Consider the following 47,177-nt stretch of genomic DNA (forward strand, 5'->3'; position numbering starts at 1 on the left):
GCCTGGGTGCCGGTGATGTCGGGGTGGTCGGCGCGCAGCCAGTCGTTGGCGAGGGTGAGGTCGCGGACGGTGAGCCCGGGGGCGGCGGAGGTGAAGGTGGCGGAGCCCGCGGTGCCGTAGGTGCCCGAGCCGTCGGGCCGCTGGGTGCCGTTGGCGTTGTCGTGGACGATCACGGCGGCGCGCGGGTCCCGGCTCGCGCCCCGCAGGGTCAACTCCCCCTTCCTCGCGGGGATGTTCACGACCTCCCGGTACGTTCCCGGGTGCACGACGATCGTCCAGCCGGGGCCGTCGGCCCTGTCCACGGCCGCCTGGACGGAGTCGCCGGGGCGTACGTGCAGGACGCGGCGGCTGTGGGCGTGGGCCGGAGTCGTCCCGAGCAGGGCGGCGCCGGTGAGGCCGGCGAGGAGGGTGCGTCTGCGCAGCATGTCAGCACTCCCCCTTCCAGGGCTCCCAGTCGCCCAGGTAGGTCTCCCGGGTCGCCGACCGGGCCTGTTCGCCGGTGAGTTGGGGGCGGTTCTCGGGGACCGTGATCCGGGCGCCCGGCCCGGTGTTGCGGTACTCGGCGAACCGCTGGTTCTGCCAGGGGAAGGAGGCGGACATGTCGGTGTACGGCGCCACCGCGTCGATGCCGGCGTCCAGGCGGGTGTCGCGGACGGTGAGGCTCGGGCGGGCGGTGGTGTCGGAGCTGGGCACCCAGGGGCGGGCCAGCTTGTAGAAGGCGTCGGGGGCCTCGCTGCTGATCCGGCTGCGGGTCACGAGGTAGCCGCGCGGGTTGGCGCCGGCCGTGGAGGGGGCGAAGACGAAGCCGTACGGCGCGGCGGCCAGGTCGGTGCGGTTCAGGGTGCGGAAGTGGCAGTGCTCGTAGACGGCCGTGGCCCGGCCGAAGACGAAGTCGACGTCGCCCTCGACGTAGCAGTGGGCGTAGTACTGCCGGGCGAAGACGGCGAGGGAGGTCGAGTCGGCGTACAGGGTGTCCTGGTGGCCGAGGAAGCGGCAGTGGTGGAAGGCGGAGCGGTCGCCCTGGATCTTGATGGCGACGGCCTGGGTGCCGGTGATGTCGGGGTGGTCGGCGCGCAGCCAGTCGTTGGCGAAGGTGATCCAGCGGGCGGTGAAACCGTCGGCCTGCACGGTGGTGGTGGCCGACCCGGTGGTGCCGTAGGTGCCGCCGCCGGGCTTGGGGGTGCCGGCCGCGTTGTCGTGGACGATGACGACGTCCCGCGGGTCCTCGGAGGCGCCGATCCAGGTGGCCTCGGTGCGGGTGGCGTCGACGGCGACCGTCTCGCGGTACACGCCCGGCGCGAGGACGAGGGTCCAGCCGCTGCCGGTGGTGGCGGCGACGGCGGCGCGGACGGAGGTGAAGTCGCCCCGGCCGAGCGGGTCGACGTACAGGGTCTGGGGGGTGAGGCGGGCGGCCGGGGTGCCGTGGCGGCCGAACGGGCCTCGTGGGCCGGGGACGGCGGCCCGGGCGGACGGGGAGGCGAGGCTCAGGGCGGCGGTCGTGCCGGCGGTCGCGGCGAGGAACCGCCTTCGGGAAAGGGGGCGCATGCGGGTGCTCCTTGGCGGTGCGGCTCTGCGGGAGGGCCGGGCGACGACGGGTCGCCCGGCCGTCGTGCGGAGGGCCGGGGTGACGACGGCAGCCGCCGCCCCGGCCTGCGTACGGACGGATCAGCCCAGGCGTCCCGCGCCCGCGCCGCAGTCGACGATCCGGGGGACGGACCTCGCGGGGTCGACCTTGGTGCGCAGGGTGGGGGTCCAGCCCGCGCCGGACTCCAGGACCTCGCCGGGGATCTCGGCGTTGTGGACGGCGATCAGGTCGGTCTCGGCGCCGTTGACGTAGTTGTCGGCGGCGGTCAGCGGGGAGACGTTCCACCGCTTGAGCACCTTGGCGGCGCTGACCCCGTCCGGCAGGGTGAACGCGTTGTGCTCGGCGACGAGCCGGGACTCCTTGCCGATGCCGAAGCTGTAGGAGTAGTCGCTGTTCGCGACGAAGTGGTTGTTGTAGGAGTCGACCTGGCCGAAGCGGACGCGGGGCGCGCGTTCGACGAGGTTCGAGAACAGGTTGTGGTGGAAGGTCACCTTGAGGTGCCCGCGGTCCCCCGCCGCCGTCGACTCGCTGTCGCTGTTGCCGATGAGGATCGTCTTGTCGTGCTCGGTGAAGACGTTCCAGGAGGCGGTCACGTAGTCGGAGCCGCGGACGATGTCGAGTTCGCCGTCGTGCTGCTGGTAGAGCATCCCGAAGTAGGTGGGGGCGGCGCTGTCGGGGTGGGACCCGTCGGTGAAGGTGTTGTGGTCCAGCCAGACATGGGTCGAGCCGTAGACGACGGCGGTGTCGTACTCGGAGTTCCAGTTGCCGTTGGAGCCGTCGGTCGGGTCCCACTGCGGGAAGCAGTCGATGGGCGACTCGAAGGCCAGGTTGCGGATGATCACGTTGTCGACAGCCTTGATCTGCAGGCTGACGCCCTTGAACCCGGCGTTCCTGCCGATGCCGACGATGGTGGTGTTGGCGGGGACGCTCGCCTTGACGGCCGCGTCCTGGTTGGCCTGGGACACGCGCCGCAGCCCCTCCGGGCTGTCGTCGGGCTCGGCACTCAGGTCGGTGTCCAGCCCCCACGCCTCGGGCGAGTACGCCGCGAGGTAGGCGTCGAAGTCGTAGCCGGGTGCGGCGAAGGCGTCGCACCCCTCGGCGACGGCGTCGATGACGCCCTTCACCTTGATGATCTTCGGGGCGGAGCCGCCGGCGGCGAGGGCGGCCTTGAACTCGGCCCAGGTGGTGACCGTGTACACGTGGTCGGCGTCGGCGGCCGACCCGCCCGTGGTCCCGGTCCCGAAGGAGGCCCAGCCGTCGTCCGCGGCCAGGACCTGCCGTCCGAGGTCGCGGGAGGCGGCGTGGGCGGAGGCGGTGCCGGTGACGGACAGCACCAGCGCGGTGCACCCCACCAGGGCCGCTATGACACGTCCATGACATTTCTGTGTGCGCACTGTGCGGGTCTCCTCTTGTTACGTCAGCGGCTCGGGCCAGGTGATCCAGGACGGGGGGATCTCGTCGTGCAGCCGGACCACGTCACGCGGGCCGAGCACCCGCGTGCGCAGCAGCTCCCGCGCGACGAGCCGCGCCACGGCGATCGCGCCCGGCGGATTGAAGTGCGTGTTGTCCTGCTCGGTGTCGGTCCAGTTGAAGTAGGTCTTGGTCGTCTCGACCCCCAGCTCCTGCCAGAGCGCGAGCGACAGCGCCTGGAGGTCGAGCAGGGCCACCCGCTCCTCCTCGGCGAGGGCGCGCATGGCGGCGGGGTACTCCCCGTGCGTGGGCACGGCGTTCCCCTCCGTGTCGAACCTGCGCCGCTCCACCGGCGTGGCGAGCACCGGCCGCGCTCCCTTCGCCCGGGCGCCGGCGATGTACTGCCGCAGGTAGTCCTGGTACGTCGTCCAGGGCTCGGTGTAGCGCGTGGGATCGGTGGTCTTCTCGTCGTTGTGCGCGAACTGGACGAGGAGGACGTCCCCCGGCCGGATCGCCGCGAGGACGGCGTCGAGCCGCCCCTCGTCGATGAAGCTCTTGGAACTGCGCCCGTTCACCGCGTGATTGGCGACGGGCAGGCCGGACCGCAGGAAGAACGGGAGCGCCATGCCCCACCCCGTCTCGGGGGCGGCGTCGGAGTACTTCTGGGCGGCTGTGGAGTCACCGGCGATGTAGATCGTCCGCTTGCGTCCCCCGGCACGGGCGGTACCGGCCGCCGCGACACCGAGGGGAAGGGCGGCGAGTGCCGCCGAGGTGACCTGCCTACGGGTAAGGGACATGAACACACACCTCTCGAGAGTTCTCGGGGGCGCGGGGAACTGCGCGACCGGCCACGACGGACCCGCAGCTCCCCGCGACGGCAGTCACCCGACGGCTATCCGTGGTTCTTCTTCCAGTCCGCCTGGGCGGCGTTCAGCTGCTCGGCGAGCGTGTCCAGGAAGTCCTTCGCGCTCATCTTCCCGAGCAGCACCTTCTGGAAGTTCGGCTCGTTGTCGGCCTTGGAGATGGTGTTCCAGTCGGGCAGGTAGTAGGGAAGCTGCACGATCTTGGTGCCCTCCCCGGACAGCGCCTCGGCGGCGAGCTTCGTCGGCTCGGACGACTGCACCCAGCTGTCCTGCGCCGCCTCCAGGTTCGCCGGCACCTGCCCGGCCGTCTCGTTCCACTTGCTGTTCGCCTCGTGCGACGCGGCGAACTCGATGAACTTCCAGGCGGCGGCCTTGTTCTTGCTGGACTTGAACAGCCCGAGCCCGTCGACGGGGTTGGAGACCTGCACCCGGGTGCCGTCGTCCAGGGTCGGTGCCGGGATGCCCTTGAACTTGCCGGCGAGGGCCTTCTGGTGGTCGGCGTAGGAGCCGAGGTTGTGGCTCAGCATGCCGATGGTGCCGCTGTCCCACTGGGCGACCATCTTGGTGAAGTCGTTGTTGACGTCGGCGGCCGGGGTGTCCTTCTTGTACAGGCCGACGTACTTCTCCAGCGCGGCCACGTTCTTGGGGTCGTCGACCGTGGTCTTGTCGCCGCTCCAGAACTCGGTGATGCCGCTCTGCCCGTAGGTGGCGTCGAGCGCCTGGGCGATGGACCCGGCACCACCGCGGATGGTGTAGCCGAACGCGTTCTTCGACTTGTCGGTGAGCTTGTCCGCGGCCGCGTAGAACTTCGTCCAGGTCGTCGGCGCGTCCAGCCCCGCCTGCTCGAAGAGGTCCGTGCGGTACCAGAGGGTGCCGTTGTTGGCCGAGGTCGGCACCGAGTACGTCCTGCCGTCGATGCCGGCCGCCTTGACGCTGTCCAGGAACTTCGCGTTGAGCTGGCCGTTCAGGTCGCTCTTCTCGATGCGGCCGTCGAGCGGTTCGAGGGCGCCCTGTGCGGCCACCTCGGCGAGCATCGCGGTGCCCACGCCACCGACGTCGGGCAGACCGCCGCCCTGGATGGCGGTGTCGTACTTGGACTGGACGCTGTCGGCCGGGACACCGACGTACTTGACCTTGATGTCCGGGTTCGCCTTCTCGAAGTCGGCGATGATCTCCTTCCAGATGTCGGTGCGGACACCGCCGTTGTTGTCCCAGAAGGTGATCTCGCCCTTGCCCGAGCCCTCGTTGCCCTTGTCCCCCGCGCTGCCGCTGCCGTCGTCACCGCAGGCGGTGGCGGTCAGCGCGAGCACGGAGCCCAGGGCGACGGCCAGGGCGGCGCGCCTGCTTCTGCGGATGCTGCTCTTCATGTGGTCGGCTCTCTTCTTCTGGATCCAGCGGAGTGATGAAGTTGTGGGGGGTCAGTGGGTGGCGCGGACGTACGGCGCCCAGCCGTCCGCACCCTCGAGGTAGTGCGCGACGGTGTACGTCGACGCGTCCTCGTCGCTCAGTTGCGGCCGGTCGGCCGAAGGGACGGCCCCGGGGCCGTGGTTGCGGTACTCGGCGAACCGCGCGTCCCGCCACGAGAAGCCGCTCATGTCGGTCCACGGCGACGGCTTGACCGCCGCCGGCAGCTCGGTGTCCCGGATCAGCACCTGCGCGACCGCCTCCGGCTCTCCGCCCGGATGCCAGGGCCGGCCCAGGTGGAAGCTCTGGCCGGGGGCGTCGCTGACGACCTTCGAGCGGGTGATCAGGAAGCCGTACGGATTGCCCCTCCAGGTCGAAGCGGCCGTCAGGTAACCGTTGTTGGTGGCGGAGCCCCGGCTCAGCAGCCGGATCACGGACCGCTCGATCACGGTCGTGGCCCGCCCGTAGACGAAGTCGACGTCGCCCTCGATGTAGGAGTCGCGGAGGTAGACCCGGCTGACGGTGGTCAGCCTGGGGCTGTCGGTCATCAACGTGTCCTGGTTGCCCAGGAAGGCGGTGTCCTCGAAGACGATCCGGTCACCGGTCGTCTTCATGGCGAGGGCCTGCTCGCCGTTCAGCTCGACCGCGGCCTCGTCGAAGTCGTTGCTGAAGGTGAGGTGGCGGGCGGTGACGTCGTTCGCGGCGATCCGGACGGTCGCGCTGCCCGTCGAACCCCCGTACGCGGCAGGGGTGTCGTGGACGATGACGGTGTCGGAGCGATCGTCTCCGGTACCCAGCAGCACGATGTGCGGTCTGGTCGCGGGGATGTAGACCTTCTCGCGGTACGTGCCCGGCGCGACGGCGACGGTCACGGTGTCGGCGTTGCCGTCGGGCACGGCGTCCACGGCGGCCTGGACCGTCGGGTAGGCGGCCGGTACGTCGAGCACGACACCGAGTCGCCGCTGCGGTCCCGAGAATCGCTCGACCAGCGCGGGCACGGCGGCCGCCGGATCCAGCCGGTAGTCGTAGAACGCGCGCGGATCGAAGGCCGCGCCCCACTCGTCGGTCCGCCCGCTCGTGTTCCTCAGGATCGATCCGCGCTGCACCAACTCGGCCGTCGCGTCGGCCTGGTAGGGGTGCTGCACCCCGTCGTAGTAGCTGTTCTCGATGACCATCCTCGTGCGGCCCCGGGACCAGTTCCCGTACGTCCACACCGGGTCGCCGTCGGCCACCTGGGCGGACAGGTAGTTGTTGTACAGATGCGCGTAGGCGCAGTTGTCGGCGGAGGGGTTGCGCTGCTTGGTGCCGGTGAACCAGTTGTGGTCGATGGTGATCTGGGTGAGGACGTTCGTCGTCCAGCCGATTCCGAAGGCCTTGTTGTGGTTGCTGAACCGGTTGTAGGAGACGGTGACGTACTGGCTGTCCTTGCGGATGTCGAGCAGCCCGTCGCCCATGTGCGTGAAGCGGTTGTGGTCGATCCAGACGTGGTCGACGGTGTCCATCTGGATCGCGTCGAAGTCGGTGGTCTTGCCGTCCCAGTCGCCCTCGACGTACGAGTCCCGGATGGTCAGATTGCGGATGATCACGTTGTGCGTGCCGGGGTTCAGATGCAGCTCCCCGTGCACGATCTCGCCGGTGTCGCCGACGCCGATGATGGTCTTGTCCGAGGCCACGACGATGTCCGAGCCGAAGGGCTCGACGGCGACCGAGCCCTTGACCCGGATGACGTACGGCTCCTCGGCGGCCGCGTACTCGGCGAGCGCGGCCTGGTCGGTGACGGTGACGACCTTGCCACCGGCGCCGCCGGTGGTGCCGCCGGCGAGGGAGGCGAAGCCGTGGGCGGGGTCGCTCCAGCGGTCGGCGGCGGAAGCGGGTGCGAGTGCCGGGGACACCGGTGCGGCGGCCCTCGCCTCGACCGTGCCGAGGCCGAGGGCGGCGAGGAGACCGGCGACCGCGGCCATCACCACGCCGGCTCTCGGCAAGCGCTTGCTATGGAAGTGCGTCATTGCGGCTCCCAACAGGCGTACAGGGGGAAGAGTCAGAGCGGTCTGATCCGGAACTCCGTGAACGAGGCCGCTCCGGCGTGCCCCGTTCCGGCCGGGGCGGCGGCGAAGAGACCGAGCAGGGCGCCGACCCAGCGCCAGGGGGTGGCGGCGAAGACGGGGCCGGAGAAACGCGGGCCGTCGCCGAGGTCGTGGGCGAACCGGCACCGTGCGCCCGCGCCGATCTCGATCCGCAGGCGCGCCCGGCCCTCCGGGGCGAGCCGTGGATGGCCGGCGTCCCGTTCCCGGTCCGCCACGGGTTCGGCGAAGCGGTGTACGAGGTGGACCGTCCCGTCGGTGCCGCGCTGGAGGCCGATCCAGCCGAACGCGTCGCCGAGGACCGCGAGTCCGGCGCGGGCGCCCGGTTCCTCGCCGTGCAGTGCCAGCTCCACCTCGACGGCCGACGGGGTTCCGGGCAGCCGCTGGGTGAGGACGTTCGGGAGTCTGCGCAGGTCGTGCGCGTCCGCCGTGCGGACGCAGGACAGGCGCAGACCGTCGCCGGAGTGCTGGGTGGCCCAGCCGTCCTGGGGGTTGGCCGTCCACTGCCACTGGCGGCCGAAGCGTCCGCCGGGGAAGTCGTCGTCGGTGGCGGGCGCGGCCGGCGGCTGAGGGGGCAGGGCGGGCCGGGGGTGTTCGAGGACGGGGGCGCCCTCGTCGCCGAACACCGGCCAGCCTCCCCCGCTCCCGGCCTCGCCCGAGCGGGAGGCGCCCCCGTCGCCCCAGCGCATCGGCTGGAGGTGCACCACCCGGCCGTGGGCGCCGCGCTGCTGGAAGTGCAGGAACCAGTCCTCACCGGACGGGGTGCGCACCCAGCCGCCCTGGTGGGGGCCGTTGACGTCGGTGTCCTTCTGCTCCAGGACGATCCGCTCCTCGTACGGCCCGAAGAAGTCCCGGGCGCGGAAGGCGCCCTGCCAGCCGGTCTCCACTCCCCCGGCGGGCGCGAGGATCCAGAACCAGCCGTCGTGCCGGTAGAGCTTCGGGCCTTCGAGGGTGAACCAGCCGGGGATGCGGTCCCCGTCGACGATCAGCTTGCCCTCGTCGAGGAGTGAGGTGCCGTCGGGGTGCATACGGTGGCCGGTGAGCCGGTTCTTGATCCCCGCGCGGGACTTGGCCCAGGCGTGGACGAGATACGCCTCGCCGGTCTCCTCGTCCCACAGCGGGCAGGGGTCGATGAGTCCCCTGCCCTCCTTCACCAGGTGCGGGCGGGTCCAAGGGCCCCTGATCTCGGGGGCGTTGACCTGGAAGATCCCCTGGTCGGGGTCGCCCCAGAAGATCCAGAAGCGGTCGTCGTGATGGCGCAGGGACGGGGCCCAGACCCCGCAGTCGTGGCGCGGTGTCCTGAACTCGGCCGCCGGTTCAAGGCGTTCGAGCGCGTGCCCGACGAGCGTCCAGTTCACCAGGTCGCGCGAGTGCAGCAGCGGCAGGCCGGGGGCGCGGCCGAAGCTGGAGGCGGTGAGATAGAAGTCGTCGCCGACGCGGACGACGTCGGGGTCCGACCAGTCGGCGTTCAGGATCGGATTCGTGTATGTCTCACACGTCTCGGGGGTCCCGTACGTCACTGGCTCACCGCCTTCCGGACCAGCGCCGCCGCCTCGTCCCGGCCCAGGCGGCCGTCGGCGACGACCGTGACGACGCGGCGGACGGCCGTCTCTCCGGGCGGGACCGGCAGCCGGGACTGCGAGGCGAGGGAGGAGCCGACGCCCGGGTACTCGGTGGTGCGGACGAACCAGGGGTCGCGGCGGGTGGCGTCGGTGGCGCCCGCGAAGACCAGGGTCCAGCCGGCGCCGGCCAGGGCCAGCCAGTCGGCGGGGCGGCCGTGCACCTCGTCCTCGCCCTCGCTGCCGGCGGTGAAGACCTCGGGAGCGGTCTCCTCCTTGCGGGCGCGCCAGAAGAAGCCTCCGTAGGCCGCGCCCGGGCGTCCGTTCGTCGCCGGGCTGCCGATGGACAGCGGGTCCGGGGTGACGTTGGTGAGGGAGAAGGTGAAGTCCAGCGCCCAGGCCGTGTCGGTGAGTTCGGTGGCCGCGACGGTACGGCGCTCGCGCAGCAGCTCGGCTCCCGAGGCGACCCAGCGCAGTTCCTCCACGAAGCCGTCGGGGTCGCGCAGCTGGAAGGAGCTGTGCCGCTGGGTGCCGTGGTTGTCGAGCTCGGTCGGGCCCCGGTCGCGGACGTAGGTGCGGCCGCCCCAGAAGTTGTGCCCCTCGACGTCGGGAACGGCGACACCGACGCCGAGGTGGTGGGCGTGGTCGGCGGGGGTCAGTTCGGTGACCGCCGTGCCGGCCAGGGTGGTGACGGGGTGGAGGTAGGGGCGCGGGGAGAGCCGGGCGGGCAGCTCGGGCCGGATGACGTAGCGGCCGACCGGGCGGCCCGCGACGCGCAGCACGACCGGTGCGTCGGGTGCCTGTGCCATCAGGTGCTCACCTCTTTCGGATGCGCGGTCGTGAACGCCCAGGGGGCGCCCAGTTCGGAGTAGAGGGCGAGGGTGTCGGCGGCGGCCGCGACCAGTCCGTCGATGCCGGGCACGACCCGGCGCTCCTCGTCCTTCAGCAGGTGCCAGGTGTCCTGGCCGAGTTGCACGGGGTCGGGGGCGATGCGGATGGCCTCGACGACCCGCATGAAGGCCTCGGTGGCGGCCGGCGGGACGAGCAGCCGGGTCCCGTCGGAGAGGTGCTCGACGAGGTTCTCCAGCAGGTCGGTGCGGCCGTACTCGAACTCCTCGGGGCCGTGGCCGGCGCGCTGCAGCAGGACGCGGTCCTGCTTGTACCAGTAGGTGATCCGGCCCCGGTCGCCGTGGACGACGACGTACGGATCGTCGGGGTCCTCGGCGCACAGGGTCGCGGCGACGACGACCGGGAGGCCGTCGGCGGTGGTGATCCGGACGCAGGAGGTGTCGTCGGACTCGATGGCGTTGGCGTGCGCCAGTTCGGTCTCGATGCCGGTGACGTCCTCGGCGCCGGTGGCCCCGGCCAGGGCGAGGGCGGTGGCGACGGCGTGCGCGAGCGGGTTGGTGAGGGCACCGTCGATGACGTCGACGCCGTTCAGCCGGCGCCTGCCCGCCCACGGCGCCCGCCGGAAGTACGCCTCGGCGCGGGCCCAGGCCCCGGCGCCGCCGACCCCGGCGATCTCGCCGATCGCGCCGTCGGCGATCAGCTCGCGGATCGCGGGCACGGCGTGCGAGCCCAGCGACTGGAAGCCGATCTGGCAGACCACCCCGGCCTCGGCGACCCCGTCGGCCATCCGGCGGAACTCGGCGTAGGACGGGGCGGGCGGCTTCTCCAGGAGCAGGTGCACACCTCGCGCGGCGGCGGTCAGGGCCAGGTCGGTGTGGGTGGGGATCGGGGTGCAGATCACCGCGATCCGGGCGCCGGTGGAGTCGAGGAGCGCGCCGAAGTCGGCGGACTGCTCGGGGGTGCCGAGGCCCTCGGGGATCTCGCCCGGGGTGAGCGGTGTCAGCTCGCAGAGGCCCGCGAGCCGGACGATCCCCTTGTCCTGGAGCCGGCGGATGTTGTCCAGGTGCCAGCGGCCGTGGCCGCGCGCGCCCGCGAGGACGACCGGGACGGGTGCGCTCATCGGCTCGGTGGTGCTCATGGGGTCCTCCCTGCGCCCGCGCCGTGGGCGACCGCACGGTCGGCCGCCCCGGCGCTGTCGATCTTTCCGTGCAGGGTAGGCGTCCGGCCGGCGTCGGCGGCCGGGGTCTCGCGGCCGATGTCCCGGGAGTCGGCGTGCGCGGGGACGCGCAGCACCCCCGGCAGGGCGGCGGCCGTGGCCCGACGGATCCTCATCCCTTCACCGCCCCCGCGCTGAACCCGGTGATCAGCCACTTCTGGATGAAGGCGAACACGATCACGACGGGGACGGCGGCGATGATGCCGCCCGCGGCCAGCGCGCCGAGGTCGACGCTGTCGGCGCTCATCAGGGTGTTCAGACCGACCGGGATGGTCTGCTTGGTCTGGTCGGAGAGGAACATCAGGGCGAACAGGAAGTGGTTCCAGGCGTGCACGAAGGCGAAGGAGCCGACGGCGATCAGCCCGGGACGCAGCAGGGGCAGGACGACGATCCGGAAGGCGGTGAACCGGTTGCAGCCGTCGACCCAGGCGGCCTCCTCCAGGGAGTAGGGCACGTTCCGGATGAAGCCGCTGATCAGGATCATCGACAGGGGCAGCTGGAAGACCGTCTCGGCGATGATGACGCTGCCGAGCGAGTTGATCATCTGCAGCTCGGCGAAGATCTGGAAGAGCGGGACCAGGAGCAGCGCGCCGGGGACGAACTGGGTGCACAGCAGGGCCAGCATGAAGCCGCGCTTGATCTTGAAGTCGAAGCGGGCCAGGGCGTAGCCGCCGGCCAGGGCGACCAGGGTGGTGAGCAGCAGGGTCGCGACGCCGGTGAGGACGCTGTTCTGGAAGTAGATCCCGAAGTCCCGCTCGTTCCAGACCTTCTCGAAGTGCTCGAAGGTCATCGGCCAGGGCACGAGGGAGGTCGAGCCGGCCGGGCGGAGCGCGAACAGCAGGATCCAGTAGAAGGGGACGAGGGTGAAGACCAGGTAGATCGACAGGGGGACGTAGATCTGCCAGCGGGGGACCTCGTCCCAGGCGCGGTGCTTGCCGCGCGGGCGCCGGTCGGCGGCGGGGGTCACGGGCACGGGGGCGGGCGCGACCTCGGGGGCCTCCTTGGTGATCACTTGCCTTCACCTCCGAACTTGCTCAGCCGCAGATAGACCATCGAGCAGAAGAGCAGGATCACGAACGCGACCGTGGTGAGGGCGGACGCGTAGCCGAAGTTGTGGGCGTCGACGCTGGTGTTGGCGATGTAGAGCGGGAGGGTGGTGGTCTCCCCCGCCGGGCCGCCGCCGGTGAGCGTGTAGAGCAGGTCGACGTTGTTGAACTCCCACACCGCGCGCAGCAGCGTGGACAGGACGATGGCGTCCTTCAGGTGGGGCAGGGTGATGTGCCAGAACTGCTTGAGCCGGCTCGCCCCGTCGACCTCGGCGGCCTCGTACAGGTCTCCGGAGACGGACTGGAGGTCGGCGAGGATGAGGATCGCGAAGAACGGGACACCGCGCCACAGGTCGGCGACGATCGCCGCCGGGAAGACGGTGGAGGTGTCGGACAGCCAGCTGGTGCCGTAGGAGCCTATGCCCATGTCGGCGAGGTAACGGGTGATGCCGGTCTGGGAGTTGTAGAGCAGCACCCAGATCGCGGAGGTCAGCACGCCGGAGACGGCCCACGGGGAGAAGACCAGGGCGCGGCCCAGCGCCCGGCCCACGAAGGTCTGGTTGACGATCAGCGCCAGCGCCAGACCGAACAGCAGTTGCAGTCCGACCTCGACGAAGACCCACTTGGCACTGAAGGTCAGCGTGTCCCAGAACTGCGGGTCGTCGGTGAAGGCGTGGACGAAGTTGTCGAAGCCCGCGTAGCCGTTCCGCCACGGCTTGGTGGGGTTGTAGTTCTGCAGGCTGTAGTAGAAGACGCTGATCACCGGGTAGGCGATGAAGCCCAGCATCAGCAGGGCCGCCGGCGCGATCAGCAGGTACGGAAGCCTGCGGGGCGTGGCGGAGGCACGGCGCCGCCGGGGTGGCGCGGGCGGCTTCGCCACGGCTGCGGCTTGGGCCATGACTGTTCTCCGTTCTCGGGTACGTCGTGCAGGAAGCGCTTTCTCCATGCGCAGGGGTGTGCGCTGTCGTGCTGCCGGTTCAGCCCGCGTAGGGGTCCGCGACCTTGCCCGGGCGGGCCAGGAACTCGAAGTCGCAGCCGGTGTCGGCCTGGGTGATCTGCTCGCTGTAGAGCGCGCCGTAGCCCCGCTCGTAGCGGGTGGGCGGCGGGGTCCAGGCCGCCCGGCGCCGCTCCAGTTCCTCGTCGTCCACGTGGAGATGGAGGGTGCGGGCGTCGACGTCCAGGGTGATCGTGTCGCCCGTACGGACCAGGGCGAGCGGGCCGCCGACGTACGACTCCGGTGCCACGTGCAGGACGCAGGCGCCGTAGCTCGTGCCGCTCATGCGGGCGTCGGAGATCCGGACCATGTCCCGCACGCCCTGCCTGAGCAGGTGGTCGGGGATGGGCAGCATGCCGTACTCGGGCATGCCGGGCCCGCCCTTGGGACCGGAGCCCCGCAGCACCAGCACGCTGTCGGCGGTGATGCCCAGGTCGGGGTCGTTGATGGTGCGCTGCATGGTCTTGTAGTCGTCGAAGACGACCGCGGGACCGGTGTGCTTCAGCAGGTGCGGCTCGGCGGCGATGTGCTTGATGACGGCGCCGTCCGGGCAGAGGTTGCCGCGCAGCACGGCGACTCCGCCCTCCGCGGCGACCGGGTTGTCGCGGGTCCGGATGACGTCGTCGTCGTGCACCCGGGCGCCGGCGATCTGCTCGCGCATCGTGTCGTACGAGACGGTCGGCCGGTCCAGGTGGAGCAGGTCCGGGATCCGGGAGAGGAAGCCGGGCAGACCGCCGGCGAAGTGGAAGTCCTCCATGAGGTACGTCCGGCCGCCGGGGCGGACGTTGGCGAGGACCGGGACCGTGCGGGCGATGCGGTCGAAGTCGTCGAGGGTGAGGCGGATGCCGGCGCGGCCGGCCATGGCGATGAGGTGGATGACGGCGTTGGTGGAGCCGCCGAGACCGAGGACGGTCGTCACGGCGTCCTCGAAGGCGTCACGGGTGAGGATGCCGGAGAGCTTCCGGTCCCGGTGGACGAGTTCGACGATGCTCATGCCGGCCCGGGCCGCCATCCGGTCGTGCCCGGAGTCCACGGCCGGGATGCTGGAGGCGCCCGGGACCGTCACGCCCAGCGCCTCGGCGGCGGCGGTCAGCGTGGACGCCGTGCCCATCGTCATGCAGTGGCCCGGCGAGCGCGCGAGACCGTTCTCCAGCTCGGCCATCTCGCAGTCGCCGATGAGGCCGGCGCGCTTGTCGTCCCAGTACTTCCACATGTCGGTGCCGGAGCCGAGGACCTCGCCTCGCCAGTGGCCCGGCAGCATGGGCCCGGCGGGCACGAAGACGGTGGGCAGGTCGACGCTGGCCGCGCCCATGAGCAGCGCGGGGGTCGTCTTGTCGCAGCCGCCCATCAGGACGGCCCCGTCGACCGGGTACGAGCGCAGCAGCTCCTCGGTCTCCATCGCGAGCATGTTGCGGTAGAGCATGGGCGTGGGCTTCTGGAAGGTCTCGCTGAGGGTGGAGACCGGGAACTCCAGCGGGAAGCCGCCCGCCTGCCACACGCCCCGCTTGACCGCCTGGGCGCGATCACGGAGGTGCACATGACAGGGGTTGATGTCCGACCAGGTGTTGAGGATCGCAACCACCGGCTTGCCGAGGTGCTCCTCGGGGAGGTAGCCGAGCTGGCGGGTGCGGGCGCGATGGCTGAAGGAGCGCAGACCCTCGGTGCCGTACCACTGGTGGCTCCGGAGTTCCTCCGGGCGCTTCACGGGGCGCTCGGCGCGGTCGTCGGCATGATCGTCGAAGCGCTTCATATGGACCACCCCGCGGCGATCGCGGCGACCTCGGCGCGCTCGCCCTCCGGCAGCGGGCGGCTCGGCGGACGGACGTCACGGCGGCACAGGCCCAGGGAGGCCAGAGCTTCCTTGACGACCACGACGTTGTTGGCGGAGCCGTTCGCGGCGCGCAGCTCCTCGAAGCGGCGGATCTGTTCCCAGACCTTCATCGCCGCCGGATAGTCCCCCGATCGAAGCGCTTCGATCATGTTCAGCGAAACGGCCGGGGCGACGTTCACGAGCCCCGAGGTGAAGCCGGTGGCGCCCGCCGAGAAGTAGGAGGGGGCGTAGGGCTCGGCGAGGCCCGCGACCCAGACGAAGCGCTCCAGGCCCGCGTCCCGGGCGAAGGCGGCGAAGCGGGCCGCGTCCGGGACGGCGTACTTCACGCCGACCACGTTCGGACAGGCGTCGGCGAGTTCGGCGAGGCGCTCGCCGTGCAGCTGCGCGTTGCGGATGTACGGGACGACGCCCAGCTCGGGCACGGCCTCGGCGATGGCCCGGTGGTAGTCGACCCAGCCGCGCTGCGAGACGTAGGGGTGGACCGGCTGGTGGACCATCACCATCTGGGCGCCCAGCTCCCGGGCGTGCCGGGCGGAGGCGACGGCGGTGGGGACGTCGTGACCGACCCCGACGAGGACGGTGGAACGCTCCCCCGCCTCGTCGATCGTCAGTTCGGTGACGAGCCGCCGCTCCTCGGGGGTGAGGGCGTAGAACTCGCCGGTGTTGCCGTTCGGGGTGAGGGTGGTGATCCCGCCGTCGAGCAGACGGCGCAGCAGGGCCCGGTGGGCGGCCTGGTCCACGGAGCCGTCCTCGGCGAACGGGGTCACCGGGATCGCCACCACGTCGGCCAGGGCCGCCCGCTGGGTCTCGAACGCCACGCTGCTCATTCCTGACCTTCCTCTGCCTGGATGTCGTCGGCCGTCTCGGGGAACGCCCGGTGCACGAAGGACGCGATGTGGGCGTGGAGCGCGCGCGCCGCCCCGTCCGCGTCACCGGCCAGGGCGAGCCGCAGGATCTCGCGGTGCTCGCCGGCCTCCCGCTCCCAGGAGGGCGAGGCGGCCCAGGCGACGGCGGAGACCAGGGCGGCCTGGTCGCGGACCTCGTCGAGCATCCGGCCGAGCAGCGGGTTGCCGCACGGCAGGTACAGCGCGCGGTGGAACTCCCGGTTGGCCAGGGACCGTTCGGCGGTGTCGGTCGCCTCGTCGGCCCTGGTCAGCGCGGAACGCGCCGCGTCCAGGGAGGCTCCGCGCCGCACGGCCCGTCGCAGCGCCTCCGGTTCGAGCAGCAGCCGTACGTCGTAGACCTCGCGCGCCATGTCCGCGTCCACCATGCGCACCGTGACGCCCTTGTACTGGCTCATGACGACCAGTCCGGTGCCGGCCAGGGTCTTGAGCGCCTCGCGCACCGGGGTCTTCGACACCCCGAACTGTGCGGCGAGCTCGGTCTCGACCAGGGCCTGACCCGGCGTCAACCGCCCGGTGAGGATGCGGCGTTTGATCTCCTCCAGCACGTACTGCGTGCGGGACGGGATCGGCGTGGGCACAGAGGTCATGCGCGCCTCTCGGATCTCACGGATCACGGATCTCGGATCGGATCTCACATATCGCGTCTCATATATGACGTACGAAGTACGACGCGTTGAAGGTAGGAGGGCGCCTGTGTTTCGTCAATGCTTCTGACAAAGGAAGTTGAGGTTGCGCCTCATGGGGCGCCGGAAGGGATCGGGAGGGGATCAGAACGGGATGGTCTCGCCCTCGCGTGCGGCGCGGGTCGGCCCGCCGAAGGCGGCGGCGGCCCGGGCGGTCGCGGACTCCCTGGTCAGCGTGGGGCCGACGTGCGTGACGTACAGCTCGCGCACTCCCGCCTTGCGGGCGGCGTCACCGGCGTCCTCCGGCGTGAGGTGGACCTGTTCGCCATCGCGATGTCGGTCGGTGTCGGCCTCGCACAGGAACATGTCCGCCCCGGAGGCGAGTTCACCGAGGGCGTCGCACGGCCCGCTGTCCCCGGAGTACGCGAAAATGCTCCCCTGGGACTCGGCGCGCAGTCCGTACGTCTCGGTGTCGTGCGCCACCGCGCGGGAGGTGAGGCGTACGTTCCAGTGCCGGACGGTGTGGCCGTCGTACAAGGGACGGAAGTCGAAGACGCCGCTCAGGAAGCGTACGTCGGGACGCCCGAAGAAGCCGGCCAGGCGCCGGGCGCAGTCGGTGGGCGCGTACACCCGGACGGGGACGGGCGGGGTCATCCCGCCGTAGGCGAACGCGTAGGCGGCGGCGAGGAGATCGGCGCTGTGGTCGGCGTGCAGATGGGAGATCCAGATCGCCGTGAGCCGCTCCGGATCCGTGTGCCGCTGCAACTCGGCGAACGTTCCGGGTCCCGCGTCCACCCATATCTCGGCGCCTCCGCCGCGCAGCAGGTAGCCGGAGCAGGGACGGCCCGGCCGGGGGTGCGGGGAGGCGGTGCCGAGGACGGTGAGACTGAGGGGCATGCCGGTGAGCGTACGGATCCCCCGCGGCCGGGTGCGCCCTTATTCCGTATGTCTGCGCCAATCTCACAAGGCCGTCTACGGTGTCCAGCCCGGATCACGTCCGCTGAGCCCGACCGCCCGGTCGAGCAGCGGGGCGTCCCGCGGGACGGGCACGACGGGGCCGAAGATCCCGTCGCCCCGGTCCGACTCGTCGGCGGCCGCCCGCAGGAAGGCGTACGACGCCCGCAGCGCCGCCGGGTCGGGGGCGTACTCCTGGCCGGTGGCCCGGGCCAGGTCCCAGCCGTGGATCACCAGCTCGTCGGCGGCGACGGCGGCGGCGACCGCGCCGGGCATGTCGAGGCCGCCCGCACGGGTCATGCCGGTCCAGGCGGCGGGGTCCCGCCAGGCGTCGGCGAGTTCGTCGAGCAGCCTGGGCAGCGCGGTGCGCCAGCCGGGTCCGAGGTCCGCCGCGGCGGCGTCGGGCGCGGTGCCGGTGAGGGTCCCCGGCCCCTTGCGCGCGGCGTCCCGGAAGGCGGCGGCCAGGCCGGTGAGATGGCCGAGCATGTTCCGGACGGCGCACCCCGGGCAGGGGGTGCCGTCCGCGAGCTGCTCGTCTTGGACGGCCGCCGCGAGGCGCGCCACGATTTCGGTCTGGGGTCCGAGGTCGAGTGTGGTCGTCGTGTCGGTCATGAGGGGTGGACCGCCCGCACCCCCGAAACTCATCGCTCCCCCGAAGCCACCCCACCCGCACGCCGCCCGCCCGTCCACCGGAACCGCCCCCACCCGGGAGGCGTCGCCCCGGAAGCCTCACGCGGGCGGCTCCGCCCCCGCCGGCAGGTGACGCACCGGGGCCCGGGCCCGCACGGAAGCGACATCGTCGGGGACTCCGCCCCGCCCGGGGGCACGCACCCCGTCGGGGCCCGGTGTGCCCCCGCCGCCCCGGGTGTCCCACGTGGTGTGCATGGTGTGTGGCAGCGGGCCGCGGTGCGCGGCGGTCGGCCGGGGCCGAGGGAGGCGCAGGGGCCGGGTGCGTGCAAGCGTCGCAGATGGCTGCCGCGGTGAGCGGGGAATCCCTGGGGCCCGGTTCCCCGCGGCCGGAACGGGCGGCGCCCAGCCCACCAGCCTCCCCCGGGGCTCCCCTGTCCGGCGGTCCCCGCCGCCGGGTGCGCGGCGCCCCACACGGCGGGCCCCCGGGGCGCCCCCGTTCAGCGGGCCCTCAGCGCCTCCCTTACGGCTGCCAGGTCCGCGTCGGATGCGAGGCCCGCGTGGTACAGGCGGATCTCCGTCGCGCCGAGGTCGCGCGCGCGGGCCGCGTCGGCCGTGAGCGTTCGCGGGCTGCCGCCCATGCCGGAGACGACGCCGAAGTTGGCGGCGATCACCGCGCCCTCGGCGCCCTGTTCGGCGAAGGGGGTCAGCAGGCCCGGGCCGCCGGCGCACGGCACCACGACACCGTCCGCGACGGACAGGACGTGGGCGGGGTCGACGCCGGGGTTGGCGCCGACGTGGTACGTCACCGGGTCGGCGTGCAGCAGCACCTGGAAGCCGTCGGGGGCGGCCGCGCGGACGGCGGCGACGGCCGCCTCCTGGAGGGTGCGGGCGGTTTCGTCGCGCCACGCGCGCGTGGCCGCGGCCGTCTCCTCCCCGAGCAGCTTCTCGACGCCCGCCCAGCCCCCGTCGTCCGGCTCCCCCTGCCACAGCGGCCGGAGTGCCTCCCGTACGGCGGCGGCGAGCGCGTCGGCGTCCAGGCCCCGGGCGCCGTAGCCGGCCCGGCAGGCGGGGCAGAAGCAGAGCGCCATCAGGTACTGGCCGGCGTCGCCGAGACCGACCCCGCCGGTCTTGTCGTGGGCGTGCAGGTGCTGGAGGCCGTACCAGCCGAGGGACTCCAGTTCGGTGCCGCGCGCGCCGGGGCGTACGGCGGCCTCGGCGGCGAGGTCGACGAGGTACGCGCGCGTGGCGGGCTGGGCGATGCAGGGCGCCCAGGGGTAGCGGTCGCCGTAGGCGTTGACGACGGAGGTCCGCGGATGGTCGGCGCCCAGCCGGGAGTTGTGGGCGAGGACGACCCAGGTGTGCACCTCCAGGCCGACGTCCGCGAGGGCCCGGGCTGCCTCGCCGTACGCGTCGCCGGGGGCCCAGTCGCCGGCCGCGTACGGGCGCAGCTCCCGGCCCTCCCAGCGGCCGTCCGCGGGGTACAGCACGGCCGCGTGCTCGGCGGTGACGATGCGGTGGCGCGGGTGGCGGGGGGTGAGGGCGCGGGTGGAGTGGTAGGCGGCGGCGAGGGTCACCTGTTCCACCCCGAGGGAGGCGATGCGGGCCGGGGCCTCGGGATCGCCGTTGACGTCCCAGGGGTAGACGAACGTCGACGCCTTCACTTGTCCTCCTCCAGGAGCGCGTGTCCGCGCTCGATCACCTGGGCGAGCTGCTTGACATGATCCTCGCTCGGTTCGTGCAGCGGCGGGCGGACTTCGCCGACGTCGAGGCCGCGCAGCCGGACGCCCGCCTTGACGAGGGAGACGGCGTAGCCGCGGCCCTGGGCGCGCAGTTCGACGAAGGGGCGGTAGAAGCCGTCGAGCAGGCGGTGGGCGGTGGTCTCGTCGCCGGTGGTGAGCGCGCGGTGGAAGGCGAGGGCGATCTCGGGGGCGAAGCAGAACACGGCGGAGGAGTAGAGGGTGACGCCCAGGGCGCGGTAGGCGAGCTGGGTCTGCTCGGCGGTCGGCAGGCCGTTGAAGTAGAGGAAGTCGCCGGGGGCCTCGGTGCGTACGGCGCTGACGAACCGCTGCATCAGGTCGAGGTCGCCGAGGCCGTCCTTGAGCCCGATGATCCCGTCGGTGCGGGCGAGTTCGACGACGGTGGCGGGGGTGAAGACGGCGTTGTCGCGCTGGTAGACGATCACGGGCAGTTCGGTGGCGGCCGCCACCTCCCGGTAGTGCCGCAGCAGGCCCTCCTGGGCGGCGACGACGAGGTAGGGCGGCAGGGCGAGCAGCCCGTCGGCCCCGGCGGCCCGCGCGAGCCTCGCGTAGCGCACGGCGAGGGCGGTCCCGTACCCGACGCCCGCGACGACCGGCACCCGTCCGCCGGTCTCCTCGACGGCCGCCCCGACGCAGGCCCCGAACTCCTCCGGCGTGAGCGCGTGGAACTCCCCCGTGCCGCAGCAGGCGAACACGGCCGCGGCGCCGGCCTCCACGCCCCGGCGCACATGCGCACGGTAGACGTCGAGGTTCACGGAGCCGTCGGCGCCGTAGGCCGTGACGGGGAAGAACAGCGGTCCGCCGGGGACGCGGAGGCGTGCGGAGAGAGGGGCGGCGAGAGGGGCTGACGTCACGGGCTCTCCCTGGAACGACGCGTGCGTTCTTCTGACCGGTGTCCACATTTCTGAACACGCTCACCCTAGGGAGCCCGTTCCGGCCAGGTCAAGCGCGGACACGGCACGTCAGGGCCGGAATCACCAGGTCCGCGGGACACTTGACGGAGGATGCCGGAGATCCTTAGCGTGTCCAAGCATGTGAATAACGTCCATGCATGCGGCCGGTAACGAGCTCCGTGCATGCGGCGGTCCGGCCGTCGACCGCAAGGAGACCCGAGGATGCCCGCTCCCCGTACCGTCCTGCTCACCGGCGCCGCCGGCGGCCTCGGCACGCTGATGCGGGACCTGCTCCCCGACTACGGCTACGCACTGCGCCTGTTCGACCTGCGCCCCGTCGAGGGCGAACCGGACGCGATCGTCGCGGACCTCGCCGACCGGGAGGCCCTGAGGGAGGCCGTCCGGGGCGTCGACGCGATCATCCACCTCGCGGGCATCTCCCTGGAAGCCCCCTTCGAGAAGATCCTGAAGGCCAACATCGAGGGGACGTACAACCTGTACGAGGCCGCCCGCGAGGAGGGCGTCGGACGGATCGTCTTCGCCTCCTCGAACCACGCCGTCGGCTTCACCCCCCGCCCCCGCGGCGACGACCCCCTGATCCCGGTCGACACCCCGCACCGCCCGGACACCTTCTACGGCCTGTCCAAGTCCTTCGGCGAGGACCTCGCCCAGCTCTACTGGGACAAGCACGGCCTGGAGACGGTGTCGGTGCGCATCGGCTCCTGCTTCGCCGAGCCCACCAGCGTGCGGATGCTGTCGGTGTGGATGAGCCCCGCCGACGGCGCCCGTCTCCTCCACGCGGCCCTGACCGCCGAGGACGTCGGCCACACGGTCGTCCACGGCTCCTCCGCCAACACCCGCCTGTGGTGGGACCTGTCGTCGGCCCGGGCGCTCGGCTACGAGCCGCAGGACGACTCCGAGCCGTACGCCGAGAAGCTGATCGCCGAGCAGGGGGAGCTGGACCCGGACAACATCGCGCACGCCCACCTGGGCGGCCACTTCGTCAGCGACCCGCCGATCTGGCCGTACTGACGCGACGCCCTGCCCGACACCACGGCGCACCCTCCCGCCGGCACGCCGCCCGCACCGGACCTGGTCCACCGCCGCACACCCGCTGTAGAAATTCCCCATGGGCCCCGCGGGGCCCGAACGGGCGGTCCGGGGAGAAGCGAGGAGGTGCGGTCATGGCCCCGAGAACGGCGGAGGAGCGGCAGCGGGAGATCGTGCGCTCCGCCCGTGCCACCGGATCCGTCGACGTCGCGGCGCTCGCCGCCGAGCTGGGCGTGGCCAAGGAGACCGTACGGCGGGATCTGCGCGCCCTGGAGGACCACGGCCTGGTGCGCCGTACGCACGGCGGCGCCTATCCCGTCGAGAGCGTCGGCTTCGAGACGACGCTCGCCTACCGCGCCACCAGCCACGTGCCCGAGAAGCGCCGGATCGCGGCCGCCGCGGCCGGACTCCTCGGGGAGGCCGAGACGGTCTTCGTCGACGAGGGCTTCACCCCGCAGCTCATCGCCGAGGCGCTGCCCCGGGACCGGCCGCTGACCGTGGTCACCGCGTCCCTGCCGGTCGCGGGCGCGCTCGCGGAAGCCGAGAACACCTCGGTGCTGCTGCTCGGCGGCCGGGTGCGGCCCGGCACCCTCGCGACCGTCGACCACTGGACGACGAAGATGCTGGCCGGGTTCGTGGTCGACCTCGCCTACATCGGCGCCAACGGCATCTCCCGCGAACACGGTCTGACCACGCCCGACCCCGCGGTCGGCGAGGTCAAGGCACAGGCGATCCGGGCCGCGCGCCGCACCGTGTTCGCGGGCGTGCACACCAAGTTCGGAGCGGTGACCTTCTGCCGGTTCGCCGGGATCGACGCGCTGGAGGCGATCGTGACGAGCACCCTGCTCCCCTCGGCCGAGGCCCAGCGGTACGCGCTGCTCGGGCCGCAGGTCGTCCGCGTCTGAACGCGAGGAGCACGGGCGGGCCCGTCCGGCCCAGGTAAGGGAACGGCAAAGTGGTCTCGTTCGTTCACCCGGCATGACAGCTATGACCCCCGGCTCGAACATCCCTCTCCCCGTCGTGCGCGTGACGGTGGACGTCGCCGCACCGGTGCGGCTCGACGTATCGGGCCTGCTGCTCACCGCCGACGGCAAGGTGCGCTCCGACGACGACTTCATCTTCTACAACCAGCCGAGCGGGCCGGGGGTGACGTACCGCTCGGGCGGCGGCACGGCACCCGACGCGATCACCGTCGACACGTCCGCCGTCCCGCCCGGCATCGAGAAGATCGTCGTCACCGCGAGCCCGGACGCCGCGGGCCAGACGTTCCAGGGCATCGAACCGACGGCCACGATCCGCAGCGCGGACGACAACAGCGTCCTGGCGACCTTCACACCCCCGCAGCTCGGCACCGAGACGGCACTGGTGGTCGTGGAGATCTACCTGCGCAACGGCGCCTGGAAGGCCCGTGCGGTGGGCCAGGGGTACGCCGACGGTCTGGCCGGCATCGCCACCGACTTCGGCGTCTCGGTGGAGGAACCGGCGGCACCGGCCCAGCCGACGGCGCCCGCGGCTCCCGCGACGCAGGCGCCCGTCACCCCGCAGGCCCCGCCGATGCCCCAGGCACCGCCCCCGCCCGCCCCCGGCGCCGGGAAGATCAACCTGGACAAGGGCCGCGTCAGCCTCCAGAAGAACCAGACCGTCTCCCTCGTCAAGGGCGGCCGCCCACTGCTCTCGCAGGTCAAGATGGGGCTCGGCTGGGAACCGGCCTACCGCGGCAAGGACATCGACCTCGACGCGTCCGTCATCGCCTACGGTCCGCAGCGCAACCACATCGACAGCTGCTACTTCGGCAAGCTCTCCATCGTGAACGGCGCGATCAAGCACTCCGGCGACAACCTCACCGGCGAGGGCGGGGGCGACGACGAGGTGATCGTCGTCGACCTGGGGCGGATCCCCCAGGAGGTCACCGGCCTGGTCTTCACCGTCAACTCCTTCTCCGGCCAGAAGTTCACCGAGGTCGCCAAGGCGTACTGCCGCCTCCTGGACGCCGCCTCCGGCGAGGAACTCGTCCGCTTCGACCTCACCAACGCCGAAGCCCAGACGGGCGTGATGATGGCCAAGCTGATCCGCCAGTTCTCGGGCGAGTGGGAGATGACGGCGATGGGCCAGTTCGTGAAGGCGCGGACGGTACGCAACATGGTCCAGCCGGCGGCCCAGGCCCTGTGACACCCCCGTCGGGACGCTGACATCGCTGCCGCAGCGGCCGGCCTTCCGCCGCCGCTGCGGTCCGGCCCGCCACCGCGGCACACCCAGCCCCGCCCGCTCCTACGCCCGCAACCCCTCCGTCAGGAACGCCACGTACCGGCGGATGGCGGAGCCGTCCCCCTTCGCCAGCTCCGCCGCCGTGGCCACCCCGTGCGCCAGCCTCAGCACGTCGACCGCCTCGACGTCCCCCCGCAGCGTCCCCTCCCCCTGCGCCGCCTCCACCAGCCGGACCGCCGCGTCCTTCAGGTGCGTACCGCAGACCGTCACGGCCGCCGCGCCGCCGTCGGTCACGGCAGACCCCAGCAGCGCCTTCATCCCCCGCACCTGGATCGTCCCCACGCACAGCTCGTTGAGCCACTCCACCAGCGCCTCCCCCGGCGCCAGCTCCTCGCCCAGCTCGCCGGCCCGCACCGCCAGCGCCTCGATCCGGTCGACGTACGCCGCCTCCAACAGCGCCTGCCGGGTGGGGAAATGCCGGTACAGCGTGCCGGAGCCGACGCCCGCCCGCTTGGCGATGTCGTCCAGCGAGGCGCCCTCCCCATGCTCGGCGAAGGCCTCCGCCGCCGCCTTCAGCAAGCGCTCGTAGTTGCGGCGAGCGTCCGCGCGCATGGGTCTGACGTGCGTCATCCGGTCACTCCTCGCCAACCGGGGACTCTCTCCGTGGGAGGAGACGGTCCCCGCTCACTGCGCTCGTCTCTGCGGGCTGCTTCTGCGGGCTCCTGCGTGCTGTCCGCATGCTCCACCACTTCCCGCGGGGACACCAGACGGGGAGTACTCCAGGTCCTCCCGTCCCGGCGGCGCCTAGAACAGCGCGCTGTACGCGTTCAGCGCGGGCTGGCCGCCCAGGTGGGCGTACAGGACCGTGGAGTCGGGGGTGATCTCGCCGCGGGTGACCAGGTCGATGAGGCCGGCCATCGACTTGCCCTCGTAGACGGGGTCGGTGACCATGCCCTCGGTCCGGGCGGCGAGCCGCATCGCCTCCAGGGTCGTGTCGTCGGGGACGCCGTAGACGCCCGCGTGGTACCGCTCGTCCAGCTCGATGTCGTCGACGGTCACCTCGCGGGTGAGCCCGATGAGGCGGCCGGTGCGGTGGGCGATGCGGGCGATCTGCTCGCGGGTCTCGGCGGGCTTGGCCGAGGCGTCGATCCCGATCACCCGCCTGGGGCGGCCACCGGCCTCCTCCAGCGCCGCGAAACCGGCGACCATGCCGGCCTGGGTCGAACCGGTCACCGAGCACACGATCACGGTGTCGAAGAAGACGCCCGCCGCACGCTCCTGCTCGGCCACTTCGTACGCCCACCCGGCGAAGCCGAGGCCGCCCAGCGGATGGTCGGAGGCCCCGGCCGGAATGGCGTACGGCTTGCCGCCCGACTCCTCCACCTCCCGCAGCGCCCGCTCCCAGCTCTCCTTGAAGCCGATCCCGAAGCCGGCACGCACCAGGCGTACGTCGGCACCGGCCAGCCGGCTGATCAGGATGTTGCCGACCTTGTCGTACACGGCGTCGGGCCACTCCACCCAGCTCTCCTGCACCAGCACGCACTTCAGCCCGGCGCGGGCGGCCACGGCGGCGACCTGACGGGTGTGGTTGGACTGCACGCCGCCGATCGACACCAGCGTGTCGCAGCCCTGGGCGAGCGCGTCCGCGACCAGGTACTCCAGCTTGCGGGTCTTGTTCCCGCCGTACGCGATCGGGGAGTTGCAGTCCTCCCGCTTGGCCCAGAGGGCCGCCCCGCCGAGACGGGCGGTCAGACGCTCCAGCGGGTGCACCGGCGAGGGGCCGAAGAGGAGGGGGTAACGCTCGTACGAGGAGAGGGACTTCGCGGCCATGGAGCCTCCTTGGCTCAGTCGGTGTCGGCCAGGTCGGCCAGGGTGCGCCAGATCTCCGCCGTGACCCGGACCGCCTCGTCCACGTCACCACCGGCGCAGGCCTCGATCAGCCGTCCGTGCAGCCCGGCCGAACGGCAGGTGCCGCCCTCGCCGAAGCGTCGTCGCTCCAGCCGCCGGATCAGGGGGGTGTAGCGGGCGATGGTGGCGGCGGCCGCGCGGTTGCCGGCGGCGCGGACGAGGATGTCGTGCAGGTCGTCGTCGGCGCTCAGCGCGGCGTCCACGTCGCCGGCCCCCACGGCGGCGGCGAAGCGCTCGTTGGCCGTGCGCATCCCCTCGACGTCCGCCGCGAACAGCCGGGGCACCGCGACCCGGGTGACCAGCTCGTGCATGGCGCCGACCACGGCCGCCGCGTCCCGCACATCGGCGGCGACGACCGGCGTCACCCGTGTGTAGCTCTGCGGCTTGCTCTCCAGCAGCCCCTCGTCCACCAGCCGCGAGAACGCCTCCCGCACCGGCGCCCGCGACAGCCCGAGCCGCTCGGCGAGCTCGGCGTCCCGCACCACCGCCCCGGGTTCGAGCTCCCCGGACACGATGGCGTCCCGGATCGAAGCGTAGGCGCGGTCCCTGAGCAGGGTGCGCTGGACGGGTCGCATGGCCTCCACGGCTGAAATGTTAGATGTCAGTGCCCCCGTACACAAGGGCGTGGCCCGCACCCCCGAGGGAGTGCGGGCCACAGGCCCGCCTGGCCGCGGCTTCCAGCGACTGGTCAACGACCGGCAAGAGCGGCCTGCCCCGCAGCACCCACCACAAGGCCATTGATCAAGTACAGACGAGAGGGGCTTACGGTGACGCCGTACACGCGGCGTTTTCCCCCTCTGGTCCGAACTGAGCCGCAGTCAAGGGAAACGGAACGCGATCGCCGAGTACCGAAGCACCGGTCCGCTTCCATTCCCATGACCTTCGGCCAATCCGCCGTTGAGCCACCCATGACTGATCCGGTGCGGCTTCGAGGGTTCTACCGGAAACGAACCTGATACTCATCACTTCTCGCTCGGGACCTGCGGACCAGGCGTCCGGAACCACCGGAACGAGGTCACCGACAGAGAGGTCCCGGATACCCTGGTTGGGCTCATATCGAACCGGCCTGGTGTCCCATTCCTTGCTGAACGAAAGAACGGGAAGGCGCCTTTCGACGACCTCCTCAATTGAGCCTACCGATCCATCGGCAAGCCAAACCCGGGAGCCTTCGGCGAAACCACCCCGTACCTCATCTTTCACAACCCCTCCCCGCCTCGACTGACAAACCAGCACGACACAGAAGCATCAAGCCGACGCAGGGAAGGGCTGAGCAAAGCGAGCGAAAGTCACTCGTTCGAGGGAACTAAATCCTTACCGCTTCTGCCGCTTCCACGGCCCCGTGATCGCCAGCATGATTCCCGGGTCCTGGATGTTGGCGAACAGGGTCCGGCCGTCGGGTGAGAAGGTGACGCCGGTGAACTCGCTGCACTCCGGCTCCTGCGCGGTGCCGATGTTGAGTTCGTTGCGGGCGATCGGGTAGGTGCGACCGCTGTCGGTGGCGCCGAAGAGGTGCTGGACGCCCTCGCCGTCCTCCGCGATGACCAGGCCGCCGTACGGGGAGACGGTGATGTTGTCAGGGCCGTCGAACTCGCCGTCCGCGTCCGGGTCCGGGTTGACGCCGAGCAGGACCTTCAGGGTCAGGGTGCGGCGCTTGGGGTCGTAGAACCAGACGGCGCCGTCGTGCCGGACGGGGCTCTCGTCACGGGCGTACGAGGAGACGATGTATGTGCCGCCGTCGCCCCACCACATGCCCTCCAGCTTGCGGGCGCGGGTGATCTGCCCGTCGGTGAACTGCTTGCGGACGGACGTGGTCTTCGCGTCGCGGTCGGGGACGGTCACCCAGTCCACGCCGTACACCGTGCCGATCTTGGTGGCGCGGGAGAGGTCGTCCACGAACTTGCCACCGGAGTCGAAGCACTTGAAGGCCTGGAGCACACCGGCGTCGTCGGCGAGGGTGCGCAGCTTGCCGCGGCCGTGGCAGAAGCCCTCCGGCGGGGTCCAGCGGTAGAGGAGGCCGTTGGGGCCGGAGGCGTCCTCGGTCAGGTAGAGGTGGCCGCGCCGGGGATCGACCACGACCGCCTCGTGGGCGTAACGGCCCAGCGCCTTGAGGGGCTTGGGGTCCCTGTTGGCGCGCCGGTCCTCGGGGTCGACCTCGAAGACGTAGCCGTGGTCCTTGGTCATGCCGTTCTGGCCGGCCTTGTCCTCGGTCTCCTCGCAGGTGAGCCAGGTGCCCCAAGGGGTGTTGCCGCCCGCACAGTTGGTGGAGGTGCCGGCGATGCCGACCCACTCGGCGACCTGGCCGCCGGGACGCACCTCGACGACCGTGCAGCCGCCGGACGCGGCCGGGTCGTAGACCAGGCCCTCGGTGAGCGGGACGGGGTACTTCCAGGCCGACCGGGGGCCCTTCAGCTCGTGGTTGTTGACCAGGAGGGTCGCCCCGCGCGGGCCGTCGAAGGTGGAGGTGCCGTCGTGGTTGGAGGGGGTGAGCTCGCCCGACTCCAGCTTGGTCCTGCCGCTGTAGGTGATGATCTTGTACGTGAACCCGGCGGGCAGCGCGAGGATGCCGTCGGGGTCGGGGACCAGCGGCCCGTAGCCGACCCCGCCGTGTGCGGCCGCGGACTCCGCCGTCGCGCTCTCGGTCTCCGTGGAGGCGAGGGCGTTCGGCGCGGTGGCGAGGGCGCCGACACTGCCCGCCAGTGCCACCCCGGCACCGGTGAGCGCGGAGTGTCTGGCGAAGTCCCTGCGGGTGAGCGACATGGTGTCTCCTGAGACGGTGGGTGTGCCGTGGAGGGTGGCGGACCTCGATTCCGGCGCCACCGTCCCGCCCACGCCTGAACAGCAGTTGAACGGAGGACGGCGCGGGGGGACCCGCTTCCGTGAACCCGCACGCGTCCCGCCACGACACCCGGCGCTGGGACCGAAACCCACCGCCGCCCACCCCAGGGGTCACAACCCCCAGCCAGCCCCTCCTCGGCAGGGCCGCCCCCTCCAAGAGCCCCCCACCTCGGGCAGGACGCAGACCCGGAGCGACCTGCCTCGACGGACGGGAGCCCGAGGACACTCGCGGTCAGCCGCTCTGCTGGGACCTCGCCTTGAAGGCCGCCTTGCGGGCTTCCTTGGCGATGCGCTTGTCCGGGTGGAGGCGGCCCATCGCCTCCAGCACGTCCGGGGTCGCGGGGTGTTCGACGCGCCAGGCAGCCGCGAAGAAGCCGCTGTGCTGCTGGGCGAGTCCCTCGACGAGGGCCTGCAGCTCCTCGGAGTTGCCCTCGGCGGCGAGCTGCGCGGCCACCGTGTCGATGGTGAGCCAGAAGACCAGTTTCTCGGACGGGGCCGGTACGTCGGTGGCGCCCAGCTCGGTGAGCCACACCCGGGCGAGCCCGCCGAGCTCGGGGTCGTCGAGGACCTCGCGGACGGCGGGTTCGGCCTGGGCGCCGACGAGCGAGAGGGCCTGCTGGCAGCGCAGCCGGCGCAGGGGCGCGCCGGGGTCCGAGCCACGGGCGGCGGCGAGCAACTCCCGTGCGGCGGCGACGGGTTCGCGGCGGGCCAGCCACTGCTCGGTCTCGGCGCGGGCGGCGCTCGGACCGTAGCCGGCGCTGCCGTCGAGGAGCACGTCGGCGCCCTTGTCGGAGAGTTCGCCGACGGCCGGTGCCTGGAAGCCGGCTTCCAGCAGGCGCGCCCGCAGCCCGTACAGGCCGAGCGGGGTGAGGCGGACCATGCCGTAGCGGGAGACGTCGGTCTCGTCGACCGGGGTCGCGGCGGGGTCCTCCGCGGTCTCTTCGGCGTCCCCCATCAGCGCCTCGTCGACGGGCTGGTGGACGACGAGGCCGATCGGCTCCAGGAGCCGGAACTGGTCGTCGAGGCGCATCATCGCGTCGGAGACCTGTTCCAGGACGTCGTTGGTGGGCTCGCTCATGTCGCCGGGGACGATCATGGAGGCGGCGAGCGCGGGCAGCGGGACGGGGCCGTCGCCGGGGCCGTCCTCGCCGGCGGTGAGCAGGTAGAGGTTGCCGAGCACACCGTTGAGGAACTCGGCCTCGCGCTCGGGGTCCCAGTCCAGCTGGGAGAAGTCGACGGCGCCGCCCTCGTCCATGGCGTCGATCAGCTCGTCGAGGTCGGGTACGGCCGCGTCGGCGATCACGGACTCCAGGGCGCCGAGCCAGACGCCGAGCACGTCGTGCGGGGCGCCGCCGGTCAGCCGGGCGAGGTCCTCGCCGGCCGTGACGGTGCCGGTCTCCTCGTCGACGAGCTCGACGAGCCCGATGTCCATGGCGATCCGCCAGGCCTCGCTCGCGTAGGCGGTGGCGTCGTCACCGGTCAGTCCGAGTACCTCGGCGGCGGCCGGCAGCTGTTCCTCGACCAGTTGGCCGCCGGGGTCGACGCGGGTGTCGGGGCCGGCCCAGCGGGCGAGCCGGGCGGCCCGGGAGAGCAACGGCGTGGACAGCGCGTCTCGCGCCAGCTCCGCTTCGGGGTGCAGCCGTACGGGCGGCAGGGGGGAGCTGTCTGACATCGGCGGGTTCTCCTAGGGCGTCGTACCACTCAGGCGTTCAGCCTAGAGGGATTTCGACCCATCCCGTCCGGTTCATCTCCCCGTAGGGAGCCATACATGGCTCATTCCTTGACAACTGGCCTGATCAAGCAGGAGATTGACGCGCGTAGAAGTCGAGGGAACGAGTGTTCACTCATTTCTACGCGCGTCATACGCGCTCCCGCTCCATCCTCGTCCCGGCGCCCACGCATGTCCCCGGAGGGATCACGTTGCCGAGCAAGAAGTCCGCGCGCGTCGCCGCGCTCACCGTCGCCGCCGTCTGTTCCGCGGCGTCCACCGTCGCCCTCTCCTCTCCCGCGCAGGCGGACACGGTGGCCGTTCATGACATCCAGGGCACGACCCGGATGTCGCCGTACGCCGGCCAGGCGGTGACGGGTGTGACCGGAATCGTCACCGGTATACGCACCTACGGCTCCTCCAGAGGTTTCTGGATCCAGGATCCGAACCCGGACGCCGACCCGGCCACCAGTGAGGGCGTCTTCGTCTTCACCAGCTCCGTCCCGAAGGTCGCGGTGGGCGACTCGGTCACGGTGAGCGGCACGGTCACGGAGTACGTCCCCGGCGGCGCGGCGTCCGCCAACCAGTCGGTCACCGAGATCACCAAGCCGACGGTGACCGTCGTCTCCGGCGGCAACGCGGTCCCGGCCGCCACGGTGATCGACGCGAAGTCGGTCCCGGCCGCCTACGCCCCGGCCGGCGACAGCGCCGCGAACAACTCCGTCAACGGTCTCCCGCTGCGGCCGGGCACGTACGCCCTGGACCACTACGAGTCCCTGGAGGGCATGAACGTCCAGGTCGCCGACGCCCGGGTGGTCACCGCCACCGACCCGTACAGCGAGCTGTGGGTGACGGTGAAGCCGCGGGAGAACGCGAGCCGGCGCGGCGGCACGGTGTACGGCTCCTACGAGTCGCAGAACACCGGCCGGCTGCAGATCCAGTCGCTGGGCCCGACCGCCGGCTTCCCCGTGGCGAACGTCGGCGACACCCTGGCCGGCACCACCACCGGCCCGCTGGACTACAACCAGTTCGGCGGCTACACCCTGGTCGCGCACACCCTCGGCACGCTGAAGAGCGGCGGCCTGGAGCGGGAGACGACCGAGCGGCAGAAGAGGGGCGAGCTGGCGGTCGCGACGTACAACGTCGAGAACCTCGACCCGTCCGACGCCACGTTCGAGGAGCACGCCTCCGCGATCGTGGACAACCTGAAGTCGCCCGACATCGTGTCCCTGGAGGAGATCCAGGACAACAACGGCGCGAAGGACGACGGCACGACCGCCGCGGACGTCACCGTGACCAAGCTGATCGACGCGATCGTCGCGGCGGGCGGCCCGCGGTACGACTGGCGCTCCATCGACCCGATCAACGACACCGACGGCGGCGAGCCGGGCGGCAACATCCGCCAGGTGTTCCTGTTCAACCCGGAGCGGGTGTCCTTCACGGACCGCGCGGGCGGCGACGCGACGACGGCCGTCGGAGTGACGAAGGTGCACGGCAAGGCGCAGCTCACCGCGTCGCCGGGCCGTATCGACCCGGCGGACACCGCGTGGGCGAACAGCCGCAAGCCCCTGGTCGGCGAGTTCGTCTTCCGCGGCCGTACGGTCTTCGTGATCGCCAACCACTTCAACTCCAAGGGCGGCGACCAGTCGCTGCACGCGCAGTACCAGCCGGTGACGCGCAGTTCGGAGACCCAGCGCCACCAGCAGGCGACGCTGGTCAACGCGTTCGTGAAGGACGTCCTCGACACGCAGAAGAACGCGGACGTCGTCGCACTCGGCGACATCAACGACTTCGAGTTCTCCGGCACCGCGAAGATCCTGGAGGGTGACGGCGAGCTGTGGTCGGCGATCAAGTCGCTGCCCCGGAGCGAGCGGTACACGTACGACTACCAGGGCAACCAGCAGGTCCTGGACCAGATCCTGGTGAGCCCGTCGATCCGGCGCGGCTGCGACTTCGAGTACGACAGCGTGCACATCAACTCGGAGTTCCACGACCAGATCAGCGACCACGACCCGCAGGTGCTGCGCTTCAAGCCGTAACCGCCGGTCAGCGGTCAGCGGGGCCGGCTGAACACCCCGTCCAGCCAGCCCTGCCAGGCGTCCTCGTTCGCCTTGGCGTCGGCGTCCGGCGCGAAGTCGTGGACGCTGACGCCGACCGGGGCGCCCCAGTGGTTGCGCCCGAAGACACGGATCAGGGCGTCGTCGGTGCGCAGTCCGACGAAGTACGGGTTCCGGTAGTCGAGCACGGCGTCGAACTCGCGCGGACCGCGCACCGTCACCCGGGCGCCCGGGGCGGCGTCCTCCGCCAGCCCCAGAGCCCGCTCGACCTCGCTGAGCGCCCCGGGGGTGATACTGCCCTCGGGGCCGTTGAGCTGGGCGAACGTGACGGGGCGGGGCGCGAAGTGGGTGAGGTACTCGCGCAGGGTGTGCAGATAGAAGTCGGTGTGCCGGCTCGCTCCGTCGTACTGGTTGTCCCAGTCGTCGGTGAAGATCCCGCTGTGCACGTACCGCACCCAGGCGCGCCGGCCGCCGTCGCGCGACTCGATGACGTGCTCGAGCTGGTTCACGCTCTGGACGGGGAAACCGACGTCCTCGCTGCGCACGGTGAGGTGGTGCGGCGGATCGTAGACGGTGACCGTGGAGCCGAAGGCCGCCCTGCCGCCGACCTTGGGCTCGGGCGGCTCCATCGGCCACAGGTACCCGCCGGTGCCGTTCGTGATCGCCTCCCACACCTCCTCGGGGGTGGCGTCGACCTCGAACTCGCGGGCGATCTCGAATTCCCTGGACATGACGTTCTCCTGAAGTGTGCTCAGTGGTCGGTGAGTTCGGGGTTCCGCGGCTTGACGGTGGGATGGACCGCGACGACGATCCGGTGGTCACGGCCGTCCTCGGCGCCGGGGGCGTCGTACTTGCGGACCAGGGCGGTGACCCCGGCGGTCAGTTCCTCGACGAAGGCGGCGCGGTCGGCGGCGGTGGCGAAGCGGACCTCGCCGTCCAGCGCGTACGTCGCCAGCCGCTTGCGGGCCTTCGTGGCGCCGGTGATCAGCGAGCCGACGTCCCGCACCAGGCGGGCGCCGAGCGCGAGCAGCCAGCGCGCGGAGAGCTGGTCGCGGAAACGGTCGGGGTCGGGCTGGACCGCGGCGAGGGCGAGCGGCGAGATGACGTACGAGGCGGCGGTGGCGCGCATCAGCCGCTCGGTGACATTGCCCTTGCGGCGCTCGCCGGCCAGCTCGACCAGGCCGTGCCGTTCCAGTGCCTTCAGGTGGTAGTTCACCTTCTGCCGGGGCAGGCCGACCTTTCCGGCCAGCATCGCCGCCGACGCGGGTCCCGCGGCCAGCTCGGCCAGCAGCCGGGCCCGTATGGGGTCCAGGGAGACGGCGGCGGCCTCGGGGTCCTCGATCACGGTGACGTCCAACATGCGTCCACCCTCTCACCGAAAACTTTTTTTGTCCAGGAGGGAAGAGTTTTCGGTGGGCTCTCTTTGGAGGGCACGGGGCGGACGGGCGTCAAGGCGGACATCAGGCATCCGGGCATCCGGGCATACCGGCATACGTCGGCCCGGCACCCGCGTCCTGCGGATGCCGGGCCGACGCTCCCGGACGCCTACTGGTGCCTGGCCCGGCGCCTCCCCAGGATCCCCGCCGCCACGAGCGCCACACCCGCCGCGCCGACGATCACGACCGGCCGCGGGTGCCGCATCGCGAACCGGACGGGCCCGCGGACGGGGGCCGGCACCTGCTGCTCCACGGCCTGACCGGCGCGGGTCATCCGTCCGTGGGCGCCGTGGCCCGCCTCGATCGCCCGGCCCTGAGCGGTCTGCCCGGCGTGGGCCGCCCGCTCCTGGAGCACGTGCCCGGCGTGGGTCGACCGCTCCTGGAGCACGTGCCCGGCGTGGGTCGACCGCTCCTGGACGGCGTGACGTGCGTGCGACGCCTGCTCCTGGACCGCGTGACGCGCGTGAGCCGCCCGGCCCTGGACCGTGTGACCGGCCTGGGCCGCCGTGCTGCGCAGTTGCACGGTCATCGCGCCGGCGCGGTCCCGGAAGTCCGCCGCGCGGGCCCGGGCCCGGCCGCGTACGTCCGTCTTGCCGGCCAGCTCCTCGACCGTGGCGCCCAGCTGGCTCCTGGTGCGCGCGATCTGCCGGCGCAGGTGCGCCGCTGTTTCCTTCGCCGTTTCCTTGTCCGTCATCGGTGCGCCCTTTCCCTGTCCGTCATCGGTGCGCCCTTTCCCTGATCTCCTCGACGTCGGCCCTGACGCTGCCGATCGTCTCCTCGGGGGTGGGAGGCGCGGCCCGGCGCAGCTGGGCACGGCCGGTCGCGGCCAGCAGACCGGCGATCGCGAACAGCACCCCCGTCACGATGAGCGCCGCGGCCCAGACGGGCAGCGCCAGCGAGAGGGCGGCGACGGCCGTTCCTGCGAGGGCGAGCAGCCCGGCGTAGGCGAACGCGCCCGCGGCGCCGAGCAGTCCGCCGCCGCGTCCGGCCCGCCGGCCCTTCTCGGTGAGCTCCAGCTTCGCCAGGGTCAGTTCCTGTCGTACGAGCCGGGAGAGCTGTTCGGTGGCCTGGTTGACGAGTTCACCGACGGTGTGGTGCCCGGCTGGTTGTGTCGCGGTCACGGTGTTCCGCCTCCTCTCGATTGCGGGACACCGGGTACCCCGCCCGGCCCCCGCTATCCACCGCGGCACGACCGGGCGAAGCGTCCACTCATCAGCAATACTTAGCGATATCTTGTAGCAGATTTAAGTGGAGCTTCACGGTCATGGCGCCGAGACTACTGCCATGACGAACGCAGCCTCCCTGAACCCTCCCTTCGGCCGTGCCCTCTGCGCGATGGTCACCCCCTTCACCGGCTCGGGCGCGCTCGATCTCGACGGGGCGCAGCGGCTCGCCGCGTGGCTGGTGGGACACGGCTGCGACGGGCTGGTGCTGTCCGGGACGACGGGCGAGTCGCCGACCACCTCGGACGCCGAGAAGGCGGAGCTGGTCACGGCGGTGCGGGAGGCGGTCGGCGACCGGGCGTCCGTCGTCGCGGGCGTCGGCACCTCCGACACCCGGCACACGGCCGAACTCGCCCGGTCCGCCGAGAAGGCGGGCGCGGACGGCGTACTCGTCGTCAGCCCGTACTACAGCAGGCCCCCGCAGGACGCCCTGGAGGCGCACTTCCTGGAGGTCGCCGACGCCTGCGGGCTGCCGGTGATGCTGTACGACATCCCCGGCCGCACCGGCACCCGGATCGAGCCGGAGACCCTGCTCCGGCTGGCCGCTCACCCCCGGATCGTCGCCGTCAAGGACTGCTCCTACGACTTCCTCGGCGCGCAGAAGGTGCTCGCCCGCACGGAGCTGGCGTACTACGCGGGCTGCGACGAGCACAATCTCGCCCTGTACGCGGTGGGCGGGGCCGGGTACGTCAGCACGGTCGCGAACGTGGTCCCGGAGCAACTGCGCGCGGTGCTCGACCTGTTCGACGCCGGTGACACCGGCGCGGCGACCGCTCTCCAGCAACGCGCCACGGAACTCATCGAGTTGACGATGGCCGCCGGGCTGCCCGGCGCCGTCACCGCCAAGGCCCTGCTGGGCGACCTGGGCCTGCCGGCCGGACCGGTCCGCCCGCCGCTGCGGCCCGCCGGCCGCGAGACGGTGAAGGGGCTGCGGGCGGCCTACGAGCGGCTGGTGGGCTGACCGGCCCGGGAGCACGGGTCAGCGGTTCACGAACACCGGCTCCCAGGGGCCCGGCGTGCGGATGCCCCGGCATCCGGCGTCACCTTCTCTTCCCCCGGAAACGGGCCCGCTGCCCGGCCCCGTTCCCCCTGTGACGCTCCCGGCGGGCCGCCGCCGTGCCTGCGGCGGCGAGGAAATTCCGGGGCGTCGGCGCGGGCGGCGCCCTACGGTGGGTGGATGAGCCGGCCGCTGCTTTTCCTCGACGTCGACGGGCCGCTGAATCCGTACGCCGCAAAGCCCGAGCGGCGCCCCGCCGGCTATACGACGATCAGGGCGTCCGTGCGGCCCGGCCGGCCGCTGCGGGTCTGGCTGCACCCCGGGCACGGCGCGGCGCTGCTCGGTCTTCCCTACGACCTGTGCTGGGCCACGACCTGGATGGCCGAGGCCAACCGCTGGATCGCGCCCGTGGTGGGACTGCCCGAGCTGCCGTACGTCGACTTCGGCGCGGCGCTTCTCGCCGAGCGGCCCGACGGCGTCCACTGGAAGACGGAGGCCCTCGTCGCCCACGCGGCGGGCCGCCCCTTCGCCTGGGTCGACGACGAACAGTCCGCCGCCGACTCGGCCTACGTCACCACCCGCCACCCCGCCCCGGCACTCCTGCACCACGTCAGCCCGCGACTGGGGCTGCGGGCCGGCGACTTCGAGACGCTGTCGGCTTTCGCGGCCGGCCTGCACGGATGACACCCGCCGCACGACGCGGCGCCCTCCTGCCGATGACTGGGGGCAGGAGGGCGCCTGGACGTCGGGTCCGGGACCGCCGCGGTCCCGGCTCGGGGTGCCTCAGTTGTGGCTGTGCAGGATGTCGTTCAGGCCGCCCCAGACCGCGTTGTTCGGGCGGGCCTCGACCGTGCCGGTGACCGAGTTGCGGCGGAAGAGGATGTGGGAGGCGCCGGAGAGCTCGCGGGCCTTGACGATCTGGCCGTCGGGCATGGTCACGCGGGTGCCCGCGGTGACGTAGAGGCCCGCTTCGACGACGCACTCGTCGCCGAGGGCGATGCCGACGCCCGCCTCGGCGCCGATGAGGCAGCGCTCGCCGATGGAGATGATGACGTTGCCGCCGCCGGAGAGCGTGCCCATCGTGGAGGCGCCGCCGCCGATGTCCGAGCCGTCGCCGATGATCACGCCGGCCGAGATGCGGCCCTCGACCATCGATGTGCCGAGGGTGCCGGCGTTGAAGTTGACGAAGCCCTCGTGCATGACCGTCGTGCCCTCGGCGAGGTGCGCGCCGAGGCGGACGCGGTCGGCGTCGGCGATGCGGACGCCCTTGGGGGCGACGTAGTCCGTCATGCGCGGGAACTTGTCGATGGACGTCACCTGGAGGTGCAGGCCCTCGGCGCGGGCGTTCAGGCGGACCTTCTCGACGTCGTCGACGGCGACCGGCCCGAGGGAGGTCCAGGCGACGTTGGCGAGGTGGCCGAAGATGCCGTCCAGGTTCTGGCCGTGCGGCTTGACCAGGCGGTGCGAGAGGAGGTGGAGGCGGAGGTAGACGTCGTGCGCGTCGAGCGGCTTGTCGTCGAGGGAGGCGATGACCGTGCGGACCGCCACGACGTCGACGCCCCGGCGGGCGTCCGGACCGATCGCCGCCGTGGCGGCTCCGCCGAGCAGTTCCGCGGCCCGCTCGGCGGACAGCCGCTCGGTGCCCGCGGGGCCGGGCTCCGCGGTGAGCTCGGGGGCGGGGAACCAGGTGTCGAGGATCGTGCCGTCGGCGGCGATGGTGGCGAGGCCGGCGGCCACCGCGCCGGTGGTGCTTGGAGCAGTCGTGTCGGTCATGAGGGAAAGCTAACCGGATGAGGCGTTCGGAGGCTAACCAGCGGGGGGCTGTCTCAGTGCGTGGCAAACCGGGTCTTGTCCGAGCGGCAGCGGGTGATCATCCGGACGGAGGTTCGGGTGTGGTCGCGGGATGAGAGAACGGGCCCCTCGGCAGTGACGCGGTGACGACACCGGCACGACCGGGGAGGCCCACTGCGACGCGGGCGACACCGTCCTCGTCACCGCCGGCTCGCCCGCCGGCGCTCCCGGCGGCACCAGCTGACCCGTCGGGCACGAGCCCGGTACGACACCGAGGGCGCTCGCCCTTGCGGGGAGCGCCCTCGGCTCATGCCATGGCCGACAAGCGGCTGCCGTTTCAGGCGGCCGGCAGACCTCCCACCGTCTCCCTCAGCCACGCGTGGTCACGCAGCTCCGGGTGGGCGGTGGTGATCAGCCGGAACGCCTCGGCCTTGGCCCGCTCGGTGAGCTGCCGCAGCTCGGGCCAGGCCAGCTCGGCCACCTGTGACGTGTAGTTCGTCGTGAGGGTGACGGTCGTCGCTTCGCGGCTGAAGGAGAACACGTGCTGGGTCACGGTTGTCTCCACCGCGACGCAGCTTGCGGTCTCGAGCTCTCCCCTCGCGTACTCCAGCATCAGCGCGAAGTCGACCACCGGCAGCCCCGGGGTGCGCAGGCTCAGATCCACGCCGTGGATGACGCACTGCACGTTCGCCAGGAAGAAGCTCGCGGAGAAGTCCGCGCCCGTCAGCTCCGGATGCTCCGGCCGGTCCCGGTTCTCCGGCCGCCAGTCGGGCGACCAGGAGACGTCCTCGGCACGGGGCTCGAAGGCGAAGGTGATCAACTGACTGTTCCTCCCTTCCGGCTACCAGACGTTCTTGGGTTGCGCGCTCTTGAGGTTGCCGAACTCGTCCACGAAGAGACGGATGCCGTTCTGGCCGTGGACGCCGGTCGTGACCTCGTCGAAGGCGTAGTCGATGTAGTTGCCTCCGCGCGGGTCGCCCTTGGCCCGGGGGACCTCCTTGCCGAACTGGGCCGCCTCCTCGACGAGCTTCTTGAGCTTGGTGGCGTCGATCCCCTCGGCGAACACGTTCTGCATCACGCCGTCCGCGTGGTACTTGCCGCCCCAGAGGTGCTGGTTCGCGATGTGATCGAGCGCCCCCTTCGTGATCGTACGGCAGCTGATGTTGTGCACCAGCACGGCCGCGTCCCCGGCCGCGACGAAGTAGGAGTGGACGCCCTCCACCGTGAGGTCGTAGGTGACCTGCGCCTTGGTGTACGAGGTCACGTCGGCCACCGTGACGGTGCCGTGGTCCGCGGTTTGCAGCCGGTCACCGGCCCGCAGACGCCCGGCGTCCGTCCAGGAGCGGGTGGTGAGGTCGTAGAACGGGTGGTCCGACGTACCGGTGAGGGTGCGCCGCCCGCCCGGCGTGGCCAGGGTCACGTCCGTGAACCGGGTGTCGGTGGTCGTGCGGTGCGTCAGCACCACGTCGTGCCGCTGCACGGCCGGGTCGCCCGGCTGCGCGCTGAGGACCCGGTCCCCGGCGGTGACGTTCTCGATGGCGCGGACGCCGCCGTCGGCCATCTTCACCATCGTGCCCGCGACGAAGCTGTGCTTCACGCAGAACGACACGCCCTTGGCGAGCCGAGCGTCGATGATGAGCTTCAGCCCCTTGAGGGTCTTGCGTGCCTTCGCGGCCCCCTCGAAGAACTTGGCGATGCCGCTGGTGACCCGGACGATGGCGGTGGCCACGGCGGGTGCCTTACCGATCAGAGTGACCAGGCTGATGGCGTTGACGGCCGTCCACAGGCAGCTCTCCACGTCGGGATCGGAGAAGCACTTCTTGGCGTCCGTCACGCCGAGCAGGTCCAGCAGGATCTGGCCGCCGTTGGCCTTCACCCAGTCGAGGACGTCCTGGTTCCCGGCCGCCATGGCTTCGCGGTACTGGTCGACGCAGGTCTGCCCGCACTCCGCGAGCAGGGCGGCCTCCTCGTCCCTGGTCAGGGTGTACCCGGCGGTCGAACCGTCGGAGGACACGACTTCCTCGCGCTCCTGCCGCGCCCTCTCCCGCTCCTCGGCCTCGGCCTTCGTGGCCGCCTTGTCCGCCTGCGTCGCATAGGTGTCAGCCCTGCTCGCCGCCCCCTCGGCAGCGGTCGCGTCGCTCTCCGCCTTGGTGGCCGTCCTGTCGGCCGAGGCCGCGTCCTGTTCGGCACTGCTGGCGGCGGAACGGGCGCTCGACGCGTCCTTCTCGGCCTCCGTGGCGTCACGGTCGGCCTGGGCGGCGGCCGACTCGGCTTCATTGGCGGCGAAGTTGGCGTAGAAGGCGTCGGTTCCTGCCTGCGCGTCGGCCTTCTGGGCGTTCGCGTCGGCCTTTTTCGCCGCTGCCGCGTCGACCTGTGCCGCTGCGGCGGACGCGTTGGCCGCGGCAGCGGAGTTGACCGCCTTCACCGCGTAGTCCGCGGCGTCGGCCGCCGCCTGGAGGGCGATCTTCGCGTCACCGGCGGCCTTGTCGGCGAGGGCCTTGGCCTGCGCCGCGGCCTTCTTGGCCTCCTCCGACTTGGCCTGGGCGGCGTTGGCCTGCTGCTCGGCAATGGTCTTGGACGTCTGCCCGATCAGCACCGCGTACGCGGCCGAGGAGTCGGCCTCGACGTACGGGGAGCCGGTGGTGATCGCCTCGTCGGCCACCTTGGCCGTGGCCGTCGCGGCGTCTCGGGCGGCCTGCGCGTACTGGGCCGTGGCGGCCGCGTACCCGGCGGTCTTCACGGCCCACGCGGCCGTCTTGGCGGCCTCGGCCACCGCGGCCGTGGCTTCCTTGCGGGCGGCGACCGCCGCGGCCTGGGCCTTCTTCGCCTCGGCATCCGCCTTCTTGGCGTTGTCCTTCGCGGCGGCGGCCGCGTCGATCGCCTCGGCCGCCGCCGCGTGCGCGGTTGCGGCGGCGGCATGTGTCTTGGCGTACGCGGACTGTGCCGCGTCGGAGGCGGACCGGGAACGCTTGGCCGCGCCCTCGGCACGTGTGGCCGCCGCCCGGGCGTTCACCGCCGCAATGGTCGCCTCGTCGGCTGCCGCGCGGGCCCGAGAAGCCGCTCCCGCCGCCTGGTTGGCCGCGGTACGGGCCTCAGTGGCCGCCTGCCGGGTCTCGCCCGCGGCCGAGGTCCCCTCGGCTGCGGCTGCGGCGGACTCCAGAGCCGCCGCCCGGGAGGCGGTGGCGTTCTTGTCCCGCTCGGCCTTGACCGCCTCGTTGCGCGCCGTGTACGCCCGTGCTTCGGCCTCGTCGGCCGCAGCGAGCTTCGCGGCGGCCGTCGAACCCGCGGTCTCGGCGTCCGTACGTGCCTGGCGGGCCTTGTCCTGCTCGCCCCGCGCCCGCTCCTCGGCCGCGCCGGCCTTCACCCGCTCACTGGCCGCCCTGTCACGCTCACGCTCGGCGGTGGCCTTCTCCGCCTCGGCGATACCGCGCTGCCGCTTCGCCTCGGCGGCCTGGTCCTTGGCCGTCCGCTCCGCCTTCTCGGCGGTCGCGCGGGCGTTCTTCGCGGTGGTGGCGTTGGCCGCGGCCTCCGCGGCCAGCTTGGCCGCGGAGTCGGCCGCAGCCTTCGCCTGCGCCTTCGCCTCCAGTGCCGCCGTCTTGCGGAACGCCGTGTTCAGCGCGTGTGTCTGGGTCTTGGCCAGGGCCAGCAGCGTCTGGGAGTCGGACACCGTGGCCTTCGCCGCGTTCGACGCCGTCAGCGTGGCCTTGGCCGCTGCCTGGGCGGCCGCATAGGAGGCCTTGGTGACCTGCACCGACTGCTGGGCGTACAGCAGACCCCGGCCGCGGGGCAGCTTCGCCGCGTCGGCGATGTCCCAGGCTTTCTGCTGCTGCGCGGTCGCGGTGTCGGCGGCCGCCTTGGCCCGGCCGACGGCCGCGTCCGCCACGGTCACCTGTTTGGCCGCGGCGGCCTTCGCCGCGTTCAGGTCGGCCGTCGCCTTGGTGAAGTCGGCGGGCTTGGGGTAGTTGAGAGCGTTCTTGTGGGCGGCCCAGTACTTCTGCCAGAACAGGATCTGGTCGGCCAGCCACGCCTGCCGGACCGCCTCGATCATCGCCTCGGTGGCGGCCCGCGTCTCCTTGCCCGCGGCGGCCTCGGCGGTGAGGATCTGCCTGCGCTGCTCGGCCTGGCCGGCGTACTCCGCCTCCCACTCGGCGTAGGCCTGTACGACCACACCGGTCAGCGCGCGGTAGTGGTCGATCGGGTTGGCGCTGTCGCAGCCCGCCCAGGCCTGCTTCAGTGCTTCGGCCTCGGTACGGAACTCCAGCGAGTCCGGCTCGGGCGCCTTGGTCGGGAAACCGCCGAAGCGCAGGAAGGTCGCGATGTCGTTGGCCGAGGAGTAGCCGCCGTTGCTGGTGTCGAGCAGTTCCCGCCCGGCGACGTCCTTGTACGCCTTCGCCCAGGCGTCGTCGCCGGAGTCGAAGGCGTCCAGCACCTTCTTGGCCTGGTCCAGCGAGGCCTTGCCGGGGTGGGGGGTCGGATCGTCCTTCGCCCTGTCGTACAGCTCCTGCTGGGTACCGAGGGTGAACGTGATGATGTCCCGGCCGAACTCGGGCGCCCAGAAGTCGCGGCCCTGCGCGTTGTTGACGTTGCGGTACGGCTTGTTGCTGTCGTCGACCTTCGACTGGCGGGCCTCGAAGGCACGCAGAGCCGCGATTCCCGCGTCCCTGTCCTTCAGGGCGGCCTGGCTCCACTCGCCGAGCAGGGCGTCAGGGCGCACGTACTCGTGCAACGCCGCGTCCGTGCCCGTGAGTTTCGTCGCCGTGGCCGTCTTCAGCTCGGGGCCGCCGAAGTGCACGGCCTGCCCCGCCTGGCAGCGATCCTCGCGGGCCTGTGCGCCGAGGCTGATGCGGAGGGTGCGTTCGTAAGGGTTGGCCGGGTTGTCCCCCGGCTCGTCGGCGGCTGCGGGGGCCGCTGTGACGAGTCCGCCGAGCACGGCCGACGCCGTCATCAGCGCGACGGCGGTCACCCCCTGCTGGATCCGCCCTGTCGGGAAACGTCTGTGTGGTCTTCTTCGTGTCGTTCGCACGTCAATGCCTACCTGGATGGTCAGTCCGGACGGTCTGTCACGTCCACACGGAAAGAAGGCAGGCCGAAGCGTCGGCGAGAAAGAAGGAAGTGAAAGTCCCCGTCTGCAGCGTGCGGTCAACACGCGTCCCCCGCGCCCCTCCCCATGGGGACGCGATCATCATGACACCGGAGGCGCCTTCACGAAACCTTGATCGCCAGCACGTCCCCGCTCCGGTGCGCCCTGGTGAGCAGGACGGCCGCTCCCGCTGTCGCCGCCGATATCGCGCACAGCGGCCACAGGGCCGCGGGGGCCGTTTCGTAGAGGGCGCCGCCCAGCGGGGCCGCCAGGACGACGCCGCTGATGGAGACGCCCGCGTACAGGGACTGGAAGCGGCCCTGGACGTGCGGTGGGGCCTCGTCGGCCATGTACGCCGTGGCCGTTGTCTTGTAGAGGAGTTCGCCGAGGGTGAGAAGGATCATCATCGTCGCCGCGGTGAGGAGGGTCTGTCCGAGGAGCAGGGTGGCGTAGCCCGCGCCCACGAGGAACAGACCGGTGCCCACGATGCGCAGGGGCGCGTGCCGACGCAGGGCCAGTGCCGCCGGCAGTTCCAGGCAGAGCAGGACACCGCCGTTGATCGCGAGCAGGGTGCCGTAGACGCCGACGTCCATGTGGTGGTCGGCCAGGAAGAGGGGGAACGTCGAGTACTGCTGCCGGTAGACGACGTCGGTCACGAGGATGGCGAGGAGCAGGACCAGGACCGCCGGCCGGGCGCGCAGGGCCGGCCACACGCCGCCCCGGTCGCGGGGCGGGCGGGTGCGGGGGGCGAGTCCGGCGGGGACCGCGCGGGCGGTCCAGCAGGCGAGGGTCACGCCGCCGAGGCCCTCGGCCACGTAGAGCCAGTCGTAGGAGAGGTGGGTCGCCACCAGGGCGCCCAGGACGGGGCCGATGGTGAAGCCGCCGTTGGCCGAGGCGCGGACCAGGGCGAAGGCCTGGCGCCGGGTGCCCTCGGGAACGATCACGGCGACCAGCGCGGAGTTGGCCGCCCGCTGGACGCCCGAGGCGTACTGGGCGAGGGGGAGGGCGAGGTAGAGGGCGGGGGTCGGCAGGAGGGGGACGGCGGCGAGGAGAAGGCCGGAGGCGGCCGCCGCGGTCAGCAGGACGCGGCGGTGGCCCAGGTGGTCGCCGTACCAGCCGCCGGTGAAGTTGCCCGCGACCAGGCCGGTGCCGCCCAGTCCGACCAGCAGGCCCGCCGCGCCGGGGCTCATGTCGCGCGGGCCGGTCAGGTAGAGGAAGAGGAAGACGAAGGTGACGCTGACGATCATGTTGATGAACGTTCCGGCCGCCAGCAGCCACACCGCGCGCGGCAGGTCCCGTAGTCCTCGCACCTGTCCCCCGATCCCGAGTGAGTTCCTTTTGGGAACTCACTGTGTCAGCATGGCAGCCTCCGGTCAATGGAGAAAGGAGCCCGCCATGGCCCGCAGGACGAGCCTTGAGGACTCCGGCTGCGCCATCGCGCAGGCGCTGGACGTCGTGGGCGACTGGTGGACGCTGCTGATCGTGCGGGACGCCGCGCGGGGTGTGCACCGGTTCGACGCGCTGCAGCATGAACTCGGGCTGTCCCGGAAGGTGTTGACCGAGCGGCTGTGCCTGCTGGTGGAGGCGGGGGTGCTGACGCGGGTGCCGTATCAGGAGCGGCCCGTGCGGTACGAGTACCGGCTCACCGCGAAGGGGCGGGCGCTGCTGCCGGTGCTGGTGGCCCTTCAGGACTGGGGCGACGCCTGGGTGCTGGGGGACGGCCGCACGACGGCGACGGCGGAGGAGGCGTCCGCCGAGGGGCGGCGGGTGCACTCGCTGGTGGGGACGCGGGTTCCGGAGCTCCGGCTGGTCGACGACCGGGGCGAGCCGAGGGATCCGGTCGACGGCGGGGCGGCGTTCACCGTTGTGTACTGCTTTCCCGGCGCCTACGCGCGCGGGGACGCCTATCCCCCGGGCTGGTCGGACATTCCCGGGACCACGGGGTGCACGCTGGAGTCCTGCACCTACCGCGACCGGCTCGCGGAGTTCCGGGCGGCGGGGGCCGTCGTGCACGGGGTGTCCACTCAGCGGGCGGACGAACAGCGGGCGTTCTCGGAGAAGGAGGGGCTCGGGTTTCCGCTGCTGTCGGACGCCGGGCTGTCGCTGATCGGGGCGCTGCGGCTGCCCACGTTCCGGGCGGCGGGGGCGAGCCGGCTGAAGCGGCTGACGCTGGTGGTCGACCGGGAGCGGGTGGTGCGGGACGTGCAGTATCCGGTGACGGACGTGGCGGGGAGCGTGGAGGCGGCGCTCAGCGTCGTGCGGCGGCTCGGGCGGGAGGAATGAGCCGGGCCAGGACCTCGCGGGCGTACTCCTCGTCGTAGGGGGTGTCGGTGAGCAGGACCTGGAGGCAGATGCCGTCCATGAGGGCGACCAGGGCGCGGGCCGTGGCGGGGTCCGTGCGCGGGGCGAGCAGGGCGGCCAGTTCGTCGGCCCACTCGGCGGCCACCGGGCGCAGGGCGGGGCGGCGCAGGGCGGCCAGGTAGAGCTCGTACTCCAGCTCCACGCCGGTACGGTCGCCGGCCAGCCATTCGCCCAGCCATCCGGCCAGTTCGGCGGGCAGGTCGGCCTGGGGGTCGCAGAGGCCGCCGCGGGACGCGATCACCTTGGCGAAGCCCTCGTTGGCCTGGCGCAGGGCGGCGGTCATCAGGTCGTCGAGGGTGGTGAAGTGGTACGTGGTGGAGCCCAGGGGGACGTCCGCCTCGGCCGCCACCGAGCGGTGGGTGAGGCCGGCGAGGCCCTTGCGGCCCACCACGCGGATCGCCGCGTCGATGATCCGCTGACGGCGCTCGGGGTCGTGGCGGCGGGGCATCAGTGCGCACCCCCGAGGTTCAGGACCACCACTCCGCCGATGATCAGCGCGATCCCGACGACCCGGGCGGGCGTGAGGGTCTCGCCGAAGAGGGTGAGCCCGATGACGGCGATGGTCGCGGTGCCGGCCCCGGCCCAGATCGCGTACGCCGTGCCGATCCCGACGGACTTCAGGGTCTGGGCGAGCAGCAGGAAGGAGAGGACGTATCCGGCGGCCGTCAGAAGGGTGGGCCAGAGCCTGCTGAAGCCCTCGCTGTACTTCATGGCGGTCGTCGCCGCCACCTCGGCGGCGATGGCTCCGCAGAGCGTCAGGTATCCCATGTGTACGAGCGTACACAACGAGAGGAGCAATGTGTACAGGTGTACACATCCCGGGGGGTGAGGCTATGAAAGCGTTATCGAAAGCGCTCCCTCAAACGGCTGAACGCGCGCCACAGGTTCCACTACTGTTTCACCGTTCACATACCGGGCCATCGCAGCCGCGGCCGCCTTCAGGAGCGCCGCTGGAGGAACAGCGCATGCCAGAAAACAAGTCCCGGCCACCCCAGGATCGACCGTGGGAGCACGGCTGGGCCCCGGACACCTCCCGGGCTCCCGGAACCCGGCGGCTCTGGCTGGCCGGTGTCCTCGCCGTGGCCACCGTCGTCGCCTGCGTCACGGCGATCGCCGTCAACGACCGGGATGCTGACGAACGGTCGGACGCCCGCGAGGGGCGGACCATGTCCGACGACGCGACGTCGGACGGGCTGATCTCGTTCGCCACGCCCTCGGCGAGCGGTGCCTCGTCTGCCGCGGCCGGCCACAAGGGCGGCAAGAGCCCCTCGGCGTCGGCCTCTTCGTCGGCTTCGGCATCGGCCTCCGCCTCGTCCTCCGCCGGCTCGAAGGACAGCGGTCCGACGCCCTCGGGCAAGGCCTCCGCCTCGGCCACCAGGAAGCCGTCCGACCCCGCGCCGACCAGCTACGAACGGTCGGTGAACTCGGTCAACTACCCCGACCGCTACTGGCATGTGAGCAGTGATCAGGTGAAGCTGGACCCGGTGCGCGGCTCGGAGTCGCGCGAGGACTCCACCTTCACCGTGGTCAGGGGCCTGACCGACAGCGCCTGCTTCTCGTTCAAGACCTCCGACGGCAGGTACCTGCGGCACCGCAGCTTCGTCCTGCGCGCCGAACGCTACGACGGAAGCTCCCTGTTCAAGCAGGACGCCACCTTCTGCTCCCGCGGCTCCTCCTACTCCGGAGCGGTCATGCTGGAGTCGGTCAACTACCCGGGCCGGTACCTGCGTCACAAGGACTTCCAGATCCGGCTCGACCCGTACCAGAACTCGGACCTGTACCGGGCGGACTCCTCCTTCCGGTTCGTGGCCGGTCTGAGCTGAGAGACGCAGCACAGCGGTGGGGGGGCCCCCGCCCGGGGGCCCCCCCCCCCGGGGGGGGCGGGGTTTTGACAAGGTTATTAACAGGGGCCGCCGCCGGGCGCGG

At 72.0% G+C, this 47,177-nt stretch carries 42 protein-coding genes (1 of these 42 cut by a window edge); 8 read left to right on the plus strand and 34 right to left on the minus strand.

What is annotated here, in order from left to right:
- From ACFY30_RS20605 to ACFY30_RS20695, 19 genes are all read right to left on the minus strand, one after another.
- Positions 1 to 422: the beginning of a pectinesterase family protein gene (locus ACFY30_RS20605; protein ID WP_390846844.1), read on the minus strand. It extends 610 nt beyond the left edge of the window; only the first 422 of its 1,032 coding nucleotides appear in the window; it begins with the start codon at positions 420 to 422; its stop codon lies off the left edge, out of view.
- Between the two features lie 4 nt (positions 423 to 426).
- Positions 427 to 1,545, minus strand: coding sequence for a pectinesterase family protein (locus ACFY30_RS20610; protein WP_390846611.1), 1,119 nt, complete (start codon positions 1,543 to 1,545; stop codon positions 427 to 429).
- A gap of 120 nt (positions 1,546 to 1,665) precedes the next feature.
- Positions 1,666 to 2,979 carry a polysaccharide lyase family 1 protein gene (locus ACFY30_RS20615; protein WP_390846612.1) on the minus strand — a complete coding sequence of 438 codons (1,314 nt, stop codon included), beginning with the start codon at positions 2,977 to 2,979 and terminating at the stop codon, positions 1,666 to 1,668.
- Between the two features lie 18 nt (positions 2,980 to 2,997).
- Positions 2,998 to 3,792, minus strand: coding sequence for a rhamnogalacturonan acetylesterase (locus ACFY30_RS20620; protein ID WP_390846613.1), 795 nt, complete (start codon positions 3,790 to 3,792; stop codon positions 2,998 to 3,000).
- A 95-nt stretch (positions 3,793 to 3,887) separates the two neighbouring features.
- Entirely contained in the window at positions 3,888 to 5,225 is a 1,338-nt protein-coding gene (locus tag ACFY30_RS20625; RefSeq protein WP_390846614.1) for an ABC transporter substrate-binding protein, read from the minus strand.
- 51 nt (positions 5,226 to 5,276) lie between these two features.
- Entirely contained in the window at positions 5,277 to 7,268 is a 1,992-nt protein-coding gene (locus tag ACFY30_RS20630; RefSeq protein WP_390846615.1) for a pectinesterase family protein, read from the minus strand.
- A gap of 32 nt (positions 7,269 to 7,300) precedes the next feature.
- Entirely contained in the window at positions 7,301 to 8,863 is a 1,563-nt protein-coding gene (locus tag ACFY30_RS20635) for a family 43 glycosylhydrolase (RefSeq protein WP_390846616.1), read from the minus strand.
- On the minus strand, positions 8,860 to 9,711 hold the full coding sequence (locus ACFY30_RS20640; RefSeq protein WP_390846617.1) for a PmoA family protein: 852 nt from the start codon (positions 9,709 to 9,711) through the stop codon (positions 8,860 to 8,862). The genes ACFY30_RS20635 and ACFY30_RS20640 overlap by 4 nt, the downstream gene beginning before the upstream one ends.
- The gene (locus ACFY30_RS20645; protein ID WP_390846618.1) at positions 9,711 to 10,889 is read right to left on the minus strand and encodes a Gfo/Idh/MocA family protein; all 1,179 of its coding nucleotides are present in this window, start codon (positions 10,887 to 10,889) and stop codon (positions 9,711 to 9,713) included. Before ACFY30_RS20645 ends, ACFY30_RS20640 begins: the two co-directional genes overlap by 1 nt.
- On the minus strand, positions 10,886 to 11,083 hold the full coding sequence (locus tag ACFY30_RS20650; RefSeq protein WP_390846619.1) for a hypothetical protein: 198 nt from the start codon (positions 11,081 to 11,083) through the stop codon (positions 10,886 to 10,888). The genes ACFY30_RS20645 and ACFY30_RS20650 overlap by 4 nt, the downstream gene beginning before the upstream one ends.
- Positions 11,080 to 11,979, minus strand: a complete 900-nt coding sequence (locus ACFY30_RS20655; RefSeq protein WP_390846620.1) for a carbohydrate ABC transporter permease — start codon at positions 11,977 to 11,979, stop codon at positions 11,080 to 11,082. The genes ACFY30_RS20650 and ACFY30_RS20655 overlap by 4 nt, the downstream gene beginning before the upstream one ends.
- Positions 11,976 to 12,911, minus strand: a complete 936-nt coding sequence (locus tag ACFY30_RS20660; RefSeq protein ID WP_390846621.1) for a carbohydrate ABC transporter permease — start codon at positions 12,909 to 12,911, stop codon at positions 11,976 to 11,978. The genes ACFY30_RS20655 and ACFY30_RS20660 overlap by 4 nt, the downstream gene beginning before the upstream one ends.
- Before the next feature lie 79 nt (positions 12,912 to 12,990).
- Complete coding sequence (araD, locus tag ACFY30_RS20665) at positions 12,991 to 14,757, minus strand: L-arabinonate dehydratase (protein WP_390846622.1); 1,767 nt, start codon at positions 14,755 to 14,757, stop codon at positions 12,991 to 12,993.
- Positions 14,754 to 15,665, minus strand: coding sequence for a dihydrodipicolinate synthase family protein (locus ACFY30_RS20670; protein WP_390846623.1), 912 nt, complete (start codon positions 15,663 to 15,665; stop codon positions 14,754 to 14,756). The genes araD and ACFY30_RS20670 overlap by 4 nt, the downstream gene beginning before the upstream one ends.
- Positions 15,662 to 16,330: a GntR family transcriptional regulator gene (locus tag ACFY30_RS20675; protein WP_390846624.1), complete on the minus strand. Its 669-nt coding sequence runs from the start codon at positions 16,328 to 16,330 to the stop codon at positions 15,662 to 15,664. The genes ACFY30_RS20670 and ACFY30_RS20675 overlap by 4 nt, the downstream gene beginning before the upstream one ends.
- A gap of 180 nt (positions 16,331 to 16,510) precedes the next feature.
- On the minus strand, positions 16,511 to 17,263 hold the full coding sequence (locus tag ACFY30_RS20680; protein ID WP_390846625.1) for an MBL fold metallo-hydrolase: 753 nt from the start codon (positions 17,261 to 17,263) through the stop codon (positions 16,511 to 16,513).
- Between the two features lie 75 nt (positions 17,264 to 17,338).
- Positions 17,339 to 17,932 (minus strand): TIGR03086 family metal-binding protein, encoded by a 594-nt coding sequence (locus ACFY30_RS20685; RefSeq protein WP_390846626.1) that lies wholly within the window; start codon positions 17,930 to 17,932, stop codon positions 17,339 to 17,341.
- A gap of 515 nt (positions 17,933 to 18,447) precedes the next feature.
- On the minus strand, positions 18,448 to 19,611 hold the full coding sequence (locus ACFY30_RS20690; protein WP_390846627.1) for a hypothetical protein: 1,164 nt from the start codon (positions 19,609 to 19,611) through the stop codon (positions 18,448 to 18,450).
- The gene (locus ACFY30_RS20695) at positions 19,608 to 20,609 is read right to left on the minus strand and encodes a 5-dehydro-4-deoxyglucarate dehydratase (RefSeq protein WP_390846628.1); all 1,002 of its coding nucleotides are present in this window, start codon (positions 20,607 to 20,609) and stop codon (positions 19,608 to 19,610) included. The genes ACFY30_RS20690 and ACFY30_RS20695 overlap by 4 nt, the downstream gene beginning before the upstream one ends.
- 213 nt (positions 20,610 to 20,822) lie before the next feature.
- Between ACFY30_RS20695 and ACFY30_RS20700 the strand changes: the two genes are divergently transcribed.
- The 3 genes from ACFY30_RS20700 to ACFY30_RS20710 all read left to right on the plus strand — a co-directional run bounded on the left by ACFY30_RS20700 (position 20,823) and on the right by ACFY30_RS20710 (position 23,819).
- The gene (locus ACFY30_RS20700) at positions 20,823 to 21,632 is read left to right on the plus strand and encodes an NAD-dependent epimerase/dehydratase family protein (protein ID WP_390846629.1); all 810 of its coding nucleotides are present in this window, start codon (positions 20,823 to 20,825) and stop codon (positions 21,630 to 21,632) included.
- A 152-nt stretch (positions 21,633 to 21,784) separates the two neighbouring features.
- Positions 21,785 to 22,555, plus strand: coding sequence for a DeoR/GlpR family DNA-binding transcription regulator (locus ACFY30_RS20705; protein WP_390846630.1), 771 nt, complete (start codon positions 21,785 to 21,787; stop codon positions 22,553 to 22,555).
- 82 nt (positions 22,556 to 22,637) lie between these two features.
- Positions 22,638 to 23,819 carry a TerD family protein gene (locus tag ACFY30_RS20710; RefSeq protein WP_390846845.1) on the plus strand — a complete coding sequence of 394 codons (1,182 nt, stop codon included), beginning with the start codon at positions 22,638 to 22,640 and terminating at the stop codon, positions 23,817 to 23,819.
- A gap of 99 nt (positions 23,820 to 23,918) precedes the next feature.
- Here ACFY30_RS20710 and ACFY30_RS20715 read toward each other — a convergent pair whose 3' ends face one another.
- The 5 genes from ACFY30_RS20715 to ACFY30_RS20735 all read right to left on the minus strand — a co-directional run bounded on the left by ACFY30_RS20715 (position 23,919) and on the right by ACFY30_RS20735 (position 30,270).
- Positions 23,919 to 24,485: a TetR/AcrR family transcriptional regulator gene (locus tag ACFY30_RS20715; RefSeq protein ID WP_390846631.1), complete on the minus strand. Its 567-nt coding sequence runs from the start codon at positions 24,483 to 24,485 to the stop codon at positions 23,919 to 23,921.
- Between the two features lie 174 nt (positions 24,486 to 24,659).
- Entirely contained in the window at positions 24,660 to 25,685 is a 1,026-nt protein-coding gene (locus ACFY30_RS20720) for a 1-aminocyclopropane-1-carboxylate deaminase (protein ID WP_390846632.1), read from the minus strand.
- A gap of 14 nt (positions 25,686 to 25,699) precedes the next feature.
- On the minus strand, positions 25,700 to 26,347 hold the full coding sequence (locus ACFY30_RS20725; RefSeq protein ID WP_390846633.1) for a GntR family transcriptional regulator: 648 nt from the start codon (positions 26,345 to 26,347) through the stop codon (positions 25,700 to 25,702).
- 727 nt (positions 26,348 to 27,074) lie between these two features.
- Positions 27,075 to 28,520, minus strand: coding sequence for an alkaline phosphatase PhoX (locus ACFY30_RS20730; protein ID WP_390846634.1), 1,446 nt, complete (start codon positions 28,518 to 28,520; stop codon positions 27,075 to 27,077).
- A 310-nt stretch (positions 28,521 to 28,830) separates the two neighbouring features.
- Positions 28,831 to 30,270 (minus strand): hypothetical protein, encoded by a 1,440-nt coding sequence (locus ACFY30_RS20735; RefSeq protein WP_390846635.1) that lies wholly within the window; start codon positions 30,268 to 30,270, stop codon positions 28,831 to 28,833.
- A gap of 248 nt (positions 30,271 to 30,518) precedes the next feature.
- On the opposite strand from ACFY30_RS20735, the gene ACFY30_RS20740 reads away from it, so the two are divergent.
- Positions 30,519 to 32,345 carry an endonuclease/exonuclease/phosphatase family protein gene (locus ACFY30_RS20740; RefSeq protein WP_390846636.1) on the plus strand — a complete coding sequence of 609 codons (1,827 nt, stop codon included), beginning with the start codon at positions 30,519 to 30,521 and terminating at the stop codon, positions 32,343 to 32,345.
- A gap of 14 nt (positions 32,346 to 32,359) precedes the next feature.
- Here the strand turns inward: ACFY30_RS20740 and ACFY30_RS20745 are convergent, their stop codons facing one another.
- The 4 genes from ACFY30_RS20745 to ACFY30_RS20760 form a co-directional block, all read right to left on the minus strand.
- On the minus strand, positions 32,360 to 33,094 hold the full coding sequence (locus ACFY30_RS20745; RefSeq protein ID WP_390846637.1) for an SRPBCC domain-containing protein: 735 nt from the start codon (positions 33,092 to 33,094) through the stop codon (positions 32,360 to 32,362).
- A gap of 20 nt (positions 33,095 to 33,114) precedes the next feature.
- A complete protein-coding gene (locus ACFY30_RS20750; RefSeq protein WP_390846638.1) occupies positions 33,115 to 33,723 on the minus strand; it encodes an ArsR/SmtB family transcription factor in 609 nt (202 codons plus the stop codon).
- 185 nt (positions 33,724 to 33,908) lie between these two features.
- On the minus strand, positions 33,909 to 34,493 hold the full coding sequence (locus ACFY30_RS20755; RefSeq protein ID WP_390846639.1) for a DUF3618 domain-containing protein: 585 nt from the start codon (positions 34,491 to 34,493) through the stop codon (positions 33,909 to 33,911).
- Between the two features lie 22 nt (positions 34,494 to 34,515).
- Positions 34,516 to 34,920 carry a phage holin family protein gene (locus ACFY30_RS20760; RefSeq protein ID WP_390846640.1) on the minus strand — a complete coding sequence of 135 codons (405 nt, stop codon included), beginning with the start codon at positions 34,918 to 34,920 and terminating at the stop codon, positions 34,516 to 34,518.
- 163 nt (positions 34,921 to 35,083) lie between these two features.
- Here ACFY30_RS20760 and dapA point away from each other — a divergent pair, with 163 nt between their 5' ends.
- Positions 35,084 to 35,983, plus strand: coding sequence for a 4-hydroxy-tetrahydrodipicolinate synthase (gene dapA, locus ACFY30_RS20765; RefSeq protein WP_390846641.1), 900 nt, complete (start codon positions 35,084 to 35,086; stop codon positions 35,981 to 35,983).
- Positions 35,984 to 36,199: 216 nt separating this feature from the next.
- Positions 36,200 to 36,703: a hypothetical protein gene (locus ACFY30_RS20770; RefSeq protein ID WP_390846642.1), complete on the plus strand. Its 504-nt coding sequence runs from the start codon at positions 36,200 to 36,202 to the stop codon at positions 36,701 to 36,703.
- Positions 36,704 to 36,802: 99 nt separating this feature from the next.
- Here ACFY30_RS20770 and dapD read toward each other — a convergent pair whose 3' ends face one another.
- The 4 genes from dapD to ACFY30_RS20790 all read right to left on the minus strand — a co-directional run bounded on the left by dapD (position 36,803) and on the right by ACFY30_RS20790 (position 44,200).
- Positions 36,803 to 37,792, minus strand: coding sequence for a 2,3,4,5-tetrahydropyridine-2,6-dicarboxylate N-succinyltransferase (gene dapD / locus ACFY30_RS20775; RefSeq protein ID WP_390846643.1), 990 nt, complete (start codon positions 37,790 to 37,792; stop codon positions 36,803 to 36,805).
- Between the two features lie 355 nt (positions 37,793 to 38,147).
- Positions 38,148 to 38,630 (minus strand): hypothetical protein, encoded by a 483-nt coding sequence (locus tag ACFY30_RS20780; protein ID WP_390656033.1) that lies wholly within the window; start codon positions 38,628 to 38,630, stop codon positions 38,148 to 38,150.
- A 21-nt stretch (positions 38,631 to 38,651) separates the two neighbouring features.
- The gene (locus ACFY30_RS20785; RefSeq protein ID WP_390846644.1) at positions 38,652 to 42,773 is read right to left on the minus strand and encodes a Hint domain-containing protein; all 4,122 of its coding nucleotides are present in this window, start codon (positions 42,771 to 42,773) and stop codon (positions 38,652 to 38,654) included.
- A 239-nt stretch (positions 42,774 to 43,012) separates the two neighbouring features.
- A complete protein-coding gene (locus ACFY30_RS20790) occupies positions 43,013 to 44,200 on the minus strand; it encodes an MFS transporter (RefSeq protein ID WP_390846645.1) in 1,188 nt (395 codons plus the stop codon).
- A gap of 85 nt (positions 44,201 to 44,285) precedes the next feature.
- Between ACFY30_RS20790 and ACFY30_RS20795 the strand changes: the two genes are divergently transcribed.
- Entirely contained in the window at positions 44,286 to 45,173 is an 888-nt protein-coding gene (locus ACFY30_RS20795; RefSeq protein ID WP_390846646.1) for a winged helix-turn-helix transcriptional regulator, read from the plus strand.
- On the opposite strand, the gene ACFY30_RS20800 is transcribed toward ACFY30_RS20795, so the two are convergent.
- Both ACFY30_RS20800 and ACFY30_RS20805 read right to left on the minus strand, forming a co-directional pair.
- Positions 45,139 to 45,699: a TetR/AcrR family transcriptional regulator gene (locus ACFY30_RS20800; protein WP_390846647.1), complete on the minus strand. Its 561-nt coding sequence runs from the start codon at positions 45,697 to 45,699 to the stop codon at positions 45,139 to 45,141. The genes ACFY30_RS20795 and ACFY30_RS20800 overlap by 35 nt on opposite strands.
- Positions 45,699 to 46,019 (minus strand): DMT family transporter, encoded by a 321-nt coding sequence (locus ACFY30_RS20805; protein ID WP_390846648.1) that lies wholly within the window; start codon positions 46,017 to 46,019, stop codon positions 45,699 to 45,701. The genes ACFY30_RS20800 and ACFY30_RS20805 overlap by 1 nt, the downstream gene beginning before the upstream one ends.
- Positions 46,020 to 46,216: 197 nt before the next feature.
- Here ACFY30_RS20805 and ACFY30_RS20810 point away from each other — a divergent pair, with 197 nt between their 5' ends.
- Positions 46,217 to 47,074 (plus strand): AbfB domain-containing protein, encoded by an 858-nt coding sequence (locus ACFY30_RS20810; protein ID WP_390846649.1) that lies wholly within the window; start codon positions 46,217 to 46,219, stop codon positions 47,072 to 47,074.
- Positions 47,075 to 47,177 lie beyond the last annotated feature (103 nt).

The organism is Streptomyces sp. NPDC000345 (assembly GCF_042898825.1).
Taxonomy (GTDB): Bacteria; Actinomycetota; Actinomycetes; order Streptomycetales; family Streptomycetaceae; genus Streptomyces.

What these genes read in the sequence shown, in the direction of transcription:
- ACFY30_RS20610 (WP_390846611.1), bottom strand. Translation starts at nt 1,545, where the DNA reads ATGCGCCCCCTTTCCCGAAGGCGGTTCCTCGCCGCGACCGCCGGCACG.
- ACFY30_RS20620 (WP_390846613.1), bottom strand. Translation starts at nt 3,792, where the DNA reads ATGTCCCTTACCCGTAGGCAGGTCACCTCGGCGGCACTCGCCGCCCTT.
- ACFY30_RS20625 (WP_390846614.1), bottom strand. Translation starts at nt 5,225, where the DNA reads ATGAAGAGCAGCATCCGCAGAAGCAGGCGCGCCGCCCTGGCCGTCGCC.
- ACFY30_RS20630 (WP_390846615.1), bottom strand. Translation starts at nt 7,268, where the DNA reads ATGACGCACTTCCATAGCAAGCGCTTGCCGAGAGCCGGCGTGGTGATG.
- ACFY30_RS20640 (WP_390846617.1), bottom strand. Translation starts at nt 9,711, where the DNA reads ATGGCACAGGCACCCGACGCACCGGTCGTGCTGCGCGTCGCGGGCCGC.
- ACFY30_RS20645 (WP_390846618.1), bottom strand. Translation starts at nt 10,889, where the DNA reads ATGAGCACCACCGAGCCGATGAGCGCACCCGTCCCGGTCGTCCTCGCG.
- ACFY30_RS20650 (WP_390846619.1), bottom strand. Translation starts at nt 11,083, where the DNA reads ATGAGGATCCGTCGGGCCACGGCCGCCGCCCTGCCGGGGGTGCTGCGC.
- ACFY30_RS20660 (WP_390846621.1), bottom strand. Translation starts at nt 12,911, where the DNA reads ATGGCCCAAGCCGCAGCCGTGGCGAAGCCGCCCGCGCCACCCCGGCGG.
- araD (WP_390846622.1), bottom strand. Translation starts at nt 14,757, where the DNA reads ATGAAGCGCTTCGACGATCATGCCGACGACCGCGCCGAGCGCCCCGTG.
- ACFY30_RS20670 (WP_390846623.1), bottom strand. Translation starts at nt 15,665, where the DNA reads ATGAGCAGCGTGGCGTTCGAGACCCAGCGGGCGGCCCTGGCCGACGTG.
- ACFY30_RS20675 (WP_390846624.1), bottom strand. Translation starts at nt 16,330, where the DNA reads ATGACCTCTGTGCCCACGCCGATCCCGTCCCGCACGCAGTACGTGCTG.
- ACFY30_RS20680 (WP_390846625.1), bottom strand. Translation starts at nt 17,263, where the DNA reads ATGCCCCTCAGTCTCACCGTCCTCGGCACCGCCTCCCCGCACCCCCGG.
- ACFY30_RS20685 (WP_390846626.1), bottom strand. Translation starts at nt 17,932, where the DNA reads ATGACCGACACGACGACCACACTCGACCTCGGACCCCAGACCGAAATC.
- ACFY30_RS20695 (WP_390846628.1), bottom strand. Translation starts at nt 20,609, where the DNA reads ATGTGGACACCGGTCAGAAGAACGCACGCGTCGTTCCAGGGAGAGCCC.
- ACFY30_RS20700 (WP_390846629.1), top strand. Translation starts at nt 20,823, where the DNA reads ATGCCCGCTCCCCGTACCGTCCTGCTCACCGGCGCCGCCGGCGGCCTC.
- ACFY30_RS20705 (WP_390846630.1), top strand. Translation starts at nt 21,785, where the DNA reads ATGGCCCCGAGAACGGCGGAGGAGCGGCAGCGGGAGATCGTGCGCTCC.
- ACFY30_RS20710 (WP_390846845.1), top strand. Translation starts at nt 22,638, where the DNA reads ATGACCCCCGGCTCGAACATCCCTCTCCCCGTCGTGCGCGTGACGGTG.
- ACFY30_RS20715 (WP_390846631.1), bottom strand. Translation starts at nt 24,485, where the DNA reads ATGACGCACGTCAGACCCATGCGCGCGGACGCTCGCCGCAACTACGAG.
- ACFY30_RS20720 (WP_390846632.1), bottom strand. Translation starts at nt 25,685, where the DNA reads ATGGCCGCGAAGTCCCTCTCCTCGTACGAGCGTTACCCCCTCCTCTTC.
- ACFY30_RS20730 (WP_390846634.1), bottom strand. Translation starts at nt 28,520, where the DNA reads ATGTCGCTCACCCGCAGGGACTTCGCCAGACACTCCGCGCTCACCGGT.
- ACFY30_RS20735 (WP_390846635.1), bottom strand. Translation starts at nt 30,270, where the DNA reads ATGTCAGACAGCTCCCCCCTGCCGCCCGTACGGCTGCACCCCGAAGCG.
- ACFY30_RS20745 (WP_390846637.1), bottom strand. Translation starts at nt 33,094, where the DNA reads ATGTCCAGGGAATTCGAGATCGCCCGCGAGTTCGAGGTCGACGCCACC.
- ACFY30_RS20750 (WP_390846638.1), bottom strand. Translation starts at nt 33,723, where the DNA reads ATGTTGGACGTCACCGTGATCGAGGACCCCGAGGCCGCCGCCGTCTCC.
- ACFY30_RS20755 (WP_390846639.1), bottom strand. Translation starts at nt 34,493, where the DNA reads ATGACGGACAAGGAAACGGCGAAGGAAACAGCGGCGCACCTGCGCCGG.
- dapA (WP_390846641.1), top strand. Translation starts at nt 35,084, where the DNA reads ATGACGAACGCAGCCTCCCTGAACCCTCCCTTCGGCCGTGCCCTCTGC.
- ACFY30_RS20770 (WP_390846642.1), top strand. Translation starts at nt 36,200, where the DNA reads ATGAGCCGGCCGCTGCTTTTCCTCGACGTCGACGGGCCGCTGAATCCG.
- dapD (WP_390846643.1), bottom strand. Translation starts at nt 37,792, where the DNA reads ATGACCGACACGACTGCTCCAAGCACCACCGGCGCGGTGGCCGCCGGC.
- ACFY30_RS20795 (WP_390846646.1), top strand. Translation starts at nt 44,286, where the DNA reads ATGGCCCGCAGGACGAGCCTTGAGGACTCCGGCTGCGCCATCGCGCAG.
- ACFY30_RS20800 (WP_390846647.1), bottom strand. Translation starts at nt 45,699, where the DNA reads ATGCCCCGCCGCCACGACCCCGAGCGCCGTCAGCGGATCATCGACGCG.
- ACFY30_RS20805 (WP_390846648.1), bottom strand. Translation starts at nt 46,019, where the DNA reads ATGGGATACCTGACGCTCTGCGGAGCCATCGCCGCCGAGGTGGCGGCG.
- ACFY30_RS20810 (WP_390846649.1), top strand. Translation starts at nt 46,217, where the DNA reads ATGCCAGAAAACAAGTCCCGGCCACCCCAGGATCGACCGTGGGAGCAC.